Annotated in this window: 56 protein-coding genes and 4 pseudogenes (1 of these 60 only partly in view); 30 read left to right on the top strand and 30 right to left on the bottom strand. The window is 63.7% G+C overall.

The genetic code is table 11. The features are described from left to right. The 4 genes from HDG33_RS10795 to HDG33_RS10780 form a co-directional block, all read left to right on the top strand. A protein-coding gene (locus HDG33_RS10795; protein WP_409258995.1) for a TonB-dependent receptor crosses the window boundary here: on the top strand, positions 1-573 show its 3' end. The gene continues 1,701 nt to the left of window position 1, outside the view; only the last 573 of its 2,274 coding nucleotides appear in the window; its start codon lies beyond the left edge, outside the window; it ends in the stop codon at positions 571-573. A 70-nt stretch (positions 574-643) separates the two neighbouring features. Further along, the gene (locus tag HDG33_RS10790) at positions 644-2,116 is read left to right on the top strand and encodes a PepSY domain-containing protein (RefSeq protein WP_184025506.1); all 1,473 of its coding nucleotides are present in this window, start codon (positions 644-646) and stop codon (positions 2,114-2,116) included. Between the two features lie 97 nt (positions 2,117-2,213). Beyond that, positions 2,214-3,008, top strand: coding sequence for a DeoR/GlpR family DNA-binding transcription regulator (locus tag HDG33_RS10785; RefSeq protein ID WP_184025503.1), 795 nt, complete (start codon positions 2,214-2,216; stop codon positions 3,006-3,008). Continuing rightward, on the top strand, positions 3,005-4,150 hold the full coding sequence (locus HDG33_RS10780; protein WP_184025500.1) for an MFS transporter: 1,146 nt from the start codon (positions 3,005-3,007) through the stop codon (positions 4,148-4,150). Before HDG33_RS10785 ends, HDG33_RS10780 begins: the two co-directional genes overlap by 4 nt. A gap of 183 nt (positions 4,151-4,333) precedes the next feature. Here HDG33_RS10780 and HDG33_RS38225 read toward each other — a convergent pair. From HDG33_RS38225 to HDG33_RS10720, 12 genes and pseudogenes are all read right to left on the bottom strand, one after another. Next, a pseudogene (locus HDG33_RS38225) lies at positions 4,334-4,771 on the bottom strand (sterol desaturase family protein); the annotation flags it as partial. Positions 4,772-5,670: 899 nt separating this feature from the next. Next, entirely contained in the window at positions 5,671-6,615 is a 945-nt protein-coding gene (locus tag HDG33_RS10770) for a M23 family metallopeptidase (RefSeq protein WP_184025494.1), read from the bottom strand. A 353-nt stretch (positions 6,616-6,968) separates the two neighbouring features. Continuing rightward, positions 6,969-7,196: a hypothetical protein gene (locus HDG33_RS10765; RefSeq protein WP_018423381.1), complete on the bottom strand. Its 228-nt coding sequence runs from the start codon at positions 7,194-7,196 to the stop codon at positions 6,969-6,971. A gap of 97 nt (positions 7,197-7,293) precedes the next feature. Further along, a complete protein-coding gene (locus tag HDG33_RS10760; protein ID WP_184025491.1) occupies positions 7,294-7,437 on the bottom strand; it encodes a hypothetical protein in 144 nt (47 codons plus the stop codon). A gap of 50 nt (positions 7,438-7,487) precedes the next feature. Next, positions 7,488-7,778, bottom strand: a complete 291-nt coding sequence (locus tag HDG33_RS10755; protein WP_184025487.1) for a hypothetical protein — start codon at positions 7,776-7,778, stop codon at positions 7,488-7,490. A gap of 247 nt (positions 7,779-8,025) precedes the next feature. Next, positions 8,026-8,358, bottom strand: coding sequence for a DUF2322 family protein (locus HDG33_RS10750; protein ID WP_184025484.1), 333 nt, complete (start codon positions 8,356-8,358; stop codon positions 8,026-8,028). Between the two features lie 45 nt (positions 8,359-8,403). Continuing rightward, the gene (locus tag HDG33_RS10745; protein WP_184025481.1) at positions 8,404-8,796 is read right to left on the bottom strand and encodes a hypothetical protein; all 393 of its coding nucleotides are present in this window, start codon (positions 8,794-8,796) and stop codon (positions 8,404-8,406) included. A gap of 178 nt (positions 8,797-8,974) precedes the next feature. Next, on the bottom strand, positions 8,975-9,826 hold the full coding sequence (locus HDG33_RS10740; protein ID WP_018423397.1) for a carbohydrate ABC transporter permease: 852 nt from the start codon (positions 9,824-9,826) through the stop codon (positions 8,975-8,977). A 10-nt stretch (positions 9,827-9,836) separates the two neighbouring features. Next, positions 9,837-10,811 carry a carbohydrate ABC transporter permease gene (locus HDG33_RS10735; RefSeq protein WP_184025478.1) on the bottom strand — a complete coding sequence of 325 codons (975 nt, stop codon included), beginning with the start codon at positions 10,809-10,811 and terminating at the stop codon, positions 9,837-9,839. Between the two features lie 57 nt (positions 10,812-10,868). After that, positions 10,869-12,122 (bottom strand): ABC transporter substrate-binding protein, encoded by a 1,254-nt coding sequence (locus tag HDG33_RS10730; RefSeq protein ID WP_184025475.1) that lies wholly within the window; start codon positions 12,120-12,122, stop codon positions 10,869-10,871. A gap of 85 nt (positions 12,123-12,207) precedes the next feature. Beyond that, positions 12,208-14,187 carry a beta-galactosidase gene (locus HDG33_RS10725; protein ID WP_184025459.1) on the bottom strand — a complete coding sequence of 660 codons (1,980 nt, stop codon included), beginning with the start codon at positions 14,185-14,187 and terminating at the stop codon, positions 12,208-12,210. Positions 14,188-14,207: 20 nt separating this feature from the next. Next, entirely contained in the window at positions 14,208-15,374 is a 1,167-nt protein-coding gene (locus HDG33_RS10720) for an ABC transporter ATP-binding protein (protein ID WP_184025456.1), read from the bottom strand. 193 nt (positions 15,375-15,567) lie between these two features. Here HDG33_RS10720 and HDG33_RS10715 point away from each other — a divergent pair, with 193 nt between their 5' ends. From HDG33_RS10715 to HDG33_RS10695, 5 genes are all read left to right on the top strand, one after another. Further along, positions 15,568-16,611 (top strand): LacI family DNA-binding transcriptional regulator, encoded by a 1,044-nt coding sequence (locus tag HDG33_RS10715; RefSeq protein WP_184025453.1) that lies wholly within the window; start codon positions 15,568-15,570, stop codon positions 16,609-16,611. 628 nt (positions 16,612-17,239) lie between these two features. After that, entirely contained in the window at positions 17,240-18,244 is a 1,005-nt protein-coding gene (locus HDG33_RS10710; RefSeq protein ID WP_184025450.1) for a sugar ABC transporter substrate-binding protein, read from the top strand. A gap of 97 nt (positions 18,245-18,341) precedes the next feature. Continuing rightward, positions 18,342-19,331, top strand: a complete 990-nt coding sequence (locus HDG33_RS10705) for an ABC transporter permease (protein WP_018423405.1) — start codon at positions 18,342-18,344, stop codon at positions 19,329-19,331. A gap of 20 nt (positions 19,332-19,351) precedes the next feature. Next, positions 19,352-20,155: an ATP-binding cassette domain-containing protein gene (locus HDG33_RS10700; RefSeq protein ID WP_184025447.1), complete on the top strand. Its 804-nt coding sequence runs from the start codon at positions 19,352-19,354 to the stop codon at positions 20,153-20,155. Positions 20,156-20,197: 42 nt separating this feature from the next. Further along, entirely contained in the window at positions 20,198-21,442 is a 1,245-nt protein-coding gene (locus HDG33_RS10695) for an ROK family transcriptional regulator (RefSeq protein ID WP_184025444.1), read from the top strand. A 5-nt stretch (positions 21,443-21,447) separates the two neighbouring features. Here the strand turns inward: HDG33_RS10695 and HDG33_RS10690 are convergent, their stop codons facing one another. Both HDG33_RS10690 and HDG33_RS10685 read right to left on the bottom strand, forming a co-directional pair. Next, complete coding sequence (locus tag HDG33_RS10690; protein WP_184025440.1) at positions 21,448-24,561, bottom strand: transglycosylase domain-containing protein; 3,114 nt, start codon at positions 24,559-24,561, stop codon at positions 21,448-21,450. Between the two features lie 309 nt (positions 24,562-24,870). Then, on the bottom strand, positions 24,871-25,809 hold the full coding sequence (locus HDG33_RS10685) for a LysR family transcriptional regulator (protein WP_184025423.1): 939 nt from the start codon (positions 25,807-25,809) through the stop codon (positions 24,871-24,873). A gap of 159 nt (positions 25,810-25,968) precedes the next feature. Between HDG33_RS10685 and HDG33_RS10680 the strand changes: the two genes are divergently transcribed. The 3 genes from HDG33_RS10680 (at position 25,969) to HDG33_RS10670 (ending at position 29,129) form a co-directional block, all read left to right on the top strand. Continuing rightward, on the top strand, positions 25,969-26,901 hold the full coding sequence (locus HDG33_RS10680) for a dihydrodipicolinate synthase family protein (protein WP_184025420.1): 933 nt from the start codon (positions 25,969-25,971) through the stop codon (positions 26,899-26,901). A 107-nt stretch (positions 26,902-27,008) separates the two neighbouring features. Beyond that, positions 27,009-28,298 (top strand): FAD-binding oxidoreductase, encoded by a 1,290-nt coding sequence (locus HDG33_RS10675; protein ID WP_184025417.1) that lies wholly within the window; start codon positions 27,009-27,011, stop codon positions 28,296-28,298. Between the two features lie 105 nt (positions 28,299-28,403). Next, a complete protein-coding gene (locus HDG33_RS10670; RefSeq protein WP_018423412.1) occupies positions 28,404-29,129 on the top strand; it encodes a TetR family transcriptional regulator in 726 nt (241 codons plus the stop codon). Between the two features lie 215 nt (positions 29,130-29,344). On the opposite strand, the gene HDG33_RS10665 is transcribed toward HDG33_RS10670, so the two are convergent. The 3 genes from HDG33_RS10665 to aroQ are packed head-to-tail and all read right to left on the bottom strand — an operon-like array spanning position 29,345 to position 32,177. Then, positions 29,345-30,736: an MFS transporter gene (locus tag HDG33_RS10665; RefSeq protein WP_184025414.1), complete on the bottom strand. Its 1,392-nt coding sequence runs from the start codon at positions 30,734-30,736 to the stop codon at positions 29,345-29,347. 50 nt (positions 30,737-30,786) lie between these two features. Beyond that, a complete protein-coding gene (locus HDG33_RS10660) occupies positions 30,787-31,725 on the bottom strand; it encodes a shikimate dehydrogenase (RefSeq protein WP_184025411.1) in 939 nt (312 codons plus the stop codon). Continuing rightward, positions 31,722-32,177 (bottom strand): type II 3-dehydroquinate dehydratase, encoded by a 456-nt coding sequence (gene aroQ, locus HDG33_RS10655; protein WP_184025407.1) that lies wholly within the window; start codon positions 32,175-32,177, stop codon positions 31,722-31,724. Before aroQ ends, HDG33_RS10660 begins: the two co-directional genes overlap by 4 nt. Positions 32,178-32,495: 318 nt before the next feature. Here aroQ and HDG33_RS10650 point away from each other — a divergent pair, with 318 nt between their 5' ends. The 10 genes and pseudogenes from HDG33_RS10650 to HDG33_RS10610 all read left to right on the top strand — a co-directional run bounded on the left by HDG33_RS10650 (position 32,496) and on the right by HDG33_RS10610 (position 39,913). Beyond that, positions 32,496-34,388: a bifunctional sugar phosphate isomerase/epimerase/4-hydroxyphenylpyruvate dioxygenase family protein gene (locus tag HDG33_RS10650; RefSeq protein WP_184025405.1), complete on the top strand. Its 1,893-nt coding sequence runs from the start codon at positions 32,496-32,498 to the stop codon at positions 34,386-34,388. A gap of 168 nt (positions 34,389-34,556) precedes the next feature. After that, a complete protein-coding gene (locus tag HDG33_RS10645) occupies positions 34,557-34,889 on the top strand; it encodes a hypothetical protein (RefSeq protein WP_090806920.1) in 333 nt (110 codons plus the stop codon). A 153-nt stretch (positions 34,890-35,042) separates the two neighbouring features. Beyond that, a complete protein-coding gene (locus tag HDG33_RS10640) occupies positions 35,043-35,297 on the top strand; it encodes a hypothetical protein (RefSeq protein ID WP_090810191.1) in 255 nt (84 codons plus the stop codon). A 244-nt stretch (positions 35,298-35,541) separates the two neighbouring features. Beyond that, positions 35,542-35,847, top strand: a pseudogene (locus HDG33_RS37260) (tlde1 domain-containing protein); the annotation flags it as partial. Between the two features lie 50 nt (positions 35,848-35,897). Continuing rightward, positions 35,898-36,266: a hypothetical protein gene (locus HDG33_RS37255; protein WP_260330404.1), complete on the top strand. Its 369-nt coding sequence runs from the start codon at positions 35,898-35,900 to the stop codon at positions 36,264-36,266. Then, entirely contained in the window at positions 36,263-36,532 is a 270-nt protein-coding gene (locus tag HDG33_RS10630; RefSeq protein ID WP_184025392.1) for a hypothetical protein, read from the top strand. Before HDG33_RS37255 ends, HDG33_RS10630 begins: the two co-directional genes overlap by 4 nt. Positions 36,533-36,598: 66 nt before the next feature. After that, positions 36,599-37,928: pseudogene (locus HDG33_RS10625) on the top strand (IS4 family transposase). Positions 37,929-38,373: 445 nt separating this feature from the next. Further along, positions 38,374-38,838 (top strand): hypothetical protein, encoded by a 465-nt coding sequence (locus HDG33_RS10620; RefSeq protein ID WP_260330391.1) that lies wholly within the window; start codon positions 38,374-38,376, stop codon positions 38,836-38,838. A 39-nt stretch (positions 38,839-38,877) separates the two neighbouring features. Next, entirely contained in the window at positions 38,878-39,438 is a 561-nt protein-coding gene (locus tag HDG33_RS10615) for a lysozyme (protein WP_184025388.1), read from the top strand. Next, positions 39,422-39,913, top strand: a complete 492-nt coding sequence (locus HDG33_RS10610) for a lysozyme inhibitor LprI family protein (protein ID WP_184025379.1) — start codon at positions 39,422-39,424, stop codon at positions 39,911-39,913. The genes HDG33_RS10615 and HDG33_RS10610 overlap by 17 nt, the downstream gene beginning before the upstream one ends. Before the next feature lie 476 nt (positions 39,914-40,389). Here HDG33_RS10610 and HDG33_RS10605 read toward each other — a convergent pair whose 3' ends face one another. The 7 genes from HDG33_RS10605 to HDG33_RS10575 form a co-directional block, all read right to left on the bottom strand. Next, positions 40,390-40,719: a hypothetical protein gene (locus HDG33_RS10605; protein ID WP_184025367.1), complete on the bottom strand. Its 330-nt coding sequence runs from the start codon at positions 40,717-40,719 to the stop codon at positions 40,390-40,392. A 17-nt stretch (positions 40,720-40,736) separates the two neighbouring features. After that, complete coding sequence (locus HDG33_RS10600) at positions 40,737-41,504, bottom strand: AraC family transcriptional regulator (protein WP_090806925.1); 768 nt, start codon at positions 41,502-41,504, stop codon at positions 40,737-40,739. 157 nt (positions 41,505-41,661) lie between these two features. Then, positions 41,662-42,954: an NAD(P)/FAD-dependent oxidoreductase gene (locus tag HDG33_RS10595; protein WP_184025356.1), complete on the bottom strand. Its 1,293-nt coding sequence runs from the start codon at positions 42,952-42,954 to the stop codon at positions 41,662-41,664. Further along, positions 42,951-43,226, bottom strand: coding sequence for a 2Fe-2S iron-sulfur cluster-binding protein (locus HDG33_RS10590; protein WP_184025353.1), 276 nt, complete (start codon positions 43,224-43,226; stop codon positions 42,951-42,953). Before HDG33_RS10590 ends, HDG33_RS10595 begins: the two co-directional genes overlap by 4 nt. After that, the gene (locus HDG33_RS10585; protein WP_184025350.1) at positions 43,213-44,370 is read right to left on the bottom strand and encodes an FAD-binding oxidoreductase; all 1,158 of its coding nucleotides are present in this window, start codon (positions 44,368-44,370) and stop codon (positions 43,213-43,215) included. Before HDG33_RS10585 ends, HDG33_RS10590 begins: the two co-directional genes overlap by 14 nt. Beyond that, positions 44,367-45,323, bottom strand: coding sequence for a 4-hydroxyproline epimerase (locus tag HDG33_RS10580; protein WP_184025347.1), 957 nt, complete (start codon positions 45,321-45,323; stop codon positions 44,367-44,369). Before HDG33_RS10580 ends, HDG33_RS10585 begins: the two co-directional genes overlap by 4 nt. A gap of 282 nt (positions 45,324-45,605) precedes the next feature. Next, positions 45,606-46,313, bottom strand: a complete 708-nt coding sequence (locus HDG33_RS10575; protein WP_184025343.1) for a response regulator transcription factor — start codon at positions 46,311-46,313, stop codon at positions 45,606-45,608. A gap of 294 nt (positions 46,314-46,607) precedes the next feature. Here HDG33_RS10575 and HDG33_RS10570 point away from each other — a divergent pair, with 294 nt between their 5' ends. Then, positions 46,608-47,909, top strand: a complete 1,302-nt coding sequence (locus HDG33_RS10570; RefSeq protein WP_184025340.1) for an MFS transporter — start codon at positions 46,608-46,610, stop codon at positions 47,907-47,909. Positions 47,910-48,063: 154 nt separating this feature from the next. Continuing rightward, entirely contained in the window at positions 48,064-49,524 is a 1,461-nt protein-coding gene (locus HDG33_RS10565; RefSeq protein WP_184025337.1) for an MFS transporter, read from the top strand. Positions 49,525-49,544: 20 nt separating this feature from the next. On the opposite strand, the gene HDG33_RS10560 is transcribed toward HDG33_RS10565, so the two are convergent. The 6 genes from HDG33_RS10560 to HDG33_RS10535 form a co-directional block, all read right to left on the bottom strand. Next, entirely contained in the window at positions 49,545-49,817 is a 273-nt protein-coding gene (locus HDG33_RS10560; protein ID WP_184025334.1) for a hypothetical protein, read from the bottom strand. Positions 49,818-49,911: 94 nt separating this feature from the next. Further along, positions 49,912-50,346 carry a DoxX family protein gene (locus HDG33_RS10555; protein WP_184025331.1) on the bottom strand — a complete coding sequence of 145 codons (435 nt, stop codon included), beginning with the start codon at positions 50,344-50,346 and terminating at the stop codon, positions 49,912-49,914. Between the two features lie 103 nt (positions 50,347-50,449). Then, the gene (locus HDG33_RS10550) at positions 50,450-50,857 is read right to left on the bottom strand and encodes a VOC family protein (RefSeq protein WP_184025328.1); all 408 of its coding nucleotides are present in this window, start codon (positions 50,855-50,857) and stop codon (positions 50,450-50,452) included. A 36-nt stretch (positions 50,858-50,893) separates the two neighbouring features. Then, the gene (locus HDG33_RS10545) at positions 50,894-51,358 is read right to left on the bottom strand and encodes an RbsD/FucU domain-containing protein (RefSeq protein WP_184025325.1); all 465 of its coding nucleotides are present in this window, start codon (positions 51,356-51,358) and stop codon (positions 50,894-50,896) included. A gap of 80 nt (positions 51,359-51,438) precedes the next feature. Next, a complete protein-coding gene (locus HDG33_RS10540; RefSeq protein ID WP_184025322.1) occupies positions 51,439-51,720 on the bottom strand; it encodes a hypothetical protein in 282 nt (93 codons plus the stop codon). Between the two features lie 22 nt (positions 51,721-51,742). Then, positions 51,743-52,111, bottom strand: a complete 369-nt coding sequence (locus HDG33_RS10535; protein WP_176379337.1) for a nuclear transport factor 2 family protein — start codon at positions 52,109-52,111, stop codon at positions 51,743-51,745. 285 nt (positions 52,112-52,396) lie between these two features. Between HDG33_RS10535 and HDG33_RS10530 the strand changes: the two genes are divergently transcribed. The 6 genes and pseudogenes from HDG33_RS10530 to flhC all read left to right on the top strand — a co-directional run bounded on the left by HDG33_RS10530 (position 52,397) and on the right by flhC (position 55,904). Beyond that, positions 52,397-52,786 (top strand): type II toxin-antitoxin system RelE/ParE family toxin, encoded by a 390-nt coding sequence (locus HDG33_RS10530; protein WP_221311367.1) that lies wholly within the window; start codon positions 52,397-52,399, stop codon positions 52,784-52,786. Further along, positions 52,783-53,085 (top strand): addiction module antidote protein, encoded by a 303-nt coding sequence (locus HDG33_RS10525; RefSeq protein ID WP_018423436.1) that lies wholly within the window; start codon positions 52,783-52,785, stop codon positions 53,083-53,085. Before HDG33_RS10530 ends, HDG33_RS10525 begins: the two co-directional genes overlap by 4 nt. An 88-nt stretch (positions 53,086-53,173) precedes the next feature. Further along, the gene (locus HDG33_RS10520; RefSeq protein ID WP_184025319.1) at positions 53,174-54,022 is read left to right on the top strand and encodes a helix-turn-helix domain-containing protein; all 849 of its coding nucleotides are present in this window, start codon (positions 53,174-53,176) and stop codon (positions 54,020-54,022) included. 41 nt (positions 54,023-54,063) lie between these two features. Beyond that, a pseudogene (locus tag HDG33_RS10515) lies at positions 54,064-54,180 on the top strand (N-acetyltransferase); the annotation flags it as partial. 819 nt (positions 54,181-54,999) lie between these two features. Continuing rightward, positions 55,000-55,320, top strand: a complete 321-nt coding sequence (gene flhD, locus HDG33_RS10510; RefSeq protein WP_184007179.1) for a flagellar transcriptional regulator FlhD — start codon at positions 55,000-55,002, stop codon at positions 55,318-55,320. A gap of 14 nt (positions 55,321-55,334) precedes the next feature. Beyond that, positions 55,335-55,904: a flagellar transcriptional regulator FlhC gene (gene flhC / locus HDG33_RS10505; protein WP_018423439.1), complete on the top strand. Its 570-nt coding sequence runs from the start codon at positions 55,335-55,337 to the stop codon at positions 55,902-55,904. Positions 55,905-56,015 lie beyond the last annotated feature (111 nt).

Raw genomic sequence — 56,015 nt, 5'->3', positions numbered from 1 at the left:
GCCGAATGGGCGCATTGGAGTGGCGTGTTCCGCTTCTCCCTGTTTCAGGACGACGTGAAGAACACGATCTTCAGTCAGACCGACACCACCGTGATTCCGAACGTGACGAACTTCCAGAACATCGGCAAGGTTCGCTCGCGCGGCGTCGAAGCAAGCTATTCGGGCGAGGACGTGTTCGTGCGCGGGCTCGATCTGCTCGCGAGCGTCGCGTACACGCAGTCGAAGATCCTCGAGAACGCACGGAATCCGGCCTCGGTCGGCAAGTACTTCTACCGCATTCCATTGTGGCGCGCGAATCTTGCCGCGACGTATCACTTCGACGCGCGCGCGGCGTTGACGCTCGCTGCGCGTTACTCGGGTCGTCAGTACAACACGCTGACGAATACCGACACGAACCCCAACGTGTTCGGCGGCACCAGCACCTACACGGTCGCCGACGCGAAGTTCACGTTCAAGCCGACGAAGCTCAGCGAACTCGGCATCGGCGTCGACAACCTGTTCGACGCACGCTACTTCGTCTACCACCCGTATCCTGGCCGCACGTTTTATGTCGAAGCGAAGCTGCATATCTGAGCCTGACGCAAGACGCGGCAAACCGCTTGTCGCACACGAACCATCGACCCATTTGCCCGACGAGGATTTCATGTCCACGACTCGAACCGCTGCCGCCACGAGCGGCCCCGCACATCCAGGCTATCGAACCCTGTGGCGCTGGCACTTTTACGCGGGCCTCTTCGTGATGCCTTTTCTACTCGTGCTCGCCATCACCGGCACGCTGTATTGCTTCCAGCCGCAGATCGAGCCGCTGGTTTATCGACAGCAACTGGTCGTCGCACCGCAAGCCGTGCCGAGGCTGGCCGACAACGCGCTGCTCGCGAAAGCGCGCGCGGCGATGCCGCCCGGCTCGATCGCGACGACCGCCGTGATCACGCGCGATCCGCAACGCAGCGCGGAATTCGTATTTCGTCTCGCGGACGGCACGCAGCAGAGCGTCTATCTGAATCCGTATAGCGGCGAGGTGCTGGGCACGCTGAGCGTCGAGCATCGCTTGATGCAGGTGGATCGCATGCTTCATCGCAAGCTGCTGCTCGGCAAGCCCGGCGAACTGCTGATGGAACTGGCCGCATGCTGGACGCTCGTGATGATCGGCACCGGCGTCGCGCTATGGTGGCCGCGCGGCAAAACGACCACGCGCGCTGTGCTGCTGCCGCGCCGGGCGCTGAAAGGACGTCCGCTATGGAAAAGTCTTCACGCGGTGATCGGCATCTGGCTCGCCCTCGGCGCACTTGCGTTCGTATTGACGGGGCTGCCGTGGACCGGCTCGTGGGGCAAGCAGTTCAAGGCGTTCGCGACCGCGACGCAGCTTGGCGCTCCGCCGGGCGCGTGGGGCGGTTTGCCGTTGCGCTCCATCGTGCCGGGAACGCCCTCGGACCACCCGGACCACGCGAGCGCCACGCTCGCGCATGCCACGCGCGCCGACATGGGCTCGATGCCCGGCATGGTCATGGACGACCTGCCGTTGCCGCTGACGCCGTGGGCCGCGGGCAACACGAGCGTGCCCTCTTCCGCGGCCACCGACGCGGCGCAGCCTCTGTCGCTCGGGCATATCGTCGCGCTCGCCGCGTCGCTCGGTATCGCGGACGGCTACCGCATCGTGCTGCCGAACTCCGCAGCCGGCGTCTACACGCTCTCCTGGTTCCCCGCGAATCCCAAAGACGAACGCACGCTGTACGTCGACCAATACAGCGGCGCGATCCTGAAGGACATTCGCTACGGCGATTACGGCGCGATCGCGAAGGCCGTGTCGTACGGCACCTCGCTGCATATGGGTCGCTACTTCGGCGTCGCGAATCAGATACTGTGCGCGGCCATTTCGCTCGGCCTTGGCGCGCTCGCTGTGACCGGCTTCGTGATGTGGTGGAAACGTCGGCCGCAACGCTCGCTCGGCGCGCCGTCGCGCGAGCGCGCCGCGCCGCCGATGCGTGGCTGGACAACCGGCCTCGCGCTTCTCGGCGTCGTTTTCCCGCTGATGGGCGCAACGCTCGTCGCGGTGTGGCTGCTCGACCGGCTGGTTTTCGGCCGTGACCCACGACCGGAACCGAACGGCGTCGCGTGAGATCAAGACGAGCCGGGGCGCACCGCTTGTGCCTAACGAGCGCTTACGATATATTTTGCTCGATTATGATCGATTCACGCCGAAACGGAGACGAGACATGCAGCGAACCCGGGAAGATGCAATCAACGGGCTACTGCCCGAGCAACGCGAAGCACTGATTCTGGAGCGATTGCGCACGCATGGTCGCGTGCTCGCGGCCGAGCTGGCCGCCGAGCTGCAGATCTCCGAGCACACCGTGCGCCGTCATCTGCGCGATCTCGCGGATCAGGGGCACTGCAAGCGCGTGTACGGCGGTGCGCTACTGATGTCGCCCGCCGACAAACCCGCGGCGCTGCGCATGCATGAGGCCGTCGATCGCAAGGCACGCCTTGCCGCGGCGGCCGTATCGATCGTTCGTCCGAAGCAGATCGTGCTGCTCGACGCGGGCACGACGAACGTCGCGATCGCGTCGGCGCTGCCCGACAACGCCGGCCTGACCGTCGTCACGAATTCGCCCGAAGCCTGCGCGCGGTTGCTGAACCGCCCGGGTATCGACGTGATCCTGATCGGCGGCCGCGTCGCCGGCGGCGCGGCGGGCTCGCTCGGCGCGACCGCGCTGCTGCAGATCCAGCAGATCCGCGCGGACCTCTGTTTTCTCGGCGCCTGCGCCTTCGACCCCGACGAAGGCGTCGCCGTATTCGACGCAGAGGACGCCGAACTGAAACGCGCGATGGTCAAAGCGAGTAGCCAGATCGCCATCGCACTGACTTCGGAAAAGCTCATGACAGCGGCGCCGTTCGCGGTAGCGCCTGTTTCGGCCGTCGATTATCTGTTCGTCGAAGCGGACGTGCCGCACGCGCGTGTCGCGAGCCTCCAGGCCGTCTGCGATAACGTGATGGCGGCACGCCCATGAGCTCACTCGTCAGGGAACGCATCGCGACCCTCGCCGTCTTTCTCGCCAACGGTTTCGGCATCGGCGCATGGGCGGTCGAGGTGCCGCGCATCAAGGAAAGCCTGGCGCTCAGCGACACCTCGCTCGGCATCGCGCTGTTCTGCTTCGCGCTCGGCGCCATCGTTGCGATGCCGCTCGCGGGACAGCTCGCGCCGCGCGTCGGCAGCGGCCGCGCGACCGCGCTGCTCGGCGCGGCATTCGCGATCGCGTTGCCGTTGCCCGCGCTCGCGCCGGGCATGCTGACGTTGTGCGTGGTGCTGTTTGCGCTTGGCGCGTCGAACGGCGCGCTCGACGTGTCGATGAACGGACATGCGAGCGCGATCGAAACACGCTGGCCCGCGCCAATCATGTCGTCGTTTCATGCCGCGTGGAGCGCGGGCGGCCTGCTTGGCGCGGCGAGCGGCGCGATGTTGCAGAAAAGCGGCGTCGGCGTCATGGGCGGGCTGTTCGCGCCCGATCTGTTCATCGCGGCCCTGATCATTTTCGCCGCGTCGTTTGCGTTGCGCGATATCGGTCCGCGCGCGGCCGCCGCGTCGAGCGGCTTCGCATGGCCCGACAGCAGCGTGATGAAACTGGCGCTGCTCGCGTTCATGTGCATGCTCGTCGAAGGCGCGGTGGCCGACTGGAGCGCGGTGTACCTGCGCTCCACATTGAACCAGGAAGCGAGCGTCGCCGCGATCGGCTACTCCGCGTTCGCGTTTTCGATGGCGGCCTGCCGGATCGCCGGCGATGCATCGGTGCGGCGCTTCGGTTCGAGCAAGGTCGTCGCGCTCGGCGGTCTGATCGCGCTCGCCGGACTCGCGCTCGTGCTGAGCCTGCCGACGGTGCTGACCGCGTGCGTCGGCTTCGCGATGGTCGGCATCGGTCTCGCGAATATCGTTCCGGTGATTTTCAGCGCGGCGGGCCGCTCGAGCGCGACGCCGGCGATCGGCGTGTCGATGGCGGCCACGTTCGGCTATGCGGGCTTTCTGGTCGGGCCGCCGCTGATTGGTTTCGGTGCCGGCGTGCTCGGCCTGCGCGCGGCGCTGGGCGTGCTCGTGATGGCCACGCTGATCGTGTCGCTGCTGGGCGGCAAGGCGGTGCGCGCCGCGCAACCCGCGTAGCCAGCGTTATTTCGCTTTCTTGTCGAGCACGGCAAGCGGCTTGCGAACGGGTAACGCATCGCGTGCCGCATGCTGACCCAATGGCCAGCTGAACGCGCCGAGCAGCGAGCTCGGCTGCGTACCATCGTCGAGACCGGTGGCGGGCCACTCGTGTTTTGCGGGCACCCAACGCGTGCCGAACACGTGATCCCACATCGGCAATAGCTGCGTGAAGTTGTGATTGAGATGCTCGGTGCGAATCGAGTGATGCAGCCGGTGATACTGCGGATTGTTGACCCACGTGACGTAGCGGCCAAGGTCCATGCGCAGATTCAGATGCGCGAAATAGTTGCCGAACATGAACACGATCGAGGTCGCACCGACGATCCACGGCTCGACCTTGAACAGTACGCCGACGAGCGGATAAAGCAGGCAGCCCTTGAGCAGCACTTCTATCCAATGATGCCGCAATGTGATCGTCACGTTGAAATCCACCGCGCTATGGTGCAGCGAATGCAGCTTCCACAGGATGGGCCATGTGTGCTGCAAGCGATGAAACGCGTATTCGAGGAAATCGATCGTCAGCAGCACGATCACGAACGAAGCGAGCGCGCCCCACCCGCGCGACACCAGCACCACCATCCCGCCGCCGAGTGCATTGACGATCGCGACGCTCGCGGCCGCCGTCAGCGGCTTCGTGGCTTCCGCCAACGCCAGATACAGACCCGCATACGCCATGTTCAGACGCTGCCCCGCGCGCGATTGCAGCAATGCGGCTGGCCAGCGACGCTCGAGCAACGCACCGACGCCCATCATGACCAGCACGAGCGCGTAGGCTTGCAGCCACAGGCTCGCGTGGTGCAGCAATGCGGGAAACGGGCTCGACGCTAACATGGAATTCCCTGATGCGGCGGTCGTTAGCATGATCTTCGCAGCCCGCCGGCCCGCGCGCAAGCGCCCTTTAGCGGGGGCCCGCCGCGAATTCGGCTTCACCGCCAAGCACGGAAAAAAATGGCGGGGTCATCGCTTCACGCCGTCACGATCGCGAGCGGACGTTAGATGCAGCCGTATCGTCCGCTCGCGTCGTCGTTGTTTGTCGACATCCGTTTGGTATTGGCCCCGCCCCACCTCGCAAGTTGCGCCACGCTCCCCGAGCGCGAATCGCGAAGATTTTTGCTGCCGTCGGCATTTGTTCACTACGTGAAATCCCGGCTGCAACATGTGTAGTTATTGTGCATTCGTCATTGCAATGGCTATGCCATGCTGGAATGATGCCTTGCTACGTATGGAGAAATGCCTGCCGGGGCACTTCGAAGCGGGCCTGATCGCACGCAATGCATCGGAAATGAGACGCCGCGGGGATGCCCCGACGCCTTCGTGCTGGCTCGTACACGTCGTTCGACGCGCGCGGGAATACCCGAACGCGCATTGACGGACCAAGGTTTGCGACCCGTACCAGTCAACATGCCGACACGTCATGCGACGAAAGCGCGCCTGAATCATGCGGACCGGGGTGTCGCAAAGTTGAGACGGCAAGCGGCTTACAGCAGCGCAGTCAATTGCGCGACACGCGACTCGAACTGCCGTAATTCATCGCCGGCAAGCGACCTCTTCTGCGGCAGGCCGACCTTGAGCGGATCCTGCGGCACACCGTTCACGTGGACCTCGAAATGCAGATGCGGTCCGGTTGCCCAACCGGTCTTGCCGACATAGCCGATTACCTGATCGCGCATTACGCGGCTGCCGGAGCGCAGTCCTTTCGCGAAGTGCGACAGATGCGCGAACATCGTAGAAAACGGTGCGGGGTTCTGAATGACGACCACGTTGCCATAACCGGTCTGACGGCCGATAAAGCGGATTACGCCGCGCGCGGTGGCACGCACGGGCGTGCCAACCGGCGCGGCAAGGTCGACACCGTCATGACTTTGCCAACGATGCAGCACCGGATCGAAGCGGCGCAACGAGAAAGCCGACGACACGCGTGTGAAGTCGAGCGGATAGCGCTCGAACGCAGGCCCTGGGCTGACGCCGTCTTTCGAGTAGTAGAGCGGTTGGCCGTGAAGATTTTTCTGAAGGAACATGTCATGCGCGGTCGAGCCTCGCACGATGCGCACCGCGAGCGGTTCGCGCGATGCGTCTTTGCTGTTGTCGCTACCGGTGTCGAATACGGCGCTCACGCGGTCGCCAGGTTGCAGATCGCGCGACAGATCGAGCTCGTCGCGAAACGCGCGCGACAGAATGGCTGTGGTGCCCGCATCGACGCCGATGCTCCGCGCGGCCGCCGCGAATGTACGCTCGACCGGCGCTTCCCTCACGGTGTACGCGGGAGTTTGCGCAGCGGGCACGACCGGTGCGGGTGCCGACGCCGGTATCGGCACACGGGCAACGGCCTGCGTCGAGTCCTTGCTCAGAAGCGAGACGTCGGGGTCGCCGTTGCGCGCGGCGCGTTCATGAGTGACGAGATAGGCGGCGCACGCCGAGCTCATTGCGCATACGACAATGATTTTGCTGGCGCGCCCCGACAGAAGACGAGCTACAGATAGAGGCATGGTCAGGAACGACTGTCGACCATCGCATGCGCGAAAGGCACGCACGGCGAGGTGGTTTCGTTGAATCAGCGTCTCCAGGCACTGCGTAAGACGCTGCATGAGGCTCGGGGCAGCCTATGGTTGCTTTCTTAAGTCAGCCTTAAGCTGCCCCCAAATGAGCCTGCGATGCGGCGAGGGCGCGCGCTCGAACTTTGGCCGCTGAGGCACGACGGGCATGACGGCGCAATCGCGCTGCGCCGACGAGACAACAAGCCGGAATATTCGACTCGGCCGCGCGGACGTCGGCCGGGTTACGACAACGAAGCAAGCATGTTCGACAGCCGTCGGACATGGGCCTTGAACGCGTCGCTCGTTTCGCGGTTCGTGGTGGGATTCAGATGCGAGCTTTCGGCGAGTTGCGCCTGCTCGTGAAAGTCGTTGGCGATCCTGCGCCTGATATCGTCGGGCAGCGACCGCACGATGGAGACCAGCAAAGCCTCTTCGGCATGCAGCATGCCGAGAATCGAATGTGTGTCCATACGGGAACCTCCGTGGGGAACATCGTCGGTGCCGGCCGGCAGTGGCGCCGGCGCTCCTCATGTTACCCCGTTGGTTCCGCGTCGTTGGTCGTGCGCGTTACTCTGCGATCGAATAGCGCGACGGACGAGCACGCGGCCGCTCCGCCTCACGCTCGACGCGCGGACTCGCGCCGCGGATGAACAGGACCGCGCAAAACGCGACCATGGCCCAGATGCAAAGAATGACGGTCAAAGCGCTCATGTCAGTTTCCGGAACTGCGGGTTAATACGGTGATGCTGCCGCGTAGGCTGTCAATGCAGCGTGGACCGCTCGGGCGCACCGAACAGCAGTTCATCGATCAGGGCGGTCGTGAACGTCAGCTGCGTTTCGAGCGATTGGCGCGCGGCTTGCGCGCCCGCTTCGTCGCTTCGGGCGACGGCTGCGTGTGCCTGCGTGGCGAGACGCACGATGGCTTCGGAACCGCGTTGCAGTTCGCGCATCGCGGGGTCGTCCGGACCCGGCGTCGACTGATCCCGTTCCGAGGTGGTGAGTTCCGGCAGGTCGGCGTCGAACCGGCGGGGTTTGTTGTGACGGGAAGACATCCGGGGCTCCTGACGGAAAAGCGCGATATACGCGGCGGGACGAATCCAGTGTGCGCCGCCCCCCGCGTTTCAATTCACCGAACAGAAGCCGAATCTGAAGCCAATCCGGGGGGCTTCGGGAAAAACGAGGGTTTTTACCGAGCAATTAGCGCAGGTGGGCCGCCAATCCCGTCGCCGGGGCGTTGGAATTCGCGGCAGCGGCAGGAAAACGTCTACCTTGCCGGCGCGGAAAAGACTTTGAGCGGCCTCAAGCTGCCGGAACAACATCGATGCGCAATGCCTCGCCGCCAGCGGCAATCGCCAGCAGGTGATCGACGTTCGGATGCGCGCCCGGACGGTTGCGCGCGTCGGCCGTATGCTCGGCAAACAGCGCGAGGCCGTGTTCGGCCGCCTTCGCGTCGAGCGTGCCGAACGCGCCGCGCAGGTAGTTGTACACCGCGAGCGAGCCCTGCTTGCCAGGTTTGTTCTCGATGCTAGCGAGCACGGTACCGCTGCCGTTGACCAGATCGATGCGTGCGATGCCGTCGATCGCCGGCATTCTGGCGAGATTTTCCTTGAAAACGTTGCTCGGTTCGATCATTGAAACCACTCCTTCCGTTCTAAAAAATGCATGGCGGGCCGTATCTTATCCGATGGGCGGCGAGCGGGCGAATTGGTGGCCACGACGGATCGGCACGCGCATCTGATACCTGGTATTCCTGGTAATTTTTCGCATCGCCCCTGGCCTCGACAGATCAAAGAAAAGCGAAGGAAGTCGGCATGGAGGCGAAAGCAATGCGTCGGCTCCACGACGAGTGAATACTTCGACATGCAGTCTTACCTCGACCAACCCGTTCGCGTTGACTGGCGGCGCCAGCCGCACGCTGACGTGGACGCTGAAGTACGCCGATCCGGCCTGATAGCGGCAGGCGCCTTCCTTCCTGTTTTCAGGCAGGAAGGCCTCGTTCGATGGTTGATACGGGTAGCAACCATACCGGTAGCAGAAGTTGGACTTCGCGAGCGAAGTCGGCGAAGGCAAGCGGCCTCTCGATAGTGCGCGCGCGGCGTTGAATGCCGTTCTGCAGCGGGTCAACCCGGCGTCAGCTGAAAAGCGTTGATCGAGAAGTCAGCGTGCGAGCAGCTGTTCGCCACGCCGAAAAAAAGCCCGCTTCCGCGGGCAACCCTTCTCTACGCAGCAGCGCCACGCGTGAACAGCATCACCCCTTCGTCGCGCCAAACGTCAGACCCGCGACGAAATGCTTCTGCATCGCAAAGAACATCATGACCGATGGCAGCGCCGCCAGAATCGATCCCGCCGAAACGAGATTCCACGCGGTCGTCCACTGCCCTTTCAGCGCGGCCACGCCGACCGTGATCGGCGCGGCGTCATCGCCTTGCGTCAGACACAAGGCCCAGAAATAGTCGTTCCACACGAACGTGAACACGAGGATCGCCAACGCCGCGAGCGCCGGACGAATCAGCGGCAGCACGATCCTGAAGAACACGGTCCACTCGTTCGCCCCTTCGATGCGCGCCGCCTCGACCAGCTCGAATGGCAGCTGCTTGATGAAGTTGCGCAGAAACAGCGCGCAAAAGCCGGTCTGGAACGACACATGAAACAGAATCAGCGCGCTCACGGTATTGAACAGACCGAGTTGCAACGACAGATCCCGCACCGGAATCATCAACACCTGGATCGGCACGAAGTTGCCCGCGACGAACGTCGCGAACAACGTCGAATTGCCGCGAAAGCGATAGATCGCCAAGGCAAAGCCCGCCATCGCCGCGAGTGCGATCGAACCCACTACGGAAGGAACCGTAATCAGCACGCTATTCCAGAAGTAATGCAGCATCGGCGACGTCGTCAATGCCTCGCGATAGTTATCGAACATCGCGAAGTGCTTCGGCCATCCCCAGTAGTTGCCCTCGCTCAGTTCTTCGGTCGAACGCACGGACGTGACCAACACCGCGATCATCGGCAACAGCCAGATCACGAGTGCAATCGGCAACGTCAGTTTGTATGCGCGGCGCGTGGCCGGCTTCCATTTGTCGATCGGAATCGGAAACATCAGCGGCTCCTCATTGCTCGGCGCGCAGCATCCGCCGCAGGTGGTAGACGATGTACACGAGCATGATGCCGAACAGCACCACCGCGATCGCCGCCGAATAGCCGATGCGGTAGTACTTGATCGCCTGGTCGTACATGAAATAGGCGAGCACCGTCGAGCTTTCGAACGGACCGCCGCCCGTCATCACCGAAATCAGATCGAAGCTGCGCAGCGCGCCGATGATTGTCACGACGATCGCCATGAACGTCGTAGGCCGCAACTGCGGCAGGATGACATGCCAGAGCATCGACCAGCCCTGCGCGCCTTCCATTCGCGCAGCTTCGATCTGCTCGGCGTTCAACGTGGTCAAGCCGGTCAGATAAAGAATCATGCAGTACGCGGTCTGCGGCCACAGCGCCGCGAACACGATGCCGAGCGTCGCATAGCGCGGATCGCCGAGCACCGGCACGCCGTGGCCGAGCATCATCGCGAGCAGGCCGAAGGTCGGATCGTAGAACCATGAAAAGATCAGTCCGACCACGACGCCCGACAACACGAATGGCGCGAAAAACAGCGACTTGACGATACGGATGCCCGCCACCGCCTGATTCAGATACAGCGCGACGGCGAGGCCCATCGGCGGTGCGAGCAAAAACAGCACGAGCCAGATCAGGTTGTTCTTGAGCGCCGTATAGAACGTGGGCGTATGGACCAGCTCGATGTAGTTCGCGAGGCCGACGAAGGTCGGCTCGGTCATCCCATCCCAGTTGAAGAAGCTCAGGCGGATCGTCGAGAGGATCGGCCACACCACGTACACGGCCACCATGAAGCAGGCCGGCGCGAGAAACAGGAACGCGGCGCGCCGCTGCCGCCGCGCGGTCGGCGTGGGGCCGCGCCGGCGCGACGCGACCGACGCGCCGCCCAGCGCACCGCTCGACGCCGGCAAGCCCGGGCCACCGGGTTCAACAGGACCGTCGACGCTATGACGGCTGACGGAATGCGACACGATCAATCTCCCGATCCAATCCGATGCATCGGACAGCGGCCTTGCGGCCGCCGCCGCTCACTTCTTGTAGATACGCTGACGCGTCTGCTCGAGCTGCGCGAGGATGTCGTCCAGTTTCGACGGATCGGAGACGAACTGCTGCATCCCCTTCATCCCTTCGTCGGCCATTTCCTTCGTCATGTCGCGATCGTAGAACTGCGCAATGCCGCCCTTCGTGTTCGACAGGATCTGGAAGCCGATCTTCGAAATCGGATCTTCAGGCTCCGGCGATTTGCTGTTCGCCGACAACGAGCCGAGTCCCTTCGCGAGTTGCGCACCGATCTGAGGCGTCTCGACGAACGCAAGGAACGTGTGCGCATCGGACTTGTTCTTCGCTTTCGACGGAATATGCAGCGATTCGACCGGCCCGTCCTCGGCGGTCGGCACCTTGGAGTCGATGATCGGGAACTGGAAGTACCCCATCTGCGGCTTCACGTTGTCCGGGAAACCCGCCGCAATGAACGTCCCCATCAGCATCATGGCAGCCTTGCCCTGGAACAGGAACGGCTGCACCGCGTCGAGATCGTAAGACAGTGAATTGTTGATGAAATAGCCGTCGTCGATCAGTTGCTTCCACGTCGTATAGACCTTCTTCACGCGCGGATCGGTGTACGGAATTTCGCCGGCCATCAGCTTCTGGTGAAACGCATTGCCGTTCAGGCGCAGATCGAGATAATCGAACCAGCCGGCCAGCGTCCAGGCATCGCGGCCCGCCACCGCGATCGGCGCAATGCCGGCGGCCTTCAGCTTTTTCGCGGCGTCGAGAAACTCGTCCCACGTTTTCGGCTCGCCCTTGATGCCGGCCTTCTCGAACAGGTCCTTGCGATAGAACATCCCCCACGAGTAGTACACGGTCGGCGCGGCATACTGCTTGCCCTTGTACGACGATGCTTCCTTCGTCGACGCATACATGTCGTTCCAGCCGTTCTTCTGCCAGTCGCCGGTCAGATCCTCGAACAGGCCACGCTGCGCGTAATACGCCATACGCTCGCCGTCGTGCCAGTTGACGATATCGGGCGCGACAGTCGAAAGCCAACCCGGCAACTGAACCTTGTAGGCTTCCTCATCGATGAACGATACCTTCACGTCGATCCCGGGATGCGCCTTCTTGAACTCGTCGACCACCTGCTGCCAAACCGCGCGCTGGCTCGCGCCCTTGTACGCGATGTTCATCGCGAGCGTGGCCGCCTGCGCGGTGCTGACGACCGAGGTCCCCGCGGCAACCGCGGCCAGCGCGAGCGCCAACAGAATCTTGCGTGGTTTCAGTTTCATCCTGACTGTCTCCTTCATTCCATGGTTTTTACGTCGTTGTCGCTTCTATATCGAATGACTGCGTGGAATTGCCAAGGCCGGACTTCTATTGCGAGCGGTAGACGGCTACCCCTTGCGGCGCCACCTCCCGGGAGCCGATCACGAATGCGCCGTCGGAAATGTCGTCGAGCGTGTGGGTTCGATCGCCATAGTTGAACACATACGTCATTCCGCCGCGACGGCTGATGCGCACGCTGTCGCCGAGTGCCTGCGTTTCGAGGCCCGCTTCCTGCGCGATGCGCGCGAACAGGCGCACGGTCAAGGCGTCGTCGAACAGGCTCGCAAAGTAGTGATACGCGCCGCTTCGCACGTACGCCGGATGATCGTCCGCGAAACGCGCGCGCACGTCGAATGAAGATGATGCATCGCTGTCGATGAAATCGCGCCAGTGTCGCGCGAAGCCCTCGGCGGCACCGCCCTGCTGTTCGAGCACCACCGGCTCGGTCACGTTCGGCCGCATCGATTCGACGCGCCACACGCGCAGCGGCAGCACCGACGTCAATGCGCCCGGCGGCAGATTCGCCGGAATCCGCAGCTCGCGCATCTTCGATCCGGTGCGTGGACCGAGCACGACCTGCGCGCCCGAGCGCGCGAGACGTTCGGCGAAATCGTCGGGCACGACCGGCAGCGGCGGCACGACGACGAGGCTATAACCATCGAACGATGCATCGGCCGGCACGACATCGACGTCGAGTCCGAGCGCGCGCAAAGCCGAGTAGTACTCGAACGCGAACCGCGGATAGTGAAAGTCCGCGCCCTGCGGATGAATCTCGAACAACCACTTCGCTTCATAGTCGTAGACGAGCGCGACTTTCGAGCGAATCGACGCATTGGCATCGGCGTTCGCGGCGAGCACCGCGTGAATTTCGGACGCCACCCGCAATGCTTCATTGCCGCCGACGTCGAGCCGGTTGTCGGGCGTATTGAGGCCCGCGTGCATCTGCTCCTGCGCGAACGGCGCCTGACGCCAGCGGAAATACGACACGCAGCCCGCGCCGTGGGCGAACGCTTCCCAGCTCCACAGCCGCACCATGCCCGGCAGCGGCGCCGGATTCCACTGCGCCCAGTTCACCGGTCCCGGCTGCTGCTCCATCACCCAGAACGGCAGCTTCGACATGCCGCGATACACGTCGTGATTGAACGACGCGAAGTCCGGATGACCAGTGCGCAACCAGCGCGCCTTGATGTCCGGCGCGAACCACTGCTCTTCGAGCGCGCCGAGCGGATAGCTGTCCCACGTTGCGACGTCGAGATCGGCCGCGACCTTGTAGTGATCGAACTCGGTGAAGAGCTGCATGAAGTTGTGCGCGACCGGCCGCTCCGGCGAATGCGCGCGAATGATCTCGACCTGCATGCGGTTGTAGCGCGCCACTTCGTCGGATGCGAAGCGCCGGTAGTCGAGACGATGCGAAGGATGCGCCTCGGTCACGGTGCCGACCGGCGCGTCGATTTCTTCGAAGCCGCGGTACTCCATGCTCCAGAACACTGTGCCCCACGCCTCGTTCAACGCCTGGATCGTGCGATAACGCGCCTTCAGCCACTCGCGAAAGCGCGCGACCGCGGCCGCCGAATAACTGACCACCGTGTGATGACAGCCAAACTCGTTATCGGTCTGCCAGAAAGCGACCGCCGGATGCTTGCCGTAACGCTCCGCCACCGCCGTGCAAATACGACGCGAAGCCTCGAAATACGCGGGCGACGAGAAGTCGTAATGACGCCGCGAACCGAACCCGCGCGGCCGTCCATCGGCGCCGACCGGCAGGATCTCCGGATGACGATCGATCAGCCACTTCGGCGGCGTCGCGGTCGGCGTACACATGACGACCTTCAGGCCAGCCGCGCCGAGCACGTCGACGGCGCGATCGAGCCAGCCCCAGTCGTATTCGCCGGGAGTCGGCTCGATCCGGCTCCAGGCGAATTCCGCAATCCGCACCTGCTCGATGCCGAGCGCTTTCATCCGGCGCGCGTCGTCGTCCCACATCGACTCGGGCCAGTGCTCCGGGTAATAACAGACTCCAAGACGCATCCCTATGTCCCCAGTGTTTTTCAAGCGTAGTGTTCGACGGATTCGAGCGACGCGGCCGCGAAACCGTCCTCGGTAAACAGATGACAGGCCGTGCGCGACACCCGCAGGCTCGCGCGATCGCCTGGAGCGAGGCGCGTGTTGCCGGGCGCCTTGGCGATCAGAACGGCGCCGCCGGGTTGATCGAGGTGCACGTAGCTGTGTTCGCCAAGCTGCTCGACGAGCGATACGGTGCGCGCGAGCACGCCGTCTTGCGACGCGGCCGCATTCGTCGTGGCCAATGCATCGACGAACTGGAGATGCTCGGGACGCACGCCGAACGTGACCGGCTGCGCTGGCTGCAATCCGGCGCTGCTTACCGGCACACGCACGTTCTCGCCGGTGTGATCGAGCGTGACGAGCACGCCCTGCGCATCGAGTGACGCCACCTTGCCCGGCAGGAAATTCATTCGCGGCGAGCCGATAAAGCCGGCCACGAAGCGGCTTTTCGGGCGGTGATACAGCTCGAGCGGCGCGCCGATTTGCGCGATGCTGCCGTAACGCTCGGTGTCCTTGCCCGAATGCAGCAGCACGATCTTGTCGGCGAGCGTCATCGCTTCGATCTGATCGTGCGTCACGTAGACCACGCTCGCCTTCGCAAACTGCTTATGCAGACGCGCGATTTCGACGCGCGTTTGTCCGCGCAAGGTTGCATCGAGATTGGACAGCGGTTCGTCGAACAGAAACACGCCGGGCTCGCGAACGATCGCGCGGCCGATCGCGACGCGCTGCCGCTGCCCGCCCGACAGCGCCTTCGGCTTGCGCTCGAGCAGTGCCTCGAGTTGCAGGATGCGCGCGGCTTCATGCACCTTCCGCTCGATTTCATCCTTCGGGGTCTTCGCGAGTTTCAGGCCGAACGCCATGTTCTCGAACACGCTCATGTGCGGAAACAGCGCATAGCTCTGGAACACCATCGCTACGCCACGCTGCGCGGCCGGCACGTCGTTGACGATCTTCCCGCCGATCGACAGGTCGCCGTCGGTCACATCCTCGAGCCCGGCGATCATGCGCAACAGCGTTGACTTGCCGCAACCCGACGGGCCGAGAAACACGCAGAACTCGTTTTCGCCGATGTCCAGATCGACGTTGCGAATCACCGGCGCACCGTCGCCATACGCCTTCTGCACGCCTCGTAACGAAATGCTCGCCATTGCATCGACTCCGTGATTTAATCGGCGCGAAGTCGGAGATTAAGCGCTTAATCAGCATGACCGAAAAATCGATCGCAAGGCGATCGTTGGTCTGTCTCCGATATCGTTTTGTACGTTGGTTTGATGACAGATGTTGCCGCGCCTCGCGCCGCGATGCAAATGTCGGACAGCCATCCCAAATACTGACCATATCATGCCCACACTCAGTGAAGTCGCGCGTCATGCCGGCGTCACGTCAGCGACGGTGTCCAACGTGCTGCGCAATCGCGGCCGCGTTGGCGAAACGACCCGGCAACGCGTGCTCGAGGCAGTCGCGGCGCTCGGCTATCGCCCGCATCTCGCCGCACGCGCGCTCGCCGAGGGCCGCGCGCCGACGCTCGCGCTGATGGTGTCGAGCATCGCGAATCCGTTCTATCCGGAGTTCGCGCTCGCGGTCGAACGCGCTGCGCGTACGAGCGGCCACTTCGTGATCATCTGCAATACCAACGACGATCCGCTAAGCGGCCGCGCGTACCTCGACCAGATCGCCGGCACCTTGTCCGAAGGCGTGCTCGTGACCAACGCGAACCTCGATTTCGCCGATCTGCACAAGACCGAAGCGCGCGGCACGCCGGTCGTGCTGTGCATGTGGGAGCGGCCCACCGAGCCGCCCGGGCTGCCGTGCGTCGCGGTCGATTTCCGGCTGGCCGGCCAACTGGCCGGCGAGCATCTGCTCGAGCTCGGGCATCGGCGCTTTGGTGCGATCGTCGGCAGCAAGGCGTCGGGCATTCACGCGGCGCGCTTCGAAGGTTTCGTCGACGCGTTGCGCGCGGCCGGTGTGACGAGAAATCGCGTGCGACACGCGGCCGACACGATCCACGGCGGCTACCTGGCGGCCCGCGCGCTGCTCGAAGCCGATCCGCAACTCAGCGCGATCTTCGCGACCAATGATTTGCCTGCGCTCGGGGCGATGCACGCGGCCGCGGATCTCGGCCGGCACGTGCCGGACGATCTGTCCGTGATCGGCATCACCGACATCCAGCTCGCGCGCGAGTCGCGCCCCGCACTGACGACGGTGGCGGTGCCGACGGTCGAGGTCGCCGGACTTGCAGTGGAACTGCTGCGCGAGCTGATCGAGACTTCGTACGGACAGCCGGGACGCGTCGAGCGGGACATGCCGGCGCCCGTGCCGATGCGGATTTCGTCCGAGCCGAATCTGGTCGTGCGCGCATCGACGGCCGCACCGCGCTCGCGTTGATGTGACGGTTACAGCCGCGCCGCAAGGTTGCAGTAACGCGCAATTGCGCGGGCACGCCGATGCGTGGCGCGAACGACACCTGTGCAAACGTCCGGGCGCGCGCCTGGACCGTTTCGCATGCGAGCGCCGCCAACGCCACGGTGACCAGAAAGTCGTCGCTGCCACCAGTGCGAAGGCATGGGTCTCTCCGAAAGGTTCGCATTCTGCCGACGCGAGCAAGCGCTGTTCCGCCGCAACCTCTCGCAAACATTCTGCGCCCACTGAAAAAGCGCGTTACGCACCGCGAATTGCGTTGAAAAACCACCGCTGACATTTCAACCCGCTTTCAGACGAGCCAGGACTTTCCCCAAGCCGAGAAGCGCCGCTTCGCACTGCAGCACGGCGCCAAAGCGTTACGACACAAGGCTTTCAGCCTGCACGCGTTTCGCTGCGCGGCGATTTTCCGCGTTCACATTTCCTTGACGAGCAGTCGCGCGCCTGCTGTACTAAATCAACCAAAGTGATTTAGGCGATTTCCTTAGGACCACATTACGTCGAAGCGTCATCGTCAAACGTCAAGCCCGCAGCTTCGCGGTTTCGATCTATCTGCAGTCCCATACGTCGTTGCCAATAACCGGAGGAGCGTCTCATGAATCTGAATTCCCACAGGCGTCCTGTCGCCAGGACAATCGCGTCGATGTGCGCCGCGGCAGCGGCGCTGTGGTGCGCAAGCGCGAGTCAGGCCGCCGACCAGCCCGTCATCGGCCTGATCACGAAGACCGATACGAACCCGTTCTTCGTCAAGATGCGCCAAGGCGCGGACGCGGCCGCGTCGAAAGACGGCGCGAAACTGATCACGGCCGCCGGCAAGTTCGACGGCGACAACGCGAGTCAGGTCACCGCGATCGAAAACATGATGACGGCCGGCGCGAAAGCAATCCTGATCACGCCGAGCGACACCAAGGCGATCGTGCCGAGCATCAAGAAGGCACGCGCGGCCGGTGTGATGGTCATCGCCCTCGATACGCCGACCGATCCGCAGGACGCAACCGACGCCCTGTTCGCCACCGACAACTTCAAGGCCGGCGTGCTGATCGGCAAATATGCGAAGGCCGCGCTGAACGGCAAGCCCGCGAAGATCGCCACGCTCGATCTCGCGCCGGGCGTGTCGGTCGGCGTGCTGCGTCACAACGGCTTCCTCGAAGGCTTCGGCGTCAAGGAAGGCGATCCGTCGATCGTCTGCAGCCAGGACACGCGCGGCGATCAGGCGAAAGGTCAGACGGCGATGGAAAACTGCCTGCAGAAAGCGCCCGACATCAACGTGGTCTACACGATCAACGAACCGGCCGCGGCCGGCGCGTATCGCGCGCTGAAGGCGGCGGGCAAGGACAAGGGCGTGATGATCGTGTCGATCGACGGCGGTTGCGAAGGCGTGCGCAACGTGAAGGACGGCGCGATCGCGGCGACCTCGCAGCAGTATCCGCTGAAGATGGCCGCGCTCGGCGTCACCGCCGGCGTCGACTACGCGAAAACCGGCAAGAAGGTCTCCGGTTATCACGACACCGGCGTCACGCTGATCACCGACAAGCCGATGTCCGGCATCGACAGCAAGGATACGAAGTTCGGCCTCGACAACTGCTGGGGCAACAAGTAACGCGCATTGCATAGCGGCCCGTTGCTCGTCGTTCCGGGCCGCCAATTGATTTGCCGCGTGACCTTCACGTCACGCTCATGTACCGAGGACTGCCATCATGTCGACCCCTTCCGCGCCCGCCGGCCGCCCGCGCCCGTCTTTCACCGAGCACCTGCCGTCGCTGTCCGAAATCGGACCGCTGATCGCGCTGGTGCTGGCCTGCGCATTCTTTATCTCGCAAAGCAGCCGCTTTCTATCGTTCCAGAACCTGTCGCTGATCCTGCAGCAGACGATGGTCGTCGCGGTCATCGCGATCGGCCAGACACTGATCGTGCTGACCGGTGGCATCGATCTGTCCTGCGGCATGGTAATGGCCTTCGGCTCGATCATCATGACGAAGTTCGCGGTCGTGCTCGGCGTGCCGCCGATCCTCGCGATTCTGTGCGGCATCGGCGCCAGCACCTTGTTCGGCTTACTGAACGGTCTGTTGATCACGCGCATCAAGTTGCCGGCGTTCATCGTCACGCTGGGTACGCTGAACATCGCGTTTGCGCTCACGCAGATCTACTCGAACGCGGAAAGCGTGTCGAACCTGCCCGACGCGATCATGTTCCTCGGCAGCACGTTCAGGCTCGGACCGGCGGAAGTCACGTACGGCACCGTGCTGACGCTGCTGATGTATCTGGCCACGTGGTTCGTGCTGCGCGACACGGTGCCCGGCCGGCATCTGTACGCGCTCGGCAACAACGCCGAGGCCGCGCGACTGATGGGCCTGTCGTCGCAGCGGATTCTGCTGACCGTCTACACGCTTGCCGGCGCGATCTACGGCATCGCCGCGCTGCTGTCGGTAGCGCGCACCGGTGTCGGCGATCCGCAGGCCGGGCAAACCGAGAACCTCGACAGCATCACCGCGGTCGTGCTCGGCGGCACGAGTCTGTTCGGTGGACGCGGCTCGATCGTCGGCACCTTGCTTGGAGCGCTGATTGTCGGCGTATTCCGTAACGGCCTGACGCTGATCGGTGTTTCCTCGGTGTACCAGGTATTGATCACCGGCATCCTCGTGATTCTCGCGGTCGCCGCCGATAAACTCTCGCACCGCGGCCGTTGATCCCGCACAGGAGCCTTGTCATGTCGACCTCCACCTCCTCTTCCACGTCCGCTGCGATGCCGGTTCTGCAGGCACGCGGGCTCGTCAAACGTTATGGCAACGTGACCGCGCTCGACGGTTGCGATTTCGAAGTGCTGCCCGGCGAGATCCTCGCGGTGATCGGCGACAACGGCGCGGGCAAATCGTCGCTGATCAAGGCGCTCTCGGGCGCCACGGTGCCCGACGAAGGCGAGATTCTGCTCGACGGCAAACCGGTCAAGTTCCGCAGTCCGCTCGATGCGCGCGCACAAGGCATCGAGACCGTGTACCAGGAACTCGCCGTCGCGCCGGCGATGAGCATCGCCGAAAACCTGTTTCTCGCCCGCGAATTGCTGAAGCCCGGCTGGCGCGGCTCGCTGTTCAAGATGATCGACAAGCGCCGCATGCTCGACGAAGCGACCGCGGCCATGAAGGATCTGCAAATCGGCATCCGCTCGATGCGCCAGGCGGTCGAAACGCTGTCCGGCGGCCAGCGCCAGGGCGTCGCCGTTGCACGCAGCGCGGCATTCGCGCGCCACGTGGTGATTCTGGACGAGCCCACCGCCGCGCTCGGCGTGAAGGAAGGCAACATGGTGCTCGAACTGATCCGGCGCGTGCGCGAGCGTGGCCTGCCGGTGATTCTGATCAGCCACAACATGCCGCACGTGTTCGAGATCGCGGACCGCATCCATATCCAGCGGCTCGGCCGGCGCGCGGCGCTCGTCAATACGAAGGACGTGCACATGTCGGAAGCGGTCGCGATCATGACCGGGGCGAAGGAAGCCGACGTGAAGGCGATCGCATGACGCGCCGCCCAATCCGCTGAGCCACGAGGCCGGTACACGACAATGGACACCCCCAGCACCAGCAGGCGTTCGCCGGTCAAACGCACGGTCGGTTCGAATCAGGTCGGCATGCGGCAATTCAACGAGCGCATCGTGCTGCAAACGATCCGCTTGCATGGACCACTGCCGAAGGCCGAGGTCGGCCGCCTCACGCGTCTTTCGATGCAGACGGTGTCGATGATCGTCGACCGGTTGATCGCCGACGGCCTGCTCGAAAAGCACGCGCGCGTGCGCGGCAAGATCGGCCAGCCGTCGGTGCCGATCGCGTTGTGCGCGGACGGCGCGTACACGATCGGTATCAAGGTCGGACGCCGCAGTCTCGACGTGCTCGCGATGGACTTCGCCGGGCGCATCGTATGCCGCGACGTATTCGAGTATGCGTATCCCGATCCGCGCGCGCTGTTCCCCGCGCTCGAGAACAAACTCGCGCGCGTGAACCAGACGCTCGGCGCGAAGGCGGGCAAGGTGGTCGGCGTCGGTGTCGCGGCGCCGTTGTGGCTCGGCGGCTGGCGCGACTTTCTCGGCGCGCCGCCCGACGCGCTCGACGCCTGGAACGACATCGATCTGCGCGCGCGCATCGCGACGATAACCGGCCTGCCCGTCGAGTTCGCCAAAGACACCACGGCCGCGTGCGCGGCCGAACTCGTGATGGGCCAGGGCCGCGGCATCCACAACTTCCTGTATCTGTTCGTTGGCACGTTCATCGGCGGGGGTCTCGTGATCGACGGACGTCTGCATGGCGGTCCGCACGACAACGCGGGCGCGGTCGGTTCGATCCCGCTGCGCGAGGGCGGCGCACGCAAACCCGCGCGGCAGTTGCTGCACGCGGCATCGGGCTTCGTGCTCGAACGGCTGTTCAGCGATGCGGGCGCGCCGGCGGCCGCGGCGCATGATCATCGCGCGTTATCGCCCGAGTTGTGGCGGCATACCGAGCGATGGCTCGACAGCGCGTGCCCGGCGATCGCGAACGCGCTAACCAATGCGGCCGCGTTGCTCGATCTCGAAGCCGTCGTGATCGACGGCGAGTTCGACCGGCTACTGCTGCGCGAGATCATTCGCCGCACCGAGCGCGTGCTCGATCGTTTCGAATGGGAAGGGATGGTGCGGCCGCAATTGCTCGAAGGCGCGATCGGCGCCGATGCCCGCGCGATGGGCGGTGCGATTCTGCCGCTATATGCGCATTTCGCGCCGGTGCATGAGCTGTTCCTGAAGCCGGCGGCGTCGGAGGCAGGTTATGACGAGCGGTGAGCGATTCACTGCGCAGCAACGTTCGTCGCCGCAGGCGTCGATCCCGCCGGCGCCGCCGTCACGGTTTTCTGAACCGGCTTGTCGAGCAACGGCTGCAACGCCGGTGCCATCGACTTGAGCAACTGCACCGCCAGCGCACTCGTGAAGTCGTAACGCGCGGCATACGGCTCGTGCACCCACGCGGTCAACGTGCCGTAGAAGCGGTCGCCGAGCGCGAACACGAAGGTCGCGCTGCGATTCACCTTGCGCGATTCGATCAACCGCGCGCCCTTCGCGTACACGTTCAAGCGCTGATCGCCGGTGCCGGTCTTGCCATAGACTTCGAGCGTTTCGCCGTTCGGGAACGTCATGCCTTGCGCGAGACGCCTCGCGGTGCCACCCGTCACGACGTCGCGCAACAGCATCCGCACCTCCCCGGCAATCTCCGGCGACACCTGCTGCTGCGGCTCGACCACCGCGCGCCTGAAATGCGTTTCGTACGGTGTATCTTTCGCGAAGTCGATTTGCGTCAGCGTTTCGGTCGGCACCTTGTTGCCGCCGTTCGTGATCACGCCGATCAGTTGCGCGAGCGCCGCCGGACGATCGCCCGACGCGCCGATCGCCGCCGCATACGACGGCGTCAGCGTCGCGAACGGATAGCCGAGCGCCTGCCACGATTTGCCGATCGCGTCGTAGGCGCGCAGCTCGACCATGCGCTTGATGCGGTGATCCTGGGTCACGTGATAGCGCGTCTTGAAGAGCCACGAGTAAGTCGACAGGCGCACGTCCTGGCTCGCGGCTTCGATCTGCGCAAGCGTCGCATCCGGATGCGAGCGCAGGTAGTTCAGCGTCCATAGTTCGAGCGGATGCACACTCGAAATATAGCCGCGGTCGTTCAGGTTGAAGCGGTTGATGCCGTACTTGTCGTACAGATTCGCGAGATCTTCGTCGTCGAGCATCGAAGCCGCCGGCGTGTTCTTCAGCGCCGCGTACATCATCCTGTTGAACCACGCGTTCGATTGATCCGGCGCGACGCTGCGCAACGCGGTCGCCACTTTCGGGGGCGACTTGCGCACCCCGAGCAGTAGTAGCGTGATCTGCTGATCAGGCGTCTTGCCGTGGTACTTCGTGTAAAAACGCTTCATGTACACGCGGCTTTCCTGATCGGCGAAACGTGTCAGGTACATCTTGCGGGTCGCCGGATCGCCGAGCCATTGCGACGACGGCCCGGTGGTCTGCACCATTTCATAGTGCACGATATCGCGCATCAGCCGCACGAACACGAGGTTCACCGAATGCTGGAACGCGCGATGCACGGTCAGGATGCGGCTGTTGTCGTCGGACTCGAAGTTCGTGAAGGTCTGCGCGCCGCCGCCCGTAAAGAACGTTTCGCCCGGGCTCGCCGAGTATTTACGCTCGACGGCGGCGTCGAGCATAGGCTGCAGCGAATGGTCGCGCGTGTGCAGCAGATAGTCGATCGCCCAGCGCGTCAGCCGATCGTTCGGATCGGGCGTGATCGCCTTCAGTTGGGCATTGCTCAGCGATGCGTACCGTGTGTGCAAATCGGTGACGATCTGCAGATACGTGATGACGGTGCGCAGTTTCGCGGTCGAGCCGAGGTTCAGGCGCGCGCCGGAATTGATGTCGAACGGCTGGTTCACGCTATCGGTCTGCACGCGCACGAGGTTCGCGTCGCCTCGCCGCTCGAACAGCGTGAAGCTGTAGGCGATATGCGACGGATCGTCGGACCCGCGCAACATTTCGTAGCCGACGAGACCCGCGGCCTTCGCGCCGTCTTTCGTCGCGGCGGCGGCGAGGCGCTCGGCAACGGCTTGTTGCACGTCATTGTTCAGCGTGCCTGTCGCCTGCACGTCGAGGCGGTCCAGTTCATAGAAACTGCGCACGCCGAGCGCGGCGAGCAGATGCGAGCGCATCGACGTGACGGCCTTGCGCGACACGAACGAACCGAGATCCGGTGTGCTGCGCGGCGTGCGATGCAGTTCGACGTGCGCCGCCAGCGCCGCGTCGCGCAACTGCCCGGTGATCACGCCGCCACTCGCGAGCAGCCGCAGATAGCTGTCGGTCAGCCGTTCGAGTTCGGGATAGCCGCGCTGCAGAAAAAACGACGGCGCGCGCTGCGCGATCATCAGCGACAGCACTTCGCGAAACGCCAGACCCTGGTCGGGCAGATTTGCATCGGTCGACGGCGCCGTCAGCAGCCGGTTGGTCTCGCGGAAATCGCGCCCATACCAGGCGGCGAGCCCATCGCCGATACCGTTGATTTCGCCGACGCCGGGCTGCGCGGCAAGCGGCACCGAGTTCAGATAATGGACCACGATCTGTTCGCGCGCCGGCAGCGTTTGCGGTCCGTTCAGATAAGCGCGCACCGACGCCGACGCGATTTGCCGCAGCTTTTCCGGCGGCGTCGCGGTGCGGCCGCCCGCCGAGTGACGGAATTTCTCGATCTGCGTCGCGAGCGTGCTGCCGCCGGGCGTCTGCTGATGACGATTGAACACGCGCGCGCCCTGATCGACGAGCGCGCGGCTGAAGCGCCCCCAGTCGATCGCCGGATTGCGGTTCGGCTGATCCGGATCGAGCAGATAGCGGTCTTCGATGAACAGCAGCGAGTTCACCACGAGCGGCGGAATCGCGCCGAAGCTGTCGTACACCCGACCGGGAAACTGAGCGCTGTATAGCGGCACGCCGGTGCCGTCGAACAATTGCAGGCCGGCCGTGTCTTTTTCGTCGTAAGGCAGGAACAGGCCGTCATCGGCTAGCGAAAGCATGCGTTCTGAATCGCGCGCCTGCGAGCTGATTTCGAAGCCATGTTGCAACAGACGCTGCTGGATAGCCGGCAACAGCGCGTAGCCGAGGCGCGCGTCGTACGGGCCCTTGTCGGCTTGCGGAAAGCGGATGGAATGACTGGGACCGTCGGTGACCGAAAAAGCGACGTCGCGGGTCAGCTCGGAAAGGTACCGCGCCTGCAGTCGTGAGGTCTCGATCTCGATCTGCACGAGCCGCGCAATCAGCGCCACCACGAGCAGCAAAAACGCGCCAAGCCCCCATTTGAGCCAACGCCAACTCCGCACGGGCACGGTGCTGGTCACGCGAAGCGGAAACCGAAGCGGTGGCCGATTCATGGCTGCTCTCCCCGAGCGATGGCCAGGGCGTCGAGCCTGGCTCAGTTCATTCAAACCAGTGTAGCTCGGAACGAGAAACCCTCATCGGTTCGGATTGATGCGACAGTGTCGCGGCTACAACACCTGCTGGCGTCGGATGACAAAACGCGAACCGGCATGAGATATTGAAGCTCTTTTCACACGAATAACAAACCGCCTTTTCGGGCGGTTTTGCCGTTTCTGGCGGGCCTTGCCGAAAGAAAGTCGCTTTTTTGCTGGCATTCTTACCGGCAACCGGGCGGACGGCTGAGCAATTTGATTGCGCCGCGCCTAAATTCGCGCTTTCGTCTGTGCACGCAACAGCGCGATAAACCGTTCCGCCGGCGGCGACAGCACGCCGCCCTTGCGCGTGACGATGCCGAACGTCTGCGATGGCGATTTGAGCCTGACCGGCACGAGGCGCAGCATCTTGTGCCGCACGAACGGCCCGGCAATTGCGCTCGGCAGCAGCGAAATGAGTTCGGCGCTGCTTTGCAGCAGTGCAACTGTCACGAACGTGGAAGCCGTCGAAATCGGATTGTCGGGCATGTCCAGGCCGGCGAGATCCATCTCTCGTTCGAGCAGCGCATGCAGCGGCATGTGTGACGGATACATGACCCAGCGATGCCCGGCGAGATCGCGCAACATCATCTCGCGGCGCGGCAACGGCGCATGCTGATAACCGACCACCACCGCCAACGGCTCGTCGCCGAGCGGACGATACTGATACTTCGACGGATCGGCCGCGACTGCCGCTCGGCCGACCACCAGATCGAGCCGCCCGTCGTCGAGCTGCGCGAGCATTCGTGCGCTGGTGTCCTCGACCACTTCGATCGCCAGACCCGGTTGCGCCGCATGCAATTGATTCAGCGCGGGCACCACGCAGTCGGGAATCGCGCCCATGATCGCGCCGAGCGCGAGCCGCCCGCCGCGCCCCGAACGAATTTCGGCGACGTCCTGGCAGAGTGCGGTGAGGTCCGACGTCACGACGCGCGCATATCGGATCACGCAATGACCGAGCTGGTTCGGGATCATGCCGCTTTTCGAGCGCTCGAAAAGCGGCGCGTCGAGCATCGATTCGAGCTCCCGCAGCGCCTTGCTCGCCGCGGATTGCGTCATCGACATCACGCCGGCCGCTTTGTGCAGCGATTTGTGATCGTCGAGCGCGATCAGCAGATGCAGCTGCTTCATGCGCAGCTTCGACAGCAGGACGTTGAGCGTGTCTTTCATCGGTGGGGTGAGTCGCAAAAGCGATCACGATATGGAAACAATTCAATATACCCGCGAGGCCCAGCGCCGTATAGTCGCCGAAGGAGACATTCATCCAGTTGCGCCGCCCGTTCGCGGGCTCGAGCGCAATCCTTCCATCCCCGTACGGACCACATCGCCATGAGCCAAGCGTCACACTCTCCCGCCCTGCGCGGCGTCTTCCCCGTCGTGCCGACGATCTTCGACGACGCCGGGCGTCTCGACCTCGAAGGTCAGAAGCGCTGCCTCGATTTCATGATCGACGCCGGCTCGAACGGCCTGTGCATTCTCGCGAACTTCTCCGAGCAGTTCGCGCTGTCCGACGACGAGCGCAACACACTGATGCATCTCGCGCTCGAACACGTCGCGGGCCGCGTGCCGGTGATCGTCACGACCACGCACTTCAGCTCGTACCAGTGCGCGGAGCGCAGCCGCGCAGCGCAGGCCGCGGGCGCCGCGATGGTGATGGTCATGCCGCCGTATCACGGCGCGACGATCCGCATCGGCGAGCGCGGCATCTACGAGTTCTATCGTACGGTGTCCGATGCCATCCAGATTCCGATCATGATCCAGGACGCGCCGGTCAGCGGCACGCCGTTGTCCGCGCCGTTCCTCGCTCGCATGGCGCGCGAGATCGACAACGTGTCGTACTTCAAGATCGAAACGCCGCAGGCCGCGAACAAGCTGCGCGAGCTGATCGAACTGGGCGGCGACGCGATCGTCGGTCCGTGGGACGGCGAGGAAGCAATCACGCTGATGGCCGACCTCGATGCGGGCGCGACCGGCTCGATGACGGGCGGCGGTTATGCCGATGGCATCCGCCTGATCGTCGATGCCTATGCGGCCGGTGATACCGAGGCCGCCGCCGCGCACTATCAGCAGTGGCTGCCGCTGATCAACTACGAGAATCGCCAGGGCGGCCTCGCATCGTGCAAGGCGTTGATGAAGGAAGGCGGCGTGATCGGTTCGGACGCGGTGCGTCACCCGCTGCCGCAGATGCATCCGGCGACGCGCGAAGGACTGTTGAAGATCGCACGCCGGCTCGATCCGCTGGTGTTGCGCTGGGGTCGATAACGCAGAACGAAGCGCGGCGGGGCGCCTGTCGACGTGCGGGCTCACGCGGGCTGGACGGGCACACGCGATTGCCGCTAACCTAGGGCGTGTCCACAAGCTCGCGCCCCATGCAAAGTTTCTACGAAGCCACCGTCACCCGCTCCTCCGCCTGCGCGCCGCTCAACGGCCGACGCAGCGCGCACGTCTGCATCGTCGGCGGCGGACTTGCGGGACTCTCCACCGCGCTGGGCCTCGCCGAACGCGGCGTCGAAGACGTCGTCGTGCTCGAGGCGCAGCAGGTCGGCTTCGGCGCATCGGGACGCAACGGCGGCTTCGTGTTCGGCGGCTACAGCCTCGATTGCGCCGACCTGCTGAAGACGCTCGGGCCGACTCGCGCCCGCGAACTCTATGCGCTGACCACCGACGCGGTCGAGCTGATGCGCAAGCGAATTGCGCGCTATCGGATCGATTGCGACGCGACCGACGCCGGCGTGATCCTCGCGAACTGGTTCGACGAACCTGCGCGTCTCGAAGCGCAACGGCGTCTGATGCGCGATTCGTTCGGCGTCGACTGGGAACCGATCGCTGCCAACCAACTCGCCGCGCAACTGAAAACGAGCCGCTATCACGGCGGCCTGTTCGAGCGCAACGCGTTCCATTTTCATCCGCTCAAGTACGTTGTCGGCGTCGCCGCGGCGGCCGCGCAAGCGGGCGTGACGATACACGAGCGCTCGCCGGTCGTCAGCTTGCGGCGCGACGGCGCGGGCTTCGTCGTCGAGACGCCGCAAGGTGCGCTCGACGCGCGTCACGTCGTGATGGCGGGCGGCGGCTATGCACGCAACGTGTACGCGCGCGTCGAGCGCGCGGTGCTGCCTATCGCCACCTACGTGATGGCAACGGAGCCGCTCGGCGAACGCTTGCACGACGCAATCGCCACACGCGCCGCGATCTATGACACCCGCTTCGCGTTCGACTACTACCGCCCGTTGCCCGACACGCGCATCCTGTGGGGCGGCCGCATCTCCGTGCGCGACCGCGAGCCCGAGGCGATCGCGCGTCTGTTGCGACAGGACCTGCTGAAGGTCTATCCGCAGCTGCGCGACGTGCGCATCGAGAACGCATGGGGCGGCCTGATGAGCTACGCGCGACACAAGATGCCGCAGATCGGCCAAAGCACGGACGGCGTCTGGTACGCGGTCGGTTTCGGCGGACACGGCATGGCGCCGACCACAGTGTCGGGCGAACTGCTGGCCGCGGCTATCTCCGGTGAACGGCCGGTGCCCGACGCGTTCGCGACCTTCGGCCTCGCGCGCACGTACGGCGCGCTCGGCCTCGCGGCCGCGCAGCTCACGTACACCGCGATGCAAACACGCGACGCACTCGCCGCGCGCCGCCGGCCCACGCGCCCGGTCCCGTAAGCGCCACGCAAGCTCCTTCGAGATGCCTTCGTCGATGCCCGGGACCCACGCCAGAGGCCCGTTTCGCCATGCTAGAATGCGCCGTCACTGCCGCTCGAAACCACAATGAAAAAGGGAAGCAAGGCCGCCGAGCCTGATACCAACGGCATCGTGTCTGGCACGCCGCACGCCGACGCGCGACGTACCGGCGCGAGACGTACCGACGCCCCACGCAAATACGATCCCGAGCAGACTAAGCGCAACATCCTCGACGTCGCGACCCAGGAGTTCTCCGCGATGGGGCTGACGGGTGCCCGCGTCGACGCGATCGCGGAACGCACGAACACCACCAAGCGCATGCTGTACTACTACTTCGGCAGCAAGGAAGGGTTGTACCAGGCGGTGCTGGAAAAGGTGTATGGAGACATTCGCGCGCTCGAACAGGACCTGCACATCAGCGAACTCGATCCGGTCGAAGGCATGCGCGCGCTGGTCGAATTCACGTTCGACTACCACGACCGCCAGCGCGATTTCGTGCGCCTCGTGACGATCGAAAACATTCACGGCGCGAAGTACGTCGAGCAGGTCAAGACGTTCAAAGGACGCAACGTCACCGTGATTCACACGATCGAGGATCTGCTCGCGCGCGGCATCGCGGCGGGCCAGTTCCGCAGCGACATCGATCCGATCGATCTGCATCTGATGATCAGCTCGCTGTGTTTCCATCGCGTGGGCAACCGGCATACGTTCGGCACCGCGTTTGGGCGCGATCCGTCGCATCCGCGGCTGCGGGCGCGGCATCGGGCGATGATCGTCGATGCGATCTTGCGGTTCGTGAAGAAGGACGATTGACGCCGGTTGCGCGGCGACTGGCTGAAATGGAAACGGGATGTGGTGAAAGCCACATCCCGTTTTTTATCGCTTCGAGAAACGCAGCCCGTTCAGCGGCTTACTGCCCCGGCAAACCGGTGACGGCAGTCGACGTGGTTGCCGCCGCACCGCGACGACAACCGGGGATTCGAAGGGAACTACGACCGTCACATGAAGCGACGGCTCGGCGGGAAGACTCAATCCACCAGCACGATCCGCTTGATATCGCCGACGACGAAGATATACGACAGCGCGCCGATCAACGCGATGACACCGATAAACACCAGCGCGCCCACGAACGAACCGGTCGCCGCGACGATCAGGCCCACCACGAGCGGCGTCACGATCCCCGCCAGGTTCGCGGCGAAGTTGAAGATGCCGCCGGTCACGCCGAGCAAGCCCTCGGGCGCGATATCCGACACTAGCGTCCAGCCGAGCGCGGCCATCCCCTGCGCGAAGAACGCCACCGACAGAATCGCGATCACCACGACGTTGCTCTCGACATAGTTGGCGAGAATGATCGTCGACGCGAGCAGCAGACCCGCGATGATCGGCAGCTTGCGCGCGACGTTCGGCGATTTGCCACGGCGCAGCAGCCAGTCGGAGAACACGCCGCCGAACATCACGCCGATCGAAGCCGCGATGAACGGCATGATCGCGAAGAAGCCGATCTTCAGCCAGGCCATATGACGTTCGGTGGCGAGATACGTCGGGAACCACGTGAGGAAGAACACCAGCGTCGAATTGCCCGCGAACTGGCCGAGGCAGATGCCGGTCAACTGGCGATGCTTGAGCAACTGGCCAATCGTGCCCCATTGGAAGCCGCTCTTCTTCGATGCCGCCGCATCGGGTGTACCCGCGGCTGCACCCGCGGCCGCACCCTCGACATCCTTGTTGCGTTGCGTGAGACCGCCGCCCGCCTCGATATAGTCGAGCTCTTCCTGATTCGCCGACGGATGATCGCGCGGCTCGCGATACAGCAGCCACCACACCACGCCGAACGCGATACCGACGCCGCCTACCACGAGGAACAGCGAGCGCCAGCCGAATGCGCCCATCAGCATGAACAGGAACGGGCTGAAAAACGCGAGGCCGATATATTCGCCGACCGTGTAGGTGCCGGTCGCCATCGCGCGCTCGCTTTGCGGAAACCACGTGGCGACCACGCGGCTATTGGTCGGAAAGCATGGCGCCTCCGAAACGCCAAGGCCGAGACGGAAGGCGAACAGCCCGCCGATGCTCCCCACGAGCCCTTGCGCGAGCGTGCAGAGCGACCAGAACGTCATCGACAGGAAGTATGTGAGCTTGCTGCCGAAGCGGTCGAGAAACAGACCGCCCGGAATCTGCGAGGCCACGTAGCTCCACGAAAACACGGAGAACAGCAGGCCCATCAGCGCGGCGTTGATGCCGAGCTCCTTCGTCAGCTGCGGTGCCGCGATGCCGAGAACGGTGCGGTCGAGATAGTTGATCATCGTGCCGACCGCGAGCAGCGCGAGGATCTTGTAACGGGCTTTCGAACGGCGCGCGGGGCTCGCCGCCTTGTTCTGCGCGGGCGAGCCCGCGGAGCTGGATTGGAACGATTGCGTCATGGCGTGCTTGTCTCCTCGATCAGCTTGGGTGCCGGTCTCTACGCGGCCGGTTAGCGTTGCAACAACGATTGAAAGTGGGTGTAGACGCGCTCGGCGTCCGGCTCGAGGCCCGTGAAAATACGCATGGCGTCGACCGCCTGGTAGACCGCCATGCCGCCGCCACTCAGCGTGCGGCAGCCAAGCGCCTCGGCCGCCTGCAGCAGCGCGGTGCGAATCGGAAAATAGACGATGTCGGCAACCCACAGGTCGCGGTGCAGCAATTCGGCCGGCAGCGGCAGGCCCGGCATTTTAGCCATACCGGTCGGGGTAGCGTGAATCAGGCCTTGCGCGGCGCCGAGCGAATCTTCGAGCGACGTGCCCGCGCTGACCCTGGCTTTCGGGAAACGCGCCTGCAACTCGTCGGCGAGCGACTGCGCGCGGGCGGCATCGACGTCGAACAGCGTCAGCGACTGCGCGCCCATGTTCAGCGCCGCATGCGCGACCGCCGCGCCGGCGCCGCCGGCGCCAAGCTGCACGACGCGTTCCAGCGACACGTCCGGCAGGCCGCGCTGGAACGCACGCGCGAAGCCGGACCAGTCGGTGTTGTGACCGATACGCTTGCCGTCCTTGAACAGCACGGTGTTGACCGCGCCGAGCGCGCGGGCGTCTTCGGACAGTTCGTCGAGCAGCGGAATCACCGCCTGCTTGCACGGATACGTGATGTTCAGGCCGTTGTAACCCATCCGTTCGGCCGCCGTCAGCAGCTCCGGCAGCGCGGCGGTGTCGAGCTTCTGCGCATCGAGATCGATGCGTCGATAGACATAGTGCAGTCCGAGCTTGCTGCCCTCTTCCTCGTGCATCGCGGGCGTGAGCGAAGCGCTGATGCCCGAGCCGATCAGGCCGACCAGAAAGGAGCGGGGAGTGGCCCGCAAGCTCGCCTGCGCATTGGCCAACGCGGCGATCTGCGCGTCGGTCCGGGAATTTCCCCGGGTGTTCGCTTGAGTGTTCATTTCGCCGCCCTATTCTTAAGAATCGTCGCCATCCGTTCCAGCGCAAGCACATAGCCCTGCGTGCCACAGCCGACGATGATCGCGTCCGCCACCGCCGACACGTACGAGTGATGCCGGAACGCTTCGCGCCGATGCACGTTCGAGATATGCACCTCGATGACGGGCTTTTCGATCGCGCTCAATGCGTCGGCGATCGCGACCGACGTATGGGTGTAAGCGGCCGGATTGATCACGATGCCGTCGACCTTGGTGCGCGCCGCGTGCAGCCAGTCGATCAGTTGATGCTCGGCGTTCGACTGGCAGAAGTCGATCGCGAGGTCGAGGCGCTCGCCCGCCTGGCGGCACAGCTTCGCGACGTCGTCGAGCGTTTGCGCGCCATAGATGGCCGGCTCGCGCGTGCCGAGCAGATTGAGGTTCGGTCCGTTCAGGACCAGTACGGAGGCAAAGCTCATGACAACGACTCCCGCAAAATAAGGCGCGACTCGAACCGCGGCACCCGCGGCGGTTCTTCCACGCATGGCGAAGTGTGCGCGCATCGGCCGTCGTCGTCATTCGGGGTTTCTACGAATTTGTACCATCTAGTTAGTTTGTATAGACTATCGAAACTCCCGAGTAGTGTGGGGTATTCTGGCCTGCGTCTTGCTTCAGTGCGTAACGAACTAGCTCATTTTTGCGCATTGCAGCAAGCCGGCAGGCCGCGCCTCCAGGCGCGCCGCCGCGGTTTTTCTTTGAGTTTCCCCGTCGTTTGTCCGTTTTTGCAGGAGCCGTTCATGCAACGTTCGATTGCCACCGTGTCGATTAGCGGCACCCTCGTCGAGAAGCTGAGCGCGATCCGCGCGGCGGGTTTCGAAGGTGTCGAAATCTTCGAGAACGACCTGCTGTATTTCGACGGCTCGCCCGCCGACGTGCGCCGCATCGCCGACGACCTCGGCCTGAAGATCATGCTGTTCCAGCCGTTTCGCGATTTCGACGGTGTCAGTCCCGAACGGCTCGAGCGTAATCTCGACCGCGCGAAGCGCAAGTTCGACGTAATGCACGAGCTAGGCACGGACCGCATCCTCGTGTGCAGCAACGTGTCGCCGGACACGATCTGCGACGACTCGCTGATGATCGACCAGTTGGGCGCGCTCGCCCGCGCGGCCGAAGCGGCTGGCGTGGTCGCCGGTTACGAAGCGCTCGCCTGGGGCAGGCACGTAAAGACCTATCGCCACGCGTGGAAGCTTGTCGACGCCGTGAATCATCCGAATCTCGGGCTCGTGCTCGACAGCTTTCATACGCTGTCGCTGAACGACACGCCCGACGCGATCGCCGACATTCCTGGCGAGCGCATCGCGTTCGTGCAGATCGCGGACGCGCCGAAGCTTGCGATGGACGTGCTCGAATGGAGCCGCCACTACCGCTGCTTCCCCGGCCAGGGCGACTTCGATCTCGCGAACTTCACCGCGCAGGTCGTCAAAGCTGGCTACAAGGGCCCGCTTTCGCTGGAAATCTTCAACGACGGCTTTCGCGCCGCCCCCACCACGATCACGGCCGCCGATGGCCATCGCTCGTTGTTGTTCCTCGAAGAGCAAACTCGCGCGTTGCTCGAAGAGCAACAGCAGCCGCGCAAAACGACAGGCGGCCTGTACCGCTCGCCCGCCGCGCCCGCGCACGTCGGCTATCAGTTCCTCGAATTCGCGGTCGATCACACCACGCGCACGCAGCTAGCCGACTGGCTCGGCAAGCTGCGCTTTCGCCAGGCCGGCCAGCATCGCTCGAAGGACGTCACGCTGTATCAGCACGGCGCGGCCTCGATCGTGCTGAACGCCGAGCCCGATTCGTTCGCGAACGCGTTTTTTCAGCAGCATGGTTTGTCGCTGTGCGCATCGGCGTTTCGTGTCGATGACGCGAGCCACGCATTCGAGCGCGCGGCCGGCTTTGGCTACGCGCCGTTCTCCGGCCAGATCGGGCCGAACGAGCGCGTGCTGCCGGCCGTGCAGGCGCCGGATGGCAGTCTCAACTATTTCGTCGACGAAACGCCCGATCAGCCCACGCTGTTCGAGGCCGATTTCGTGCTGACCGACGTCAACGGCCCGACCGAGGTGGGACCACTCGAGCGCATCGATCACGTGTGTCTGTCGGTGCCGGCGAGTGCGCTCGATACGTGGGTGCTGTTTCTGCGCACCGCGTTCGGCTTCCTGGCCGAGCCGGGGGTGCTCGTTCCCGATCCGTACGGCCTCGTGCGCAGCCGCGCGCTGCGCAGCCCCGACGGCTCGGTGCGGATCGCGCTGAATGCATCGGTGGATCGCCATACGGCGGTGGCCGAGGCGCTGCACACGTATCACGGCTCCGGACTGAACCACGTCGCGTTCAGTACCGGCGACATCTTCAGCGCTCTCCCCGAGTTCGTCGCCGACAGCGTGCCGATCCTGCGCATTCCGCGCAATTATTACGACGACCTCGCGGCCCGCTACGCGCTGTCCGACACGCTGCTCGAAGCGATGCGCGCGAACAATATCCTGTACGACCGCGACGAAGGCGGCGGCGAGTTTTTCCACGCTTATACGGAGCAACTGGACCAGCGCTTCTTCCTCGAGATCGTCGAGCGGCGCGGCGGCTATGACGGCTACGGCGCGGTCAATGCGGCGGTGCGGCTCGCGGCGCAGGCGCAGCGGCGCAAGTAACGGGCGGACACCGGAGGCACGACGGCGGCTTCGTCATTGGAAGTCGCCGCGTCGATACGGATTTCGTCTTTTCAGGCACGCGACCTGCGTCCCCGATCGGGACAGGCTCGCCGTCTCGATATAATGGCGCCTGCTCAGCCGAATCGCCGGATCAACACCAGGAGAGATATGAAGAAGTTCGCTGCAGTCCTGTCCCTTTCGCTACTGCTCAGCGCTTGCGCGTATTTCCAGAAAGACCCGGATTCCGGCGAACCCGTCACGGACACGACGACACAGCGTTCCGTCGACGACGTGGTCGCCTGTCTGACGCAGATGGCCAATCATCACAACGCCGCGTTCAAGTCGACCGGGATCCCGCAGGGTCAGATGCTCGACTTCGGCGACTCGAACGTCGTCAAGGTACGCAGCGACAACGGCGCGACAACTTACCGTTTCTATGCGGGCAAGCGTCATGTAAGCAACCTGTGGATCGAATCGGCAAGCAAAACCTGCGCGCCATAAGGCTTTGTGGCGCATAAAGGCGAAGTTGCAAGCGCCGGAATCTGATCCATTGCAACGTTCATGTCACGGTGTTACAGGACAATGGAGTCTTAAGAATCGTTTAAGACTTCGTCCGCAAGATCCCCGGACATGTCCCCGCACAAGGTGCGCTCCATGAATCAGCCCGAAATCAACACCAACGAAACACCGGCCAAACGGCCTACTATCCTGCGCCGTCTGTTGAGCCATCACGAGCTCGCGACGCTGCTGCTGCTGCTGCACGCGCCGATCGATGCATCCGCAAAACCCGAAATTCCGCAGCTTTACGAAGCAGGTCTCGTCGAGACCGTTTCGAACGATGCGGGCACGCCGCATATCCGTCTGACGTCCGAGGGTAATGCGGTGTTGCGAGGGCTTGGGGTGAAGTAAGCAGATCGGCTCGCGACCCGGTCATCTGAGGCCGCGTCAGCGCTTTGCGTTGACGCGGCTTTTTTCTATTCAGGTACAGCCATTGAGCGTGGCCTACGTTTTTGGCGATAGATCAGACCGCCGCGCTTCTGCATCAGTTTCGTAGACATGCGAGGCATCTTTAAGAACGCTCCGATTGTCTGGCACCGACGTACACGCAATAGTCATTGCTCCGCCACCTCAGGGAATTCTGGAGCAAAAACCAATGACTGTAAGCTGTACCTTCGAGCTCAATCGGAAAGAAACTTCACGATTCGTCTGTCCAGGCTTTGGCGCGGCCGAGGCCTATTCAGGTCAGAGAGCCGGCAGGGACAATCCCGACAATGTCGCGGATGTGGATGTCGGCCCGATACCTCCCGGCACGTACTACCTGATTGACCGCCAATCCGGTGGACGCATCGGGGGACTAAGGGACTTTATCGGTGAAGACTTCGGAAGTAGTGATCGGCACAAATGGTTCACGCTGTGGAATCCTCATGGCGGCGACGTGACGATGATTCAAGGCATCCGGCGGGGTCAATTCCGCCTTCATCCCGAAGGGTCGAGGCATCTAAGCCAAGGTTGCATTATCCGCCCAGTGCGGAAGAGCGAGCGAGATGGTCCAAGCAGCAATGGCGGCCAGATCTGCTCGAAGCCAAACTCGATGTGCTGCCAGAAGAAATGGTCATCAGGGTGCCCTGGAACGAATTTGCACAGGGGCGGTACAAATCGCGCATTACCGCCGCCAAAGAGGTCGGATTCGATGCAGGTCATATCGTCGCGGAACAGGCAAAGGTTGATGCGTTTCACATGACACGCATGATCCTGCCCCAGGACTGCCGGCCCCAACTGCCCAAAGGTGTCGCCAAGGTATGGGCGTTGGCCGCCTTCCCGTCACTACTCGCATATCGGGAAGATCAGGCACTCGCGTCGAAACCAGTCCTGCTGTGACTGCCGAGGAAAGACACGAACACCGCAACCTGCTGGAGATGATGATCCAGCTCGGCGAGGACTACCACGCCGACAATCGCTGCGATCAGGAACTGTTCACGATGCTTGCCCTCGACGCCAAGCGGCTTCCTAACCGCCAACCGACACCGCAGGACGCCGCAGCGATTCTCGCTGACGCTGCGCACGGCGCGAAAAGCACTAACCGGCGTCGATCACTTACGGAAAAAGCGGCTCAATGCCGTAATGCCGTTCAGTTAAGCGACTGAACGGCATTTTTGTTTTTGGCGCAAACCGGTTGTAAACGGGACGCGGCGATGTTAACTTTCATCGCCATGCTGGTCGATGATCTGCGCCTCCTTGTTGAATCCCGGCCGCCGCTCGATTGGGGCCGGCTGGGTCAGCATCTGCCATACGAATGGATCGAGTATGCAGTGCAGGCCAGTGGCAGTGCCAGCGTACGTCGGCGTCGGCTGCCCGCACAACAGGTCGTATGGCTGGTGATTGCGCTGGCGTTGTACCGGCACCGGTCGATCAGCGAGGTTGTCGATGAACTGGACCTTGCGTTATCTGTGGCCGATGCGTCGTTTGTCAGTAAGTGCGCCATCACCCAGGCGCGGCAGCGCGTCGGCGCGGCGCCACTGGCGTGGCTGTTTCACGAATCAGCCAGAAACTGGGCTGCGCAGGATCAGGACCAATACCTCTTCAAGGGATTCTCGCTGTTCGCGATGGATGGCACCACGCTGCGCACCGCCGACAGTGCCGCCAACCGCAGACATTTCGGCGCCTCGGCCGCAGCCCATGGCCGCATTGGCAGCTATCCGCAACTGCGCGCGGTAACGCTCACCGCGCTTGCGACGCATCTGGTGCGTGATGCTGTGTTCGGTCCTTACGACATCAACGAGATGGTCTCGGCGCGTGAACTCATTCCTCGCGTACCGGCCAATTCCATCACCGTATTCGACAGGGGGTTCATGTCGGCCCAGCTCCTGTGCAATCTGGTCTCGGGCGGTGAGAACCGGCATTACATCATTCCGGCCAAATCCAATCTGCGGTGCGAGTTCGTGAACGAGCGCGACGGTGACCGGATCGTGCGTATGCGAGTCTCGCCGCAGGCCCGCGCGAAATGCCCGGAATTGCCCGAATCCTGGCAAGCGCGCGCCGTGCTCGCCGTGGATGCCAGTGGGCGGCAACGGACGCTGCTGACGTCCCTGACTGATCGAAGACGTTTCAAGGCTGCCGACATTGTGTCGTGCTACGAGCGTCGCTGGCAGATCGAGACCAGCTACCACGAGCTCAAGCAGTCGATGCTGGGCATGGGAGCCGACCCTTCGCAGCCAGACCGTGGAAGGCGTCTATCAGGAATTCTGGGGCGCGCTAATTGCCTATAACCTGATACGTCTGGAGATGGCCAAAGCAGCACTTGCGGCCGGACCTGCACCCGATGAACTGAGCTTCATCCGCGCGTTCCACACCATTCAGTACGAGATGACCTGGGCGGCCGTGACGCGCTCGTACGGCAAACTGCCCGCGCTGCTCAAGCGCCTGCGTGAGCGGCTCAGGCAACTTCCCAATGAGAAACGGTCCGGGCGCAGTTGCGCTCGAACCGTCAAATCCCGACTGTTTCGCTATACCGTTCGAGTCCTTAAAAGAGACCTTAACTGAACGGCATTAGGCTCAATGCCGCTTTTTTTGTTGGACGGTGACACTGGAAAAATGCACCTGAAAATGAGACGGCCAGCGCAATTGTGAATATCTGTCAAAACAGTTTCATCTCAATTTAAAGTCGTTGACCGTGTCGCGTTTTAGATGGTTAATTTGTCGGGTGTGTTCTGGAAAATCAGCAGAGGTCAGATGGAACAACAGAAACAGGATGAAACCGGGGGCAAGGAAGAGTGCGGGCTTTGCCGTATCACCTATTCAGTCTACTCGAACTTCCCGCCAATGCCGTCCGCAGTGGCGCTAAACGCCGAAACCGGCGAATTCTTTCCACCGAATAGGCTTGGTTGTATTCGATCTGAACCATAACACGGAGGATCACCGCTGGTGCTCTTACGCGTGCTCAATGGTCTGATGGTCTAAGAGCGCGAATTAACCTACGGAGGGTCAAATGTACGAAAGGATGCGCTCCGCAAAGGAGATCATTGAAGAAATGAAGACTCGCTTTGCAGATATGTTCGAGGGATCAGATAGCCGGGAATGTCTTGATTGTCGTATCACGTTCAAGATATACAAGGCGTGGCCTGATATGCCTCAGGCAATGACGATAAACCAGAAATCCGGGGAGCGGATTCCGATTAATGCGATCAGGGCTCTCCCATCCGGCTACGACATGAGGCAGGCTTTAGGACAAGAAGAGGAATGCGGCTGTCGCAATCGACCTGCGGGCCCGTTCGATGAAGAGTTCACGCTTCGCGACGCCAACGGATCGCCACTCGCCGACACGTATTACACGATTGAGTGGCGAGGTTTCCTAACGCGCGGCGTCACTGATTCCATCGGACGTACACAGCGGCACAAGACAGACGGCGCGCAGGCGGTGCGTATGTATCTTGGACACCGCGAGTCTGTCTAACAATTCCCGAATGGAAATAACTCATACAACGGAGTAAATGTGACCGACCCACTGCACGAATGCGTAACCAATATTGATCCCAATTCAAATGTCACCGTATATTCTTCGCGCTTGTGTAAACCGTGGAAATTTTCCGAACAGGGAACTAAGTTCCTTAAAGGTTGGGAACAGTTCAGCGCGACCATGTACGACAAGGACGGCAGCAAAGCCGGAAATGCAACAGTTGGATATGGGCACCTTGTTCATTTGGGGAAAATATCCGGCGCCGCATCGGAAAAGCCATTTCAGAAAGGAATAACCGAAGCACAGGCCGAGACGCTACTTAAGGAAGACGTCAAGTGGGCGGAAAATACGATCAATCGAAAAATTCGGCTTCCGCTGTTTCAATTTGAATACGATGCACTTGTGTGCTTTATGTACAACCTTCAACATCATGGCGACAGTCTGCTCGATTTCGTTAATACTGGTGATTACAACAAGGTAGGTGATAAGATGAGGCAGTACGCCACAGTTAAGGGCCACCCGCTTAGAGGGTTACTGCGGCGTCGACACCGTGAAGCGGAAATGTTTGAGGCGGGGGTCTATGATTCATCGCACTAGTCTAATGGTAGCGCTCGCGCTCACGATCGCTCCGATCATTGCACCCGCTAAGACCGTGTATTCCGGTAAATTCGATTATCACTATTTTAAATCGCCGGATCAGTATTTTTCAGGTCATAGCGCCGCCGATGTGGCTCATATGTGTGACACTGGGGAGCATGCAAGCAATGACGACTTGGCGGAGTGTTCGCACCGCAAATTCGATCATGCGGCCCGTGCACTGGATAAGATCCTGCGATCGGCGAAATCCAAGATTGGAGGCAATGACAGGTCACTTAAAGCAGAAGGCGAACCGTTAGCTCTCCCTTACTTTTTGAAGTCGCAAGACGCCTGGTCACAGTACCGCGATAACGAGTGTTACACCGAAACCTATATGATGGGTGAGGCTGCCGAGCGCTATATTTTCTTTTGGGAGTGTATGGCAAATATCACCCAAGACAGAGTCAAGGAATTGCAGGAAGTCTTAAGAGACTAGACCATTGCTGCTATGTGTTGTGCCCCGCTTCGGCGGGGCCATACCGTAAAAGATCTGGCTGGCTTTGAGCGGCTGCAGCGCTATATCCGTCGGACTTCGCCAACGCTGCCAATACCAGGAACTAACATGCGAGCTTACGGGCGGGTAGAAGTGCGATGAGATACGCCCGATTGCTTCGATGGTGCATCAGTGCACTTGGGATATGGGTCGCATTGGGCACTGCACTCGCATGGGGCACGCAACAACTATCGTTCCAGATACCGTTATGGTTCGCCGGTTCCGTTCGATAGCTACTGCGTTGCCTATATCCCAATTGGGAGCCCGACGCCTACGATGTCGAGGCTTGGGGCAACTTTGTGCTGATCGTTTCGGGATATATCGTCGCCATCGCAATCGTAGTGCCGGCAAGCGTCATCGCATGGCGGCGAGCACATTGAGCACGCTCGTCAAAATGGAATTCGGCCGCGTCAAGCCTTTCAAGCCTGCCATACCCCATACCCCGCCTCGCGCAGCCCGATCGCCAATTCCACTTCCATATCCTGCGCGCCGCGGTAAGGCATCGGGTTGAACACGTCGTACAGTTCGGGCATCAGACGCAGGCCGTAGTCGCGCACATAGCGATTCGCCTGAATGCCCGCCTTGTGCCGATCGAAGCGCAAGTCCGGGTCGAGCCCCGTCATGCCGACGTACACGCACGGCCTGTCGAAACGGTAACCAGGATTCGCGCGACGAAAGCGCGCCTCGTTCCACACCTTGTCGTCGAGCGCGACGACGTACACGTAGTAGTGATGCGCGCGACCCGCCATGACACGTGCGACGCCGTTCAGCCGCGCAGCGTACCGTGCAGCAACATCCGGTATTCGGTCGGTGTGACGCCGACGGTCGCCTTGAATTGCCGTGTGAACGCGCTGTGATCGGTGTAGCCGCAACGCGCGGCGACGTCGGTGACCTTGTCGTGCGACACCAGCAGCGCGGTCGCCGCATCGAGTCGCGTTTTCAGGAGCACCTGGCGCGGCGTCAGATGAAACACCTTGTGAAAGTACCGCTCCAGCTGCGCGACCGACATGTCCGCCATCGCCGCAAGCTGCTTCAGGTTCAGCGGCTGCACGTAATTCTGCTGGATCGACTGCACGACGGCGGCAAGCCGGCTGTAGGCCGGATGGCTGCTTTCGTCGGCTTTCAGATCGCGGGAGATGCCGGCGAGGCCGACCACCTTGCCGGTCGCATCGCGCAACGGCTGTTTGCAGGTCAGGCACCAGCCCGGTTGACGGCCCGGATACAGATGCAGTTCGAGCTGATCGAGCATCTGGTTGCCGACGCCGATGATCGCCTTGTCCTGCGCGGTATAGATGCGCCCGAAGCGGCGCGGAAACACGTCTTCCGCGGTCTTGCCGAGCAGCGCGGCCTTTTCCTTGAAGCCGCAACGCGAAGCGAGCGTGCGGTTGACGAGCGCATACCGCGCGTCGGCGTCCTTGACGAAGAACACGACGTCCGGCATTGCATCGAATACCGGCTCGAGCAACCTGAAATGCGACAGCATGCCGGACAGCGTCGTATCGTCAGTTTCGAGCGGATGCGCCAGCGTGTTCATCGTGCGGTTCCGTGGGTGCGTGCCTGGTTGATTGCGTTAGGTTGCGCGCGGATCGCTGCGCCGGTGCGGCCGGGCAGCCTGCTCGTGCGGTTGATTGCGGTCGATTATAGAGCCGCGCGTCGCCCGCCAATATCTACCGAGGGTAAGCGCGGAGCCGTCATGGCGCCGCCGTCGGCGGTTCGGCGGCGCTCATCAGCGTGCCGATTTGCGCCGGACTGAACGGCGGACGCGGCGCGGCGGCCGGCCAGCCGAAGTACAGGCTCGCGGCCGCGCCGCAGATGCGCCCCTGGCAAGGGCCCATACCGCAGCGCGTCTGCAGTTTCGCGTCACGCCAGTCGGCGCAGCGGCGCACCTCGCCGACGCTCACGTCCTCGCAACGGCACAACAGCGTCGCGTCGGCGGGCGGCGTGCGCGCGGCCTCGCCCAATGCGAACGACGCCGCGACGCGCGCGCCAAAGCCCCGCCAGCGAGCGCGTTGCGCGACCAGCGCCGCCAGCGCGGCGCGTTGCGTGCTCGCCGCGCCGCTCGCCACGAGACCGGCGATCTCGCCTTCCGCGCCAGCGAGCTCAGCGCCGCCGACGCCCGTGCACTCGCCCGCTGCATAAACGCGTTCGAGCGAGGTGCGCTGTCCGTCGTCGATGACGATTTCGCCCGCGTCGTTGATCGCGCAGCCGAGCGCCTGGGCAAGCGTGACGTTCGGCAGCAGTCCGAAGCCGCACGCGACGCGGTCGCAATCGAGCGTCACCTCGCGTTCACCGCGCCGGATCGTCACCTGTTGCACGCGCTGCGCGCCACGGGCTTCGCTCACGATGCTGCCGGTCCAGTAGCGCAGTCCCGCGAAGCCGTGCGTGAGGCTGATCGCCTGACGCAGCTTCGCGGGCTCGCGCAGCAGCGACACGCCGAAACGCGCGACCTCGGCCGCCGATGCCTGCTCGACCACCGCGACCACGCGCGCGCCGGCCTCTCGCGCGGTGGCGAGCGCGGCCATCAGCAGCGGGCCGCTGCCGGCGATCACGATCCGTTCGTCGCGCACCGGCATGCCGCCTTTGATCAGCGCCTGCAATGCGCCCGCGCCGGTCACGCCGGGCAAGGTCCAGCCAGGAAACGGCAGAAGACGCTCACGCGCGCCGGTCGCAAGAATCAGTCTGTCATAGGTGATCGCCACGCCGCCGTGTTCGGCGGATTCGAGCAGCAAGCCTTGCGCGCCGAGCGGCGCGATCACGCGAGTCGATGGCCAGTAAGTGAAGTTCTGCTGCGATTGCAACGCCGCGAGCAACGCATGCAACGCTGCTTGAGGCGGATGGGCGGACCCCTGGCGCCAGACCTGGCCGCCGGCGCGCGGATTGTCATCGATCTGCGCGACAGTCGCGCCCGCCTGCGCCGCCGCTCGCGCGGCATTGAGCCCGGCCGGACCACCGCCGATCACCACGATGTCGAAGTGCTGCGTCATGCGTGTACTGTCCCGTTTCGTGTCTGCACGCGCTGGCCGTCGCGGCATAGCGTCTGGCACGCGAGCGCGTGCGCGCGACCGTCGATCGTCACGCGGCACTCCTGGCACACGCCCATCCCGCACAAGGCTTCGCGCGGCTCGCCCTTGACCGACAGCCGCGAGCCGCGCACACCCGCGATCGCGAGCGCCGCGGCTATAGTCGTGCCGGGTTTCACTTCGATGCTGCGGCCGTCGACGGTCAAACGGATGCGGGTCGCGTCAGTGTCGGTCATGGGCCACCTGTTCTGCAAAACGCACCGGTAGATAAGGTTCGCACGGAATCGGCGCGGCATGGCCCGCGATCTGCGCCGCGAGTAGTTTCGCGGTCGCGAGCGAGGTCGTTACGCCAAGCCCTTCGTGGCCGACCGCGAGCCATAGGCGGGATGCGGAGCCAGAGCCGACGTTGGGCGCGAACTCGCCGGCCGGTCCGATCAGCGGCAGGCCGTCCGGCGACGCGGCACGAAACCCCGTCCACGCGCGGACGCCGCTGAGCGCCGGCAACCCCGGCAGATACTGCGCGGCGCGTTGAAGCATCCGGGCGAGCACCGGCATCTCGACGGCCGGATCGGTTGTTTCGAACTGGCGCGACGAGCCGATCAGCAGTTGCCCGGTCGGACGCGGCTGTACGTTGAACGCGACCGACGTGCCGGTCGCGTGATGCGCGCTCTTGATATAGCCAAGTTCGAGCAGTTGATGACGGATCAGCCCCGGGTAGCGGTCGGTGATCAGCAGATGGCCTTTCTTCGGTTGCAACGGCAGCCACGGCAACAATTGCGCCGCCCCGAGGCCGTTCGCGACGACCACGTGCGCCGCGCTGGTGCGCTCGCCGCACGCCAGGGTCACGCCACCCGCACCGACCGACGCGACCGGCGCTCCAGGTCGCACGCTGATATTCGCCGCATGCGGCGACTGCGTGAGCAGCCATTCGGCGGCGGTCGGCGCATACACGATGCTGTCGTGCTCGATGCGCAAGCCGCCCGCCATCGATGGTGCGAGCGCCGGTTCGCAGGCGCGCAGTTCGGCCGAGTCCAGCAATTGCGCGGCGACGCCTTGGCTCTCAAACGCCGCCTGCATTGCGCGGGCGGCTTGCCGTTCTTCGTCGTCGGCTGCGACCCACAGCGTGCCGCAGCGCGCGAACGCGTCGCGCGCGCGCAGCTGCGGCGCGAGCTCGAGCCATAGCTCGCGCGAATAGCGGCTCAGCGCGAATTCGGCGGGCGAGTCGTTCATCACGACGATATGGCCCATGCCGGCCGCCGTCGCGCCGCCGCCGATGCGCTGCGCATCGAGCACGTCGACGCGCATGCCGAGCGCGGCCAGTTCCGCCGCGCACGCGGCACCGACGATACCCGCTCCGATGATCAGCGCGTCCGGGCTCATGCGGTCCGGATACCCCACGCGAACGGATCGCGCTCGTCGAAACACAGACACCCTTCGGCCATGATGTGCGCGTGACCGGTGATGGTCGGAATCACGTGGACGCCGTCGCCCGCCGCGCGATAGCTCGCCTCGAACACGCTGCCGATGATGCTCTCCTGGCGCCACACCGCGCCTTCGGCAAGCTTGCCGTCGGCCGCGAGACACGCGACCTTCGCGCTCGTGCCGGTGCCACACGGCGAGCGGTCGTACGCATTGCCGGGACACAGCACGAAGCTGCGGCTGTCGAGGCCCTCGCGCGAACCCGGTCCGAACAGCTCGATATGGTCGATCAGCGCGCCGTTCGCGCCGGTGATGTTCTGTGCGATCAGCGCGTCGCGAATCGCCGAACTGAAAGCCGTCAGGCTCGCGATGTTCGCGGCTTCGAGCTCGTGCCCATGCTCGGCGACGAGGAAAAACCAGTTGCCGCCCCAGCCGATGTCGCCGGTCAGTGCGCCATAGCCTGGCACGTCGACCTGCACCGCCTTGCGGTGGCGATACGCGGGCACGTTGCGCACCGCGACGCCGCCGTCTTCGTTCAGCGTCGCCTCGACCATGCCGACCGGCGTTTCGATGCGGTGTCGTCCCGGCCCGATCCGCCCCATGTGCGCGAGCGACACGACGAGCCCGATGGTGCCGTGCCCGCACATGCCGAGATAGCCGACGTTGTTGAAGAAGATCACGCCGGCCGCGCAAGTCGGATCGTCGGGCTCGCAGAGCAACGCGCCGACCACCACGTCCGAGCCCCGCGGTTCGGTGACGATGCCGGCGCGCCAGTCATCGAAGCGGGTGCGGAACACCTCGAGCCGTTGCGCGAGCGTGCCGCCGCCCAGATCCGGGCCACCCGACACCACGAGGCGGGTGGGCTCACCGCCGGTGTGCGAGTCGATGATGTTGAGGGTTTTCATGTCGCCCATGGTAGGAATCGCGGGCCGGTGGGTCTTGGTGCGCGTGCGCGCGGATTGAGACGATTTCGGCATAGCGGCGCGATGCGTGAGCCGCCGCGCGCGCGGCGCGCGAAACGTCCCGCTATTCGGTATCGGCGTCGATGACCATCGGCGCGAATGCGGCAACCCGGCTAACCGCTACGGACACGAAAGGAGAATGCACACCGCTGGCGAGCGCGACGGGCTGCAACGCGGATTTCAGCATATACCTGGCCGTGGCGACCTCATGCCGTGCGCGCCGACTGCGAATCCTCACTCCCTGAGCACATGGTCGTGAAGCCGCAGCAACCGGTAGCCGCTTCTGTATACCGGCTGCAGCCGGAAACCATTGTGCGGCTCGATCGCGAGCAGCAGACGCAGCCGCGACACGTGACTGTCGATGGTCCGCGTGAACTCGCGCAGTTCGCGGCCCCACACCGTCGCGAAGATATGGTCGCGCGACATCACGCGATCGACGTTGGAAAAGAACAGCGCCGCGATCCGGTACTGGGTGGGCGACAGCGGCACCGGCTCGCCGCGCAGCGTGACCGCCCGGCGGATCGTGTCGAAGCAATAGGGGCCGATCTCGAAACAGGTCGCGGCGCTGAAACGCTCCGGATACGCGCGCCGCAGAAGCGCCGCGACTCGCGCGCGAAACTCGGCGTCCCGCAGCGGCAACGCGAGGTAATCGTCGGCACCGCCGGCGAGCGCGCGCACCATGCTTTCCTCCGAGCCGTCGTTCGACACGAACATGATCGGCACGTGCTCGCCTGCCACGCGGCGCACCGAGCGCAGCAGGTCCGCGCCGGCGGGCCGCATCTCCTGCCAGTCGAGCACCAGCAGATCCATCGTGGAGCGCACGAGCGACCTCGACATCGCAACGCCGTCGTCATAGGCCGCGCAGAAATGGCCGGCTCTCACCAGACTTGATTCAATGGACTGACGCATGACCGGGTCACGCTGAAGAACTGCAACGCGCATGGGATGGACTCTCGACAATGAACATGCAGGCCATTCTCCGAGCCGCACCCCGGTCCCTCCCTTCGGAGCATTCCGATTTTCCGCCGCTTTCTTCGCCCAACTGGACGCTTCCGCAGGACTTCCGCTTTCATCCTGTAAAATCCGCGCCGGCCTCCGTCGTCAGCGCGCCCGCCCTATCAGGACGGCGCGCCCGTGTCCCGTGCTCTACCCAGCGCCTGCCACACTTCTCGCCCGACGACCGCCGTATGTCCACGCGTCTCCCGCGTGGCTCACAATTCATCAAAAGACATGGCAATGCAAGCGACAAATCTGGGTGGAGCGCAGGCTGTCACCCCCCGCCCGCTTGGGCACAGCGATTACAAGACACTCGGTCTCGCCGCGCTCGGCGGAGCGCTCGAGTTCTACGACTTCATCATCTTCGTTTTCTTCGCACCGACGATCGGCCAGCTCTTCTTCCCGGCGGCGATGCCGGACTGGCTGCGTCAGGTGCAGACCTTCGGCATTTTCGCGGCCGGTTATCTGGCGCGGCCGCTCGGCGGCATCATCATGGCGCACTTCGGCGACCTGTTCGGCCGCAAGCGCATGTTCACGCTGAGCGTGCTGCTGATGTCGGTGCCGACGCTGCTGATGGGCCTGATGCCCACCTACGCGAGCATCGGCGTGCTCGCGCCGGTGCTGCTGTTGCTGTTCCGCGTGATGCAGGGCGCGGCGGTCGGCGGCGAAGTCCCGGGCGCATGGGTGTTCGTCGCAGAGCATGTGCCCGGGCGGCACGTCGGTTATGCGTGCGGCACGCTGACGGCCGGCCTCACGGCGGGCATTCTGCTCGGCTCGCTGATTGCGTCGGCGGTCAATCGCCATTTCACTCCGGCCGATATTTCCGAGTATGCGTGGCGTGTACCGTTCCTCATCGGCGGCGTGTTCGGCATGTTCTCGGTCTATCTGCGCCGCTGGCTGCACGAGACGCCGGTGTTCGCCGAACTGAAGCAACGCAAGGCGATCGCCGCGGAAGTGCCGCTGAAGGCCGTACTGCGCGATCACGGTCGCGCAGTGATCGTGTCGATGCTGCTCACCTGGATGCTGTCGGCGGCGATCGTCGTCGTGATCCTGATGACGCCGACGCTGCTGCAAAAGCAATTTCACATCGAGCCGGCCACCGCGCTGCTCGCGAACTGTGTCGCGACGCTGTGCCTGACGATCGGCTGCGTGGTGGCGGGTTCGATCGCCGGACGCATTGGCGCGGGTCGCACGATTTTCGTCGGCGGCATTGCGCTTGCGATCACGTACTACGTGATGTTTCGCCAGTTGGCCGTCGATACGTCCCTGCTCCTGCCGCTGTATGCACTGGCCGGACTTTTCGTCGGCGTGATCGGCGCGATTCCGCTCGTGATGGTCCGCGGATTCCCGCCGGTGGTGCGCTTCTCGGGCATCTCGTTCTCGTACAACGTCGCGTATGCGGTGTTCGGCGGTCTGACGCCGATCGCCGTATCGCTGATGATGAAGTCGAACCCGCTGGCCGCGCCGCTGTACGTCGCGGCAATCTGCGTGCTGGGCGCGCTGACCACGCTGTTCATCAAGGATGCGCCGCGGGGGCGTTGATCCGGCGGATCTCGCTTCGTCGATCCGCATCTAGCGCGTCGACGGAACGCTCCGCGACGGCGCGGTTTTCGACGCGCCGTCGCTCGCACCGGCGACATCCATACTTCACGCCACGCCGAAACGTGGCGCGCTGCATCGGGCTTACGATGCAGTCATGAACTCATCCACACCCTCCTTTTCGCCCGCCCTCGGTCGCGTTCTCGCGACCGTCAGCATCGGCTTCGTGGTCACGCAACTCGACGTGACCATCGTCAACATCGCGTTGCCACGAATCGGCGCGGACCTGCACGCGAACGTCGCGGGCCTGCAATGGGTCGTCGATGCATACACGCTCGCGTTTGCGGTGCTGATGCTGTCGGCCGGCGCGCTCGGCGACCGCTTCGGCGCGCGGCGCATGTATGCGTGCGGAATCGTGCTGTTCGCGCTCGCGTCGCTGGCCTGCGGGCTCGCGCTCGACGCCCCGATGCTGATCGCCGCGCGCGCGGTGCAAGGCATCGGCGCGGCCGCGATGCTGCCGAATTCGCTCGCGCTGCTCAATCAGTCGTTCGGCCACGAACCGAAGCTGCGGGCACGCGCGGTCGGCCTGTGGACCGCCTCCGGCGCGATTTCGATCGCGGCCGGGCCGGTGGCGGGCGGTCTGCTGATCGCGGCGTTCGGCTGGCGCAGCATCTTTCTCGTCAATCTACCGATCTGCGCGGCCGGCCTGCTCGCGACACTGCTGTGGATTCCGCGTCCGCAAACCTCGCAACGCGGCGTGCCGGCCGCCGCTCGCGGCAACACCGGCGCGACGCCACGCGGCATCGATCTCGGCGGCCAGTGTCTCGCGATCGTCGCGCTAACCGCGTTCGTCGCCGCAGTGATCGAATGGCGGCCGCTCGGGCTCGCGCATCCGCTGGTCGCCGGCGGCTTCGTGCTGGCGCTGCTGGCGGCGGGTGCGTTCGTGTTCGTCGAAGCGCGCGTCGCGCGCCCGATGCTGCCGCTGTCGCTGTTCGGCACGCGCACGTTCAGCGCGGCGGTGCTGTTCGGCATCTGCGTGAATCTGACGTATTACGGCATGGTGTTCGTGCTGAGCCTTTACCTGCAGCGCGTGCGCGGCTACACGCCGTTGCAGGCGGGCCTCGCGTTCCTGCCGCTGACGGGCGGCTTCCTGATCTCGAACGTCGCGAGCGGCTGGGTGATCGGCCGCCTGGGAGCGCGCGTGCCGATGATCCTCGGCGCGATCACGGCCGGTCTCGGCTATGGTCTGCTGCATCTCGTCGACGCCGAGACGCCGCTGATTGGCCTGCTGCTGCCGTTTTTGCTGATTCCGTCGGGCATGGGACTCGCAGTGCCGGCGATGACCACGGCGGTGCTCGCATCGACCGAAGCGCGGCGCGCGGGCACGGCGTCGGCGGTATTGAACACGGCGCGCCAGGCCGGCGGCGCGGTGGGTGTGGCGGCCTTCGGCGCGCTCGCGGGCGGTGCGGCCGCGACGCAGATCGTGCCGGGGATGCAAGCGGCGACGGCTATTTCGGTGGGACTGCTGGTGCTGGGTCTCGTGCTCGCGTGTTTCGTGCATCCGGAGCCGCACGCGGCGGCATCGTCTGCGCGCGGCGCGAGCGCCGCGAGTAAGTAAGCGGTGTGTAATGCAGGCGCCTACAGCGACGCCTCCTGAATCGTGCCGGTAGCGATTGCGCGCTCGATCAGGCCTTCGTTGCGCGCCTTGGCGATCGCATCCGCGACCAGCTTTTCCGGGTCCTCGATGTCCGCCTTCAGCGTGCCGATGAATCCGGACGCATCCAGAACCACCAGCGTCTTCGCCGACTCGGCGAGGCTGATGATCACACGATGCGGCGTCGGCCCTTCGCCGAGACTCGCGCACAGTTGCGTGAGCTTGCCGCCGATCATTTGCTCGAAGTTCTGAATCATCATCTGCTCCCTTGATTGGCGCGGATTGGAAATCCTGCTGTGTAGCAGGATGCGGGCCGCGCCGACTGCGCGCGCTCGCGCTTGACAGCCCGCTTTACAGGCCGCCGAGTCCGCCGCGCGGCGCGCGCGCGTTGTCGACGCTCAGACGCCCCGCGCCGGTAACGAACAGCAGCAGGAAACCGCCCGCGATTCCGATGTTCTTCCAGAAATGAATCACCATGTCGTGCTGCAAGGCCGGGTCGGTGATATTCCAGAAGTCGTGGCCGAGCACCGCCGTCGCGACCGTATACACCGCCATGACCAGCGCGAGCGGCCGTACCTTGAAGCCGACCACGAGCAGCAGGCCGCCGAGCACCTCGACCGCGGTTGCGATCGGCGCGGCGATCTGCACGAACGGCACACCTTTCGAATGCAGGTAGCCGACGAAGCCCGCATAGCCCAGCAGTTTCATCACCCCGCTCCACAGGAACAGCACGGAAAGCGCAAGACGGGCGATGAAAATAATGCCGAAATCGACGGGACGCGACATGGGGGGACTCCTGTAATGAATAAGCAGCAGACCCGAATGCACGGGCTCAGTTCCCCGCCTCGCTCCTGAGCATATGAGCAATGGCCGCGATTTCCAAGCCCGCTCAAGCTGACGGATACGTGGCGACCTCGATCAGGTTGCCGTCCGGGTCGCGGCAATACACCGAGGTCATCTTGCCGCGCGCGCCGTCGCGCTCCACCGGCCCCGCCTCGACAGCGACGCCTTGCGCGAGCCAGTGCGCCTTGACGTCGTCCGGGCTTGCGGTGGTCACGAAGCACAGGTCCGCCGTGCCCGGCACCGCCTCGCGCGACGTGAACCAGGCGACGGTATCGGCCGACGCGGGACGCAGATTGATCTTCTGATTACCGTAGTTCATCGCCACGCGCGTGCCGGTGCGCGACGCGAACTCGGTGCGTCGCATGCCGAGCATCCGCGCGTACCACGCCGCGCTCACTTCGACGTCGGCGACGTTCAGAACGAGATGATCGAGACTGGCTAGCTGGAAGCTCATGGGTTTGTCGTGATGAATCGAGAAAGGTGGTAGCGACTATGCGCGTGGCGCGTCCGGCGCGAGCAACACGCCCTTCGTGAATACGAAGCAGCCGTAGCCGCGCTCCTCGCCCGTCGCGATCACACAGTATGCCTGGCGCGCACGCTCGTAAAACGCGAACCGCTCGATCGACACGAAGGGCACCTCGCGCCCCTCGCCCGCGTTGACCTCGGCTTGCGCTTCGCGCTGCACCGCGGGAATCGTGTGCGGCTCGCCAACCACTTCCATGCGCGACGCGGGATGCTCGATAAAGGTGTCGAGCGGCAGCACCGACAACACCGCGCGGATCGCGCGCGGCGAACTGACGCCGTCGAGACGCAGCGGCTTGCCGAGCACGGTATCGCGCGCGACGGCGTCGGCCGGGAAGTTGGCGTCGCAGATCACGAGCTCGTCGCCGTGGCCCATCGAGCGCAGCGCGTGCAGGATATCGGCGTTCAGTAGCGGGTCGAGATTTTTCAGCACGGGGTCTCCAGGTCGTTCGGTTGGGAACATGCTGAGGGGGTGAGGTCGTGAGCTTTGCGCAAGACGATGCGTGTCACGCTTCATCCGCACGACGATCGATTGTAGCAAGCGCGCCGGACGTCTTGCGGCGCTGCGCACGCACCGCATTGCCAGCGCAGCCATCCGACCAGAGCGAGCAGCACGAGCCCCGCGCCGCCGAGCACCGGCTCGCGCCAACCGAGCAGTGCGATGAACATGAACGCCCGCGCGCCGCCGAGCAGCGCGAAACCGGCGATCGCGCTCGATAACGCATCGAGCGCGGCCGCGACGCGCAGCAACGCGAGATGGACTTGTGCGGGCCTGGCAGCGGCGGGCTCATGCATGACCGTCTCCGTGAAAAACGCCTCAAGCGGCGCCGGGGGTTTCGTCGAGAAAACCGGTGACCGCTTGCAGACGCCCATGCGCGTCCACCACGCCGAAGTCCGAGCCCTTCACGATCGCCTCGCCCGCGGGGGTCGTCAGTGCCCACGAGAAGCGCAGGCGATTCGCGAAGCCGTCGACGTCGGTCGTACGGCGAAACGTGTGATGCGGAAAACGCTCATGCACCGCGCGGATCATGGCGTCGATGCCATCGTGGCCCGCGCCCGCCAGCAGCGGGTCGCGATAGTCGGCATCGGCGCTCCACGTTGCCGCGATCAACTCGCGACGACGCGCGCCATCGGTCTCGTTCCAGGTATCGAAATAACGGTCGATCAAATCGGTATGCGCATTCATCTCAAACTCCTCGATTGACAGGACTGAGCACTTCGCGCGGCATACGCATTGCATGCGGCGGGCTCGGAATGAAGATTGACGGCTCGCGTGCATTGCGTCGATTACGTGAGAGGTAATCGACGCAATGCAGCCTTCGCTGTCACGCAGCGCTTTTCACTGTTTTTCTCGCCAAATAGGTCATTCGGCCGAGTCGTCAAAAAACCTTCGCACCGCTAACCTCGAGTGACTCATCGAAGCCCGCCGACGACATCGCGAGGCGGGCAATGCAATGAACAGGAGGACCGCTTGGACCGCTTTATCGAGACGCTTTTCTCGCTTGCACGACCGTATCCCCGGAGATACAATCATCCGCAGATCGAAACACCGCGCGTGTACACGATCAACTGCACCGAAGAGTTCGACCGTTGGCTTCACGGCCTCACCGACCTCAAGGCGAAGGCGCAAATTCTCGTGCGGATCCGCCGCGCGGAACGCGGGCTTTTCGGCGACGCGAAGTTGCTGGAAAACGGCGTGTTCGAGATGCGCATCGATTGCGGGCCGGGTTACCGGGTCTACTACGCGCGCGAGGAACGCATGATGTATCTGCTGCTCTGCGGGGGTAACAAGTCCACGCAGCAGGCGGATATCAGGCATGCCGGAGCAATGTGGACAACCATCAGAAAGGAACGGTCATGAGCAAGATCAAAACGGCACGCTTCGATGCATCGAAGTACCTCGACAACGACGAAATGGTCGCGGCCTATCTGAACGCCGCCCTCGACGAAGGCGACTCCGATCTGCTGCTCGCCGCCATCGCGGATATCGCCAAGGCACGTGGCATCACGAAGATCGCCGCGGCAGCGGGCCTGGGCCGCGAGAGCCTCTACAAGACACTCGCGCCCGGCTCCAAGCCACGCATGGATACGGTCCTCAAACTGGCGAGTGCGATCGGCGTCAAATTCACCGCCGTGCCGTTGCGCCTGGCTGCCGCCTGAGCCGGGCACGCGTCTCGTTGACTGAAATTGGCGGGGCATTACCTCTCAGGTAATCGATTGCTTGCACGCTTTGACTATGATCGGTGGCATGAACACACTCTCTATTGCACAAGCGGCTCCATCATCCGCGCCGATCGGCACTCGGGCGGTCGGCGAACTTCTCCGCGAATGGCGGCAGCGGCGGCGCATGAGTCAGTTGCTGCTCGCCACGGAGGCTGACGTTTCGACCCGCCATCTGAGCTTTGTCGAATCGGGGCGCGCGCTACCGAGCCGGGAAATGGTCATGCATCTCGCCGAGCGCCTCGACGTGCCGTTGCGCGCGCGCAATGCTCTGCTCGTCGCGGCCGGTTACGCGCCGCTGTTTCGCGAACGTCCCCTCTCCGACCCGCAGCTCGCCGCCGCGCGCGAAGCCGTCGAACTGGTGCTCAAAGGACATGAGCCCTACCCGGCTCTCGCGATCGACCGGCACTGGACCATCGTCGCGACCAACAATGCGATTGCGCCGTTGTTGAGCGGCGCGAGTCCCGAACTGTTGAAGCCACCGGCCAACGCACTGCGCCTGAGTCTGCACCCGCAAGGCATTGCGGCGTCGATCGTCAACTGGCATGCGTGGCGCGAGCATGTGCTGGGCCGCCTGCAACGGCAGATCGACGTCAGCGGCGACGACACGCTGAGCGCACTACGCGACGAACTGGCCGGCTACCCCGCGCCGCCGGATGCAGACGCCTCGACGCTGGACGATGCAGTCCTCAACCAGATCGCCGTGCCATTGCGGCTGCGTACACCGCTTGGCGTGCTGTCGTTTTTCAGCACCACCACGGTGTTCGGCACGCCCGTGGACGTTACGCTGTCGGAACTCGCCATCGAGGCGTTCTTTCCGGCGGATCGGCAAACCGCGTCGGCGCTGCGCGAATTTGCCGAACACCAGCGCGGCTAGCCGCTCGCGTACCTCCACTCCACTCACCACGAATAAGTGAGATGTCCGTCAACGCCGACACCCCGTTGATCCGCCAACTCGGACCCGCCGACCGGGACGCCTATTTCCAGCTTCGTCTGCGCGGGCTGAAGGCGCACCCCGCTTCGTTCGGACAAAGCCGTGCGAAGTCGGCGCCTTGAACGTCGACGGGGTGTTTCATGACGAGGATCTGATGGCGCGATTCCTCGCGTAGCGCCCCCGGGAATCATTGACAACGCCCCCTTGCGGCCATTCCCGGCGCCTCGTCAACGTTGTAATGTCGTCGCCTATTGCACCGACATCGTGTCAGGCAACCTGCTCGGCACTGGCTTCTCGCAGCCTCCGTCCGCACCGTGATCGGTACGCGTCTGCGACCGCTGTTCGGTCTCGGGGTCGAACGCGTGCGACAGACCGGCTGCCCATCCTCATCGAGCCGTTACAAATCCGGCCCTCGTTTGCGTAGTTTGTAACGGGGGACGCTTCATACGGTTACAGGCTCCATCCGCCCCTCACGCGCCACCCAGCACGAGTATTTATTACCGTCTATTCCCTCGCTTTCTGTTCCTTTCTAATCCAAAACAAATTTACCGATCGCCGCGCGGTGCAGACGCACGTCTCGGACAGTCGCGTAGGATGCCCATCCAGCAAGGGTTTTCATGGAGTAGAGGCCAGTGTCGAAAGGCTATAAATTCACTTGGCATCATTCATTACAATGGCGTGAAAAACTTACCGAAAAATGATGTAGTTTTTTGAGATATTTTTTTGAGAAGGGATTGATTTCTGGTTTTAGCCTTCATACAATTCGTCCCGAGCTGTTACGAAATGTAACGTCTTGTATCAAATGTTCGCTGTCTGTAGCAAGTAGCAACATGTAGCCGGAGGCCACGTTGCCGGCGAGGCAGAAAAGACAAAACGGCGCAAAGCCGACATAGTAATTCGGGGCTTCGGAAACAGACAAAATGGACCGTAGCAGCGAGACGCTGGATTCAATCCGCGAGATCAACTTGTCTTACATCATGCTCGCGCAACGCATGTTGCGCGAGGACAAACCGGTCGGAATGTTCCGGCTGGGACTGTCGTCGGAACTGGCTGACTTGCTTGCCGGGCTGTCGCTCGCGCAAATCGTCAAGCTGGCCGCTTCCGACCAGCTTTTGTGCTTCTTCCGCTTCAACGACCACGCGATGCTGTCGGCGTTGACGCAAACGACGAAGCACACCGCAGTTGCACCGACCCACACGGCGATCCTGCTTGCAGGCCAGCCCGCCGAGCAATTTGCCTGATCGAGGTGACTGCAATGCTCAAGCGAAGCCTGACCGAAGATGCACAGGAAGTATTTCGCGCGATCGCACTGATCGAACTCGGCGCCCGCATGCAGGTGCTCGAGAGCGAGTTGACGCTGTCGCGCGACCGTATGATCCGCCTGTATCGCGAGGTCAAGGGCGTATCGCCGCCCAAGGGCATGCTGCCGTTCTCGGCGGACTGGTACATGACGTGGCTCGCGAACATTCACGCGTCGCTGTTCTACAACACGTACCTGTTCCTCAAGAACGAAGCGCGCTGCTCGCATCTGGATGCGCTGACCAAGGGCTATCGGCTGTATCTCGAACACTGTCAGCACAGCGAAACCGAGCCGGTGCTCGATCTGACGCGCGCGTGGACGCTCGTGCGTTTCTTCGACGCCGACATCCTGCAGTTGACCAGATGCTGCCGCTGTACCGGCAAGTTCGTCGCGCACAAGCACGACCTGCAGCACAACGTCGTGTGCGGCGCCTGCCAGCCGCCGTCGCGTGCCGGCAAGACGAAGAAGGCAGCAGCCGCGCGCCGGGAAGCGCTCGATGCGGCGCAGGTCGCGCAGGCCGCTTGACCGATCGATTCGCCGTCGCGAGACGCGCTCGACCCGATTCAAACCGAAGCTCACATGATTCCGCGCAGTGATTGAACTGCGCGGATTTTTTTCGCCTTCGCGCCGGGCAAA

Origin of the sequence: Paraburkholderia sp. Cpub6 (assembly GCF_014201065.1) — a bacterium.
Lineage (GTDB): Bacteria > Pseudomonadota > Gammaproteobacteria > Burkholderiales > Burkholderiaceae > Paraburkholderia > Paraburkholderia tuberum.
Note: the sequence above shows the minus strand (reverse complement) of the source record. Positions and strands in the feature narration are given on the sequence as shown.

Excerpts from the sequence above, each read along its gene's own strand:
- HDG33_RS10685 (WP_184025423.1), bottom strand. The coding sequence starts at position 25,809 with ATGAAAGACACGCTCAACGTCCTGCTGTCGAAGCTGCGCATGAAGCAG.
- HDG33_RS10640 (WP_090810191.1), top strand. The coding sequence starts at position 35,043 with ATGAATCAGCCCGAAATCAACACCAACGAAACACCGGCCAAACGGCCT.
- HDG33_RS10720 (WP_184025456.1), bottom strand. The coding sequence starts at position 15,374 with ATGGCGAGCATTTCGTTACGAGGCGTGCAGAAGGCGTATGGCGACGGT.
- HDG33_RS10525 (WP_018423436.1), top strand. The coding sequence starts at position 52,783 with ATGAGCAAGATCAAAACGGCACGCTTCGATGCATCGAAGTACCTCGAC.
- HDG33_RS10790 (WP_184025506.1), top strand. The coding sequence starts at position 644 with ATGTCCACGACTCGAACCGCTGCCGCCACGAGCGGCCCCGCACATCCA.
- HDG33_RS10600 (WP_090806925.1), bottom strand. The coding sequence starts at position 41,504 with ATGAACACGCTGGCGCATCCGCTCGAAACTGACGATACGACGCTGTCC.
- HDG33_RS10700 (WP_184025447.1), top strand. The coding sequence starts at position 19,352 with ATGTCGACCTCCACCTCCTCTTCCACGTCCGCTGCGATGCCGGTTCTG.
- HDG33_RS10705 (WP_018423405.1), top strand. The coding sequence starts at position 18,342 with ATGTCGACCCCTTCCGCGCCCGCCGGCCGCCCGCGCCCGTCTTTCACC.
- HDG33_RS10540 (WP_184025322.1), bottom strand. The coding sequence starts at position 51,720 with ATGCATGAGCCCGCCGCTGCCAGGCCCGCACAAGTCCATCTCGCGTTG.
- HDG33_RS10675 (WP_184025417.1), top strand. The coding sequence starts at position 27,009 with ATGCAAAGTTTCTACGAAGCCACCGTCACCCGCTCCTCCGCCTGCGCG.
- HDG33_RS10760 (WP_184025491.1), bottom strand. The coding sequence starts at position 7,437 with ATGAGCGCTTTGACCGTCATTCTTTGCATCTGGGCCATGGTCGCGTTT.
- HDG33_RS10670 (WP_018423412.1), top strand. The coding sequence starts at position 28,404 with ATGAAAAAGGGAAGCAAGGCCGCCGAGCCTGATACCAACGGCATCGTG.
- HDG33_RS10690 (WP_184025440.1), bottom strand. The coding sequence starts at position 24,561 with ATGAATCGGCCACCGCTTCGGTTTCCGCTTCGCGTGACCAGCACCGTG.
- HDG33_RS10665 (WP_184025414.1), bottom strand. The coding sequence starts at position 30,736 with ATGACGCAATCGTTCCAATCCAGCTCCGCGGGCTCGCCCGCGCAGAAC.
- HDG33_RS10580 (WP_184025347.1), bottom strand. The coding sequence starts at position 45,323 with ATGGGCGACATGAAAACCCTCAACATCATCGACTCGCACACCGGCGGT.
- flhC (WP_018423439.1), top strand. The coding sequence starts at position 55,335 with ATGCTCAAGCGAAGCCTGACCGAAGATGCACAGGAAGTATTTCGCGCG.
- HDG33_RS10520 (WP_184025319.1), top strand. The coding sequence starts at position 53,174 with ATGAACACACTCTCTATTGCACAAGCGGCTCCATCATCCGCGCCGATC.
- HDG33_RS10730 (WP_184025475.1), bottom strand. The coding sequence starts at position 12,122 with ATGAAACTGAAACCACGCAAGATTCTGTTGGCGCTCGCGCTGGCCGCG.
- HDG33_RS10710 (WP_184025450.1), top strand. The coding sequence starts at position 17,240 with ATGAATCTGAATTCCCACAGGCGTCCTGTCGCCAGGACAATCGCGTCG.
- HDG33_RS10595 (WP_184025356.1), bottom strand. The coding sequence starts at position 42,954 with ATGACGCAGCACTTCGACATCGTGGTGATCGGCGGTGGTCCGGCCGGG.
- HDG33_RS10590 (WP_184025353.1), bottom strand. The coding sequence starts at position 43,226 with ATGACCGACACTGACGCGACCCGCATCCGTTTGACCGTCGACGGCCGC.
- HDG33_RS10740 (WP_018423397.1), bottom strand. The coding sequence starts at position 9,826 with ATGTTTCCGATTCCGATCGACAAATGGAAGCCGGCCACGCGCCGCGCA.
- HDG33_RS10785 (WP_184025503.1), top strand. The coding sequence starts at position 2,214 with ATGCAGCGAACCCGGGAAGATGCAATCAACGGGCTACTGCCCGAGCAA.
- HDG33_RS10660 (WP_184025411.1), bottom strand. The coding sequence starts at position 31,725 with ATGAACACTCAAGCGAACACCCGGGGAAATTCCCGGACCGACGCGCAG.
- HDG33_RS10620 (WP_260330391.1), top strand. The coding sequence starts at position 38,374 with ATGTACGAAAGGATGCGCTCCGCAAAGGAGATCATTGAAGAAATGAAG.
- HDG33_RS10585 (WP_184025350.1), bottom strand. The coding sequence starts at position 44,370 with ATGAGCCCGGACGCGCTGATCATCGGAGCGGGTATCGTCGGTGCCGCG.
- HDG33_RS10605 (WP_184025367.1), bottom strand. The coding sequence starts at position 40,719 with ATGGCGGGTCGCGCGCATCACTACTACGTGTACGTCGTCGCGCTCGAC.
- HDG33_RS10570 (WP_184025340.1), top strand. The coding sequence starts at position 46,608 with ATGCAAGCGACAAATCTGGGTGGAGCGCAGGCTGTCACCCCCCGCCCG.
- HDG33_RS10610 (WP_184025379.1), top strand. The coding sequence starts at position 39,422 with ATGATTCATCGCACTAGTCTAATGGTAGCGCTCGCGCTCACGATCGCT.
- HDG33_RS10695 (WP_184025444.1), top strand. The coding sequence starts at position 20,198 with ATGGACACCCCCAGCACCAGCAGGCGTTCGCCGGTCAAACGCACGGTC.
- HDG33_RS10680 (WP_184025420.1), top strand. The coding sequence starts at position 25,969 with ATGAGCCAAGCGTCACACTCTCCCGCCCTGCGCGGCGTCTTCCCCGTC.
- HDG33_RS10750 (WP_184025484.1), bottom strand. The coding sequence starts at position 8,358 with ATGATCGAACCGAGCAACGTTTTCAAGGAAAATCTCGCCAGAATGCCG.
- HDG33_RS10765 (WP_018423381.1), bottom strand. The coding sequence starts at position 7,196 with ATGGACACACATTCGATTCTCGGCATGCTGCATGCCGAAGAGGCTTTG.
- HDG33_RS10645 (WP_090806920.1), top strand. The coding sequence starts at position 34,557 with ATGAAGAAGTTCGCTGCAGTCCTGTCCCTTTCGCTACTGCTCAGCGCT.
- HDG33_RS10535 (WP_176379337.1), bottom strand. The coding sequence starts at position 52,111 with ATGAATGCGCATACCGATTTGATCGACCGTTATTTCGATACCTGGAAC.
- aroQ (WP_184025407.1), bottom strand. The coding sequence starts at position 32,177 with ATGAGCTTTGCCTCCGTACTGGTCCTGAACGGACCGAACCTCAATCTG.
- HDG33_RS10780 (WP_184025500.1), top strand. The coding sequence starts at position 3,005 with ATGAGCTCACTCGTCAGGGAACGCATCGCGACCCTCGCCGTCTTTCTC.
- HDG33_RS10560 (WP_184025334.1), bottom strand. The coding sequence starts at position 49,817 with ATGATTCAGAACTTCGAGCAAATGATCGGCGGCAAGCTCACGCAACTG.
- HDG33_RS10755 (WP_184025487.1), bottom strand. The coding sequence starts at position 7,778 with ATGTCTTCCCGTCACAACAAACCCCGCCGGTTCGACGCCGACCTGCCG.
- flhD (WP_184007179.1), top strand. The coding sequence starts at position 55,000 with ATGGACCGTAGCAGCGAGACGCTGGATTCAATCCGCGAGATCAACTTG.
- HDG33_RS10725 (WP_184025459.1), bottom strand. The coding sequence starts at position 14,187 with ATGCGTCTTGGAGTCTGTTATTACCCGGAGCACTGGCCCGAGTCGATG.
- HDG33_RS10650 (WP_184025405.1), top strand. The coding sequence starts at position 32,496 with ATGCAACGTTCGATTGCCACCGTGTCGATTAGCGGCACCCTCGTCGAG.
- HDG33_RS10565 (WP_184025337.1), top strand. The coding sequence starts at position 48,064 with ATGAACTCATCCACACCCTCCTTTTCGCCCGCCCTCGGTCGCGTTCTC.
- HDG33_RS10550 (WP_184025328.1), bottom strand. The coding sequence starts at position 50,857 with ATGAGCTTCCAGCTAGCCAGTCTCGATCATCTCGTTCTGAACGTCGCC.
- HDG33_RS10555 (WP_184025331.1), bottom strand. The coding sequence starts at position 50,346 with ATGTCGCGTCCCGTCGATTTCGGCATTATTTTCATCGCCCGTCTTGCG.
- HDG33_RS10715 (WP_184025453.1), top strand. The coding sequence starts at position 15,568 with ATGCCCACACTCAGTGAAGTCGCGCGTCATGCCGGCGTCACGTCAGCG.
- HDG33_RS10770 (WP_184025494.1), bottom strand. The coding sequence starts at position 6,615 with ATGAGCTCGGCGTGCGCCGCCTATCTCGTCACTCATGAACGCGCCGCG.
- HDG33_RS10575 (WP_184025343.1), bottom strand. The coding sequence starts at position 46,313 with ATGCGCGTTGCAGTTCTTCAGCGTGACCCGGTCATGCGTCAGTCCATT.